Source organism: Methylobacterium iners, from assembly GCF_022179305.1.
Taxonomy (GTDB): Bacteria; Pseudomonadota; Alphaproteobacteria; order Rhizobiales; family Beijerinckiaceae; genus Methylobacterium; species Methylobacterium iners.
This window is the reverse complement of the sequence record NZ_BPQP01000067.1, coordinates 1-52,162: the sequence shown is the minus strand read 5'-3', so window position 1 is coordinate 52,162 and position 52,162 is coordinate 1. Positions and strand designations below refer to the sequence as shown.

Genomic DNA, 52,162 nt, shown 5'->3' with positions numbered 1-52,162 from the left:
GCCTGCGGTGACCGCCCACAACGAGGCGGCACGCGAGAGAGCCTTGCAGCGGCCCGGGATGCAAGAGAACCGGGGTTCAGCGCTGGCGCAGGGCGAGGGCCGCCGACACACCGCGACGCGCGAGCAGCGCGGGCCGACACCCGTGCTGCGGGACGCCGGGGGACCGGCATGTACTGACAGCTCAGGTGGTTCCGCGGCGTCCCGCGTTACCCCTCGCCAGCCATGCCTCCGGCGCTCGCAGCGCGCGGAGCCGATGACGCGTGCGGCAGGGCCCGGACCTACCGGCGCCGGCACGGGGCACCTGATTCCGGGCGCCGAGGGATCGCGGCTGCTGCGGCCCCTGCAGTCCCAGGATCGTCGTCACCCCGGGTTCCGACCCGCGCCGCCGCGAGGCTTCCTCGTTGTAAGCGCCGGCGGGAGCGCGTAGAAGCGGTTCGGAACGGTGCCCCGGCGACGGGGTGAAAAGGGAATGCGGTGAGAGGGCGACCTCGATTCCGCGGCTGCCCCCGCAACTGTGAGCGGCGAGCGCCTGCCATCGGCCACTGGAGCGATCCGGGAAGGCGGCGGGCGCGGCGACCCGCGAGCCAGGAGACCTGCCGTTCCCCCGCGATCCTCGAACGCCGCCGGCGGGGCGGCCGGAGACACGTGCATCATGTCGACTTCACCTCTGCCGACTTCGACCCTGACCCTCGCCGGCGCCCGCACGAACGAGCGCCTCGGCGCCGTGCTTCTCGCCGCCTTCCTCGGCCTCGGGCTCGTGTTCATGGCGGGCTTCGCGCCGGCCGCCGAGCTGCACAACGCCGCCCACGACTTCCGGCACGCGCAGAACTTCCCCTGCCACTGACCGCGTCGCGTCGGACGAGGGGTTTTCCATGATCATCCGGTTGGTGTCGGCGGCGCTGGTCGCCGGCTTCCTCGCGGCCGTCGTCGCGACGGGCCTGCAGCTCACGCTGACCTCGCCGCTCATCCTCGCGGCCGAGCGCTACGAGGGACAGGCCGCGCTCGACGCGCCTGGCCTCGCCTCGCTGATCGTGCCCGTCCACGCGGATGCCGGCGCGCATCACGGCGAGGGGGCGGTCTGGGCGCCCGGAGCCGGCCTGCCGCGCATGGCCTTCACCGCGCTCGCCACCCTCGTCGGCGCCGTGGGCTACGCGTTTCTGCTCGGCGCCGCGCTCCTCGCCTGCGGCCGCGAGCCGAGCCCCGAGACCGGCCTGCGCTTCGCGGTCGCCGGCTTCCTCGCCGTGGCGCTCGCCCCGGCGATCGGCCTGCCGCCGGAGCTGCCGGGCATGGGGGCCGCGCCGCTGGCCGAGCGCCAGTTCTGGTGGGTGATGACGGCCGCCGCCACCGCGATGGGCCTCTACCTCATCGCGATCCGCCGGGTGCCGATCGCCATCCTCGGCGGCCTCGTCCTCATCGTCGCGCCCCATCTCGCCGGGGCGCCGGGCGTGGACCACGCGAGCGGCACGCTGCCGGCCGGCTACGCCGCCTCCTTCGCGGCCCGCTCGCTGGCGGTCTCCTTCGTGTTCTGGGCGGCGATCGGGCTCGCCTTCGGCTGGTCCTGGCAGAGCTTCGGCCGCTCGCGCACGGTGGCCGCCCGTGCCTGACACCATCCTCTACGTCTGCACCACCTGCCGCGGCGCGAACGACGCGTCGGAGCCCCGCGCCGGCGCCCGCCTGCTCGCGGCGCTTCGCGAGGCGGCCGGCCCCGCCGGGCCCCGGATCGAGGGCGTCGAGTGCCTCTCCGTCTGCAAGCGGCCCTGCACGGTCGCCGTCGCCTCCGAGGGCCGCTGGACCTACGTCTACGGCGACCTCGACCCGGCGGAATCCGCCAGGACCATCCTCGAGGGGATCGGCCTCTACGCGGAGACGCCCGACGGCATCGTGCCCTGGAAGGCGCGGCCCGAGGCCTTCCGCAAGGGCGTCGTCGCCCGCATCCCGCCCTTGAACCAGAACCTTCCGGACGCCGCTGAATGACCCTCGTGACCAAGATCCCCTGCACCATCGTCACGGGCTTCCTCGGCGCGGGCAAGACGACGCTGGTGCGCCACCTCGTCGAGAACGCGGGCGGGCGGCGGCTGGCCATCATCGTCAACGAGTTCGGCGACATCGGCTTCGACGGCTCGTTCCTCGCCGCCTGCGGCATCCAGGGCTGCGGCGACGAGGACATCGTCGAGCTCGCCAACGGCTGCATCTGTTGCACCGTGGCCGACGATTTCGTGCCGGCCCTCAACAAGCTCCTCGAGCGCGCCGACCCGCCCGAGCACATCCTGATCGAGACCTCCGGCCTCGCCCTCCCGAAGCCCCTCGTCCAGGCCTTCCTGTGGCCGGCGATCCGCTCGCGCGTCACCGTCGACGGCGTCGTGGCCGTGGTCGACGGGCCGGCGGTCGCCTCCGGGATGTTCGCGGACGATCCCGCCGCGCTGGCCGACCAGCGCGCGGCGGATACGAGCGTCGACCACGACAACCCCCTGGAGGAGGTCTTCGAGGACCAGCTCCTCTGCGCCGACCTCGTCGTGGTGAACAAGGCCGACCTCCTCGACGAGGCGGCCCGCGCCTCCGTGCGCGCGACGATCGAGGCGCATCTGCCCCGCGCGGTGAAGCTCGTCGAGACCGAGCACGGCCGCATCGATCCGCGCGTGCTGCTCGGCCTCGGCGCCGCGGCGGAGGACGACCTCGACGCCCGGCCCTCCCATCACGGGGAGGGCGAGGACCACGACCACGACGATTTCGATTCCGTCGCGATTCCCGTGGCCGCCAGCGCCACGGCCGAGGACCTCGCCGCCCGCGTCGCCCGGGCGACGGAGACGGCCGGCGTGCTGCGGATCAAGGGCTTCGCCGAGGTCTCCGGCAAGCCGATGCGCCTCGTCGTGCAGGGCGTCGGCACCCGCATCGCCCACCATTACGACCGGCCCTGGTCGCGCAGCGAGCCCCGCGACGGCCGCCTCGTCGTGATCGGCCTTAAGGGCTTCGACCGGGACGCGGTCGCCGCCGCCCTCGGAGGGTGATGCGCTTGGGGGATGAGGTGAGCCCATGCACCTGATCCGCGTCGACACCGTCTCCCTCGACGAGGGCGAGGCCGCCATCGATCTCGGCCAGTCGCCCGGCGACATCGTCTTCCTGTCCTTCACGGATTCCGACCTCGTCGGCATCGGCAACGCGCATGCGGCCGAGGGCGCCGGGGCAGCCTTCCCATCGCTTCGCCTCGCCAAGCTCGCCAGGCTCCGCCACCCGATGTCCGTCGATCTCTACGTCGACGCGGTGATCGCCCGCTCGAAGGTCGTGGTGATCCGCTGCCTGGGCGGTCTGGACTACTGGCGCTACGGGGTGGAGCGCGCGGCGGCAGCCGCCCGGGCGAACGGCGTCAGGCTCGCCGTGCTGCCCGGCGATGACCGGCCCGACCCGCGCCTCGACGCCTTCTCGACCGTGCCGCCCGATCTCGCGCAGGAGCTCGACGCCTATTTCCGCGCCGGCGGCCCCGACAATCTACGGCAGATGCTGCGTCGGCTCGCCGCCGAAATCGGCTGGCCGATCTCCGCCGCGCCGCCGCGGCCGCTGCCGCGCGGCTTCGTCTGCTGCCCGGGCTGCGGCCCGGTTTCCCTGGAAACGGCCCTGGCGGCCGGACGCCACGTGGTCGAGCCCGCGCGAGGCTCCCTCTCCCAAGGGGAGAGGGAGGACCCGCGCTCGGGCCACACCGTTGCTGGCCGTGGAGGGGCGCCGACAAGTCGGAACAGCCCGCTCGCGCTCATCCTGATCTATCGCTCGGCGGCTCTGGGCGGCGACACGGCGCCGGCCGCGGCGTTGGCCCAGGCGCTCGGGCTCCGCGGGATCGCCTCCGTGGTCGTCGCCGTGTCGAGCCTCAAGGACCCGGAGGCCCTCGCGGCGTTGCGCGACGTGATCATCGCCGTCGGGCCCGATCTCATCATCGCGGCGACGGCGTTCTCCGCGCGCGAGGATGCCGGCTTCGTGCTCGACGCGGCCGACTGCCCCGTTCTGCAGGCCTTCACGGTCGGCGCATCCCGCGCCGCCTGGGAGGCGTCCGCGCGCGGCCTGAGCGCGGCCGACCTCGCGATGCAGGTGGCGCTGCCGGAGTTCGACGGCCGGCTGGCGGGCTTCCCGATCTCGTTCAAGGAGGAGGGGCCAGAGGGCGAACGCCGGGCGATGCCCGACCTCGGCGGCATCGCGGCCCTCGCGGACCGTGCCGCCGCCTGGATCCGGCTCGCCCGGACCCCGCCGGCCGAGCGGCGCCTGGCGCTCGTGCTCTCCGACTACCCGGCCCGCGGCGGCCGGGCCGGCTTCGCGGTGGGCCTCGACACGCCCGAGAGCGTGCGCTCGATCCTGGCGACCCTCGATGAGGCGGGATACGGCGTCGGCGAGGCTCCGGAGCCCGATGCGCTGATGCGGGCGCTGACCGGCGGCGGGGCCGGGTTCACCGTCGCGCTCGACGCCTATCGCGCCTGGCTCGCGACGCTGCCGCCGGTCGATCGCGACACGCTGCTGTCGCGGTGGGGCGAGCCGGAGGCCGATCCGCTGTGCGAGGAGAGCGCCTTCCGGTTCCGGATGGTCGTTCCAGATGATGGGGCGCACCTCTCCTCCCCCTTGTGGGGAGGAGCTGGAGGTGGGGGCGGTTCCGCTGGCCTCGACACAGGGTCGCCCAGCCACCCCCACCCCTGCCCCTCCCCACAAGGGGGAGGGGACACCCCGCGCGTCGCCATCTTCCTTCAGCCCGACCGGGGCCGTGCCGCCGACCGCAAGGCCGGCTACCACGACCCGGACGAGCCGCCGACCCACGCCTATCTCGCCTTCCATCTCGGCCTGCGGGAACGCTTCGACGCGCTGATCCATCTCGGCACCCACGGCACCACCGAGTGGCTGCCGGGCAAGGCCGTCGCCCTGTCGCCCGGATGCTGGCCTGCGCTCGCCATCGGCGCGCTGCCGGTGGTCTACCCCTTCATCGTCGACGACCCCGGCGAGGCCGCGCCCCTGAAGCGCCGGCTCGGCGGCATTGCGCTCGGCCACCTGACACCCCAGACGGGAGGGGCCGGGCTCGACCCGGAAGCCGCGCGCCTGCGCGAACTCGTGGAGGAGTACTCCGCCGCCTCCGTCCTCGATCCGCGCCGGGCGGCGATCCTGAGCCGCACCATCCTCGACGAGGCGGGATCGGCCGGGCTGCTCGCCGGCGCCGGGATCGCGGCGGACACGCCGATGCCCGATGCGCTCACCGCGCTCGACGCCCATCTCTGCGATCTCGGCGAGGTCACGATGCGCGAGGGCCTGCACGTGTTCGGGCAGGCCGAGGCCAGCGCTTCGGACCACGTGAAGGCCTGCGCCGCCGGCGAGCGCGCGGGGCTCCTCGCGGCGCTGGACGGACTTTTCGTGCCGCCCGGCCCGGCCGGCTCGCCGTCGCGCGGCCGCACCGACGTGATGCCGACGGGGCGCAACCTCACCACCCTCGACCCCCGCGCCCTGCCGACCCGGGCGGCGACGGAGCTCGGCGTCAGGGCGGCCGAGGCGGTCGTGCGCCGCCACCTCCAGGACGAGGGGCAATATCCCGCCCGCATCGTCATGGATCTCTGGGCCTCGCCGACGCTGCGCACCGGCGGCGAGGACGTGGCGCATGCCCTCGCGCTGATGGGCGTGCGCTCGACCTGGGACCATGCCTCGACCCGGGTCACCGGCTTCGAGATCCTGCCCCTGGCCCTCCTCGACCGGCCCCGGATCGACGTGACGCTGCGGGTCTCGGGCGCCTTTCGCGACACTTTCCCGGAGACGCTCGCGCTCCTCGACCGCGCCGCCCGCGCCGTCGCCCAGCGCGAGGAGGAGGACGAGGAGAACCCGCTCGCCGCCGCCCGCCGCCGGGGCGAGGGCGCGGCCCGGGTCTATGGCGCCGCGCCGGGTCGCTACGGCGCCGGGGCCGGCGAGACGGCCCTCGACGGCGTCTGGGCGAGCCGCGACGACCTCGGGCGTGCCTATCTCGAGGCCACATCCCATGCCTATGGCGGACCGGAGGAGGGGGCCGATGACGGCTTCGCGGCCCGGGTCGCCGGCGCCGACGCCTATTGGCACGCCTTCGACGTGGCCGAGCGCGACCTCTTCGACGGCGATGCCGCCGCGGAGGCGATGGGCGGCTTCGCGGCCGCGGCCGCTCTCACCGGCGGCCGGCCCGCGCTCTACAGCCTCGACGTCTCCGTCCCCGAGGCGCCCCGCGCCCGCACCGCCCGGGAGGACGCGGCCCGGCTGATCCGGGGCAGGCTCGGCCATCCACGCTGGATCGCCGCCCAGCTCCGCCACGGCTACCGCGGCGCGCAGGAACTGGCGCAGGGCGTCGACGCGGTCTTCGTGCTGGCCGCAACCACCGACGCCGTCAGCCATGCCGATCTCGACCGGCTCTACGGGGCGATGATCGGCGATCCCGACATCTTCGATGCGTTGCAGGCGGCCAACCCGGAGGCCGCCCGCGCCATCCTCGAACGCTTCGACGACCTGCGCCGCCGCGGCCTCTGGCAGAGCCGCCGCAATGCGATGGCCGCCGACGAGCTGATCCGGGAGGCGGCGGAGTGAGGCCCTTCTCAGCTGAGAGCGCCGATCGCGCGCATCGCTTCTCTCTGCAAGTCGGTAATAGGGGGACGCGCACCGGACTGACGCAGTCGCTTGTTCACCCACCTGTGTCATTCCGGGGCGCCGCAGGCGAGCCCGGAACCCAGAGCCATCGGTGGTTCTCCAGATTGCCAGGTCAGCGGCTCTGGGTTCCGGGCTCTGCTGCGCAGCCCCGGAATGACAACCGCTGTGCGAACGTCATTCGCAACCGCGCCGTCCTCCAACAGAGTGACTCCGGGTGTGCCGCCTGCGGTTCTCTCGGAGGCACACCATGACCATGCCGCGCCGCGTCGCGCCGCAGGCGCCCACCCGCCGCGGCTGGTGCCCGAGCCTCGCCCGTCCGATGCCGACGGGGGACGGGCTGCTGGCGCGGGTGCATCCGCCGCTCGGGCGCCTGACGCCGCGGCAGGCCGAGGCGGTCGCCGAGGCCGCCCGGACCTATGGCAACGGGCATATCGACGTCACGGCCCGCGCCAACCTCCAGATCCGCGGCGTGGGCGAGGCTACGCGCGCGGCCCTGGCGAAGGCCCTCGGCGCGGTCGGCCTGGGCGACGTTCGGGATGACGGCGGCCCCCAGCGCCTCACGCTCACCGATCCTCGCGCCGGGCTCGATGCAGACGCGTGGATCGATGTCGAGGGCCTTGCCCGCGCGATCGAGGCCGCTGGGGTCGGCATCGCCGGCCTGCCTCCCAAGACCCTGGTGGCGATCGAGGCGCGTCCGGGCCGACGGGACGGGCCGGGAAGCGACGCCGATCTCCGGCTCGTCGCCATCGCGCCGGGCACGCTGGCGCTGGGGCTCGCCGCGGAGGAGGGCTCGGATTGGTTCGGCGGGATCGCCGAGGGAGGGGCGCCGGCGCGCGTCGCGTCGATCCTCCGCGATTTCGCCCGCAGCGGCGCGCGCCGCCTTCGCGACCTCGCGCCCGAGGCACGGCGTCGTCTCGCGGGGGAATTGCCTCCCGCGCCGGAGCCCACGGGCGGCGCCGAGGCTGCCCGTCCCGGGCTGGCGCGGGCCGGCGAAGGTCTGACCCTCGCCCTCGACGCGCCCTTCGGGCGCTGCACGGCGGATGCTCTCCTCCAGCTCGCGTGCTGGGCCGCCCGGCTCGGCGGCGACGCCATCCGCCTCTCGGCCAGCCGCGGTTTCGTGCTGACGACGCGGGACGAGGCGGCCGCGCGGGCGGCTTCCGAGGCGCTCGCCGGACACGGCTTCGTTCTGGCGCCCGACGATCCCCGCGGCGCCGTCGCCGCCTGCCCCGGCGCGCCGGCCTGTGCCTCGGGCACGACGGCGACGCTGCCGGACGCCGCGCAACTGGCCGAGGCCTTTCGCCCCTTCGCCGCGCGGGGCCTGCGGGCGCATGTCTCCGGTTGCGCCAAGGGCTGCGCTCATCTGGCGCCCTCCGACCTCACCCTCGTCGGGGAAGGCGGAGCCTACGGGATCGTCCTGCGCGGCGGCCCCGATGCGTTGCCGGCGATTCGAATGACTTTCGAGGCGGCGCTGGACCGCGTAAGGAGGGCCGACGCGACCCTCCCCCTCGATCAGGCCTTCAGGACACCGTCATGAGTTCGCGCCTCGATTATCTGCGCGACGGCGGAGCCATCTACGCCCGCTCCTTCGCGATGATCCGCGCCGAGGCCGACCTCGCCCGGTTCAAAGGCACGGCCGAGCGGGTCGTCGTGCGCATGATTCACGCCTGCGGCATGACCGACCTGCCCCGCGACGTCGAGATGTCGGAGGGCTTCGCGGAGGCGGGTGCGGCGGCGTTGCGGGCCGGCGCGCCGATCCTGTGCGACGTTCGCATGGTCGCCGATGGCGTCACCCGGGCGCGCCTGCCCGCGAGCAATCCCGTTCTCTGCACGCTCGGCGACGCGCGCGTGCCGGACCTCGCCGCCAGGATGGAGACCACCCGCTCGGCCGCGGCGATGGAGCTCTGGCGCGAACACCTGCCCGGCAGCGTCGTCGCCGTCGGCAACGCGCCGACCGCCCTGTTCCGGCTCCTCGAGCTCCTCGACGAGGGCGTGGCGCCGCCCGCCGCAATCATCGGCATCCCCGTCGGCTTCGTGGGTGCGGCCGAGTCGAAGGAGGCGCTCGCCCGCGATGGGCGGGTGCCCTTCGTCGTCGTTCACGGCCGCCGCGGCGGCAGCGCCATGACGGCGGCGGCCGTGAACGCGCTCGCCAGCGAGATCGAGTGATGGAGGCGGGCGAGCGCATTCCCGTCGCGGAGCCGGTTGAGGGTCCGGAGGCGCCCGTGCACGCGGTGACGGGCACGCTGTTCGGCGTCGGCATGGGGCCGGGCGATCCGGACTACCTGACGGTGCGGGCCATGCGCGTGCTCGCCCAGGCGCCGGTGCTCGTGCATTTCTGCAAGAAGGGCCGCCGCGGCAACGCCCGCACCATCGCCGACGCGGTGATGCGCGACGCCTCGCGCGAGTTCCCGCTCGTCTACCCCTACACGACCGAGCTGCCGCCGGACGATCCCGAATACATCGGTGCGCTCGCCGCCTTCTACGACGACGCGGCGGGGCAGCTCGCCGACCATCTCGGCGCCGGCCGCGACGTCGCGATCCTCTCGGAGGGCGATCCGTTCTTCTACGGCTCCTTCATGCATCTCTGGCGCCGGCTGAAGGACCGCTTTCCCGTCGAGGTCGTGCCCGGCGTCACCGGCATGTCCGGTTGCTGGACCCGGGCGGCGACCCCGATCACCTGGGGCGACGACGTGCTGACGGTGCTCCCCGCCACGCTGGGCCGGGCCGCCCTGGTGGCGCGTCTGGCGGCGACGGACGCCGCCGTGATCATGAAGCTCGGCCGCCACCTGCCCAAGGTGCGCTCCGCTCTCGACGAGGCGGGATTGCTCGCCCGCGCCATCTACGTGGAGCGCGGGACCATGGCGGGCGAGCGCGTGCTGCCGCTCGCCGAGAAGTCCGACGATGCCGCGCCCTACTTCTCCATGGTGCTGGTGCCCGGCGAAGGCCGCCGGCCGTGAGCGCAGGAGATCTTGGAGGCAGCATCACGGTGGTCGGCCTGGGCCCCGGCGATCCGCGCCTCCTCACCGCCGCCGCGACGCAGGCCCTGGCCCAGGCCGAGGACCTGATCGGCTACCATCCCTACGTCGCCCGCGTGCCGGAGCGGCCGGGCCTGATGCGGCACGCCAGCGACAATCGCGTCGAGGTCGACCGGGCGCGCCACGCCCTCGAACTCGCCGCATCGGGCCGGAGAGTCGCCATCGTCTCGGGGGGCGACCCCGGTGTCTTCGCGATGGCGGCGGCCCTGTTCGAGGCGATCGAAACCGGCGATACGACCTGGCGAGAGCTCGCGATCAGCGTCGAGCCCGGCATCACCGCGATGCTCGCTGCGGCCGCTAGGCTCGGCGCGCCGCTCGGAGGCGATTTCTGCGCCCTCTCGCTGTCGGACAATCTCAAGCCCTGGGACGTGATCCTCGCCCGCCTCGAGGCGGTGCTGCGGGCCGATCTCGTGATTGCCCTCTACAACCCGATTTCCTCGGCCCGGCCCTGGCAGCTTGGCAGGGCGCTGGGTCTCGCGGCCGAGATTCGACGGCCTGAGACGCCGGTGATCCTGGCCCGTGCCGTCACCCGGCCGGACGAGAGCATCCGCGTGCTCACCCTGGAGGAGGCGCGCGAAGCTCCGGCCGATATGGCGACCCTCGTGATCATCGGTGCTTCCACGACGCGGCTCATAGCGCGCGGGGAGGGGACGCAGCCCTTCGTCTACACGCCGCGCAGCGTCGGGTCGGGGAAGGCGGCGTGAGCCCGCACCGCCGCTCAGGTTCTGCGGAACTCCGCGAGCCAGGCCAGCGCGGCCTCGGCATCCGCCACCGAGGGCACCGCGGGCTTCACCGGCTGGCGCACCATCACCACCGGCAGGCCGAGCGCCCGCGCCGCGGCGATCTTGCCGTAGGTGGCCGGCCCGCCGGAATTCTTGCTCACCAGCACCTCGATCCCCGCTTCCGCCAGGAATCCCGCCTCGACCGCCGCATCGAAGGGGCCGCGCGCGGTGATGGCCGTGAGGCGCGGCACGGGCAGTCCGTCGCCGATGGGCTCGATCGTGCGCACCACGTAGTCGTGCTGCGGGGCGCTGGCGAAGGCGCCGAGTTCCTGCCGGCCGATCGTCAGGAAGACCTTTCGCGGGGTCTCGCCGATCGCGGCCGCGGCGGCAGGAAAGTCCCCGACCTCGATCCAGTGGTCCCTGGCCTCGCGAGGCCAGGCGGGGCGCCGGATCGCCAGCAGCGGGACACCTGCCGCGGTGCAGCCGTGGGCCGCGTTGGCGCTCATCCGCGCCGCGAAGGGATGCGTCGCGTCGATGACGAGGTCGGCGTTCTCCGTCCTGAGCCAGCGGGCAAGGCCATCCGCGCCGCCGAATCCGCCGACCCGAGTGGTCACGCGCTCGGGCTTCGGCGCGCCGGTGCGGCCGGCGAGCGAGAGCGTGACGGCGAACCGCGATATCGCGGCGAGGCCACTCACCAGGGAACTCGCCTCGCCAGTGCCGCCGAGGATGAGAAGGCGCAGAATTCCGTCAGGCATGGGGATGCTTCTCGATGAGCGCCGGGCCGCTGTCGAGCGCTCCCTGGCTCGCGATCGTCGGCATCGGCGAGGACGGCCGGGCTGGCCTGAGTCCGGCTGCGGCGGCGGCCCTCGACGGTGCCGAGCGGGTCTATGGCGGGCGCCGCCATCTTGCGCTCGCCGCGCCGCTCGCCGCCGAGACCCGCGCCTGGCCGAGCCCGATCCACGAGGCCTATGCCGAGATCCTCGAAGGGCGCGGGCGGCCGACCTGCCTGCTCGCCAGCGGCGATCCCTTCCATTACGGCATCGGCGCCGAGATCGCCCGTCTCGTGCCGGCCCGGGAGATCGCCGCCTTCCCGGCCCCGTCCGCCTTCAGCCTCGCCTGCGCCCGGCTCGGCTGGCCGCTCGCCGAATGCGCCTGTCTCACGGTGCACGGTCGGGCGCTCGCCCGGATCGTGCCGCACCTGCAGCCGGGCGCGCGGCTGCTCGTTCTCTCCTGGGACGAGACGACCCCCGCCGCCATCGCGGGCCTGCTCACCGAGCGCGGCTTCGGCGATTCGAGGCTCATCGTTCTCGAATCGATGGGCGGGCCGCGCGAGCGCATCCGCGAGGAGAAGGCCGCTGCCTTCACGCTGTCCGGGATCGACCCGCTCAACACCGTCGCGATCACGGTGGCCGCCGGGGCGGGCGCACGGGTGATCCCGCTCAGCCCCGGTCTCGACAATGGCTGGTTCGAGAACGACGGGCAGCTCACCAAGGCGGAGGTCCGGGCGATCACCCTCTCCGCCCTCAGGCCCCGGATCGGCGACCTGCTCTGGGACGTGGGCGCCGGCGCCGGCTCGGTGGCGATCGAGTGGTGCCTGCGCCATCCCGCCAGCCGGGCGATCGCCATCGAGGCGCGCGCGGACCGGGCCGAGCGGATCCGGCGCAACGCCGGGGCGCTCGGCGTGCCCGACCTGGGAATCGTCGAGGGCCGCGCCCCGGACGCCCTCGACGGCCTCGACCCACCCGATGCCGTGTTCGTCGGCGGCGGCGTCTCCGAGCCGGGTCTCCTCGACGCGGCGATCGCCGCCCTTCGACCGGGCGGGCGCTGCGTCGTCAACGCCGTCACCCTGGAGGGCGAGGCGGCCCTGCTCGACCGCTTCGCCAAGATGGGCGGTGCCCTGCGACGCCTCGCGATCAGCCGCGCCGACCCGGTCGGCGGGATGCACGGCTGGCGCAGCGCGATGCCGGTGACGCAATGGGTCTGGACGAAGCCGTGAGCATTTCGGGCCTGCAGCTCGTCGCCGGCATCGGCTTCCGTCGGCGGACGGAGACGGAAGAGATCGTCGGGCTGGTCCGGCGAGCGCTCGCCTTGATCCCGGGCGAGCTTCAAGTGGTGGCGACCGCCGCCGACCGGGCGGGCGAGGCGGCCCTGCGCCGCACGGCGGAAACCTTCGGCCTGGTGCCGGTTGCGGTCGAGCCCGAGGCCCTCGCCGCCGTCGATTCCCGCGTGCCGACCCGCTCGGTCCGGATCGAGGCCTCCCGCGGCGTGGGCTCGGTGGCCGAGGCCGCGGCGCTGGCCGCCGCGGGGGAGGGCGCCGTCCTCGTCCTGCCGCGCATCGCCAGCGCCGGCGCGACCTGCGCCCTCGCAGCAAGGCCCCCGGAGGCGCGAGGATGACGATCCACTTCATCGGCGCGGGCCCGGGTGCCGCGGACCTGATCACTCTGCGCGGGAGGGATCTGATCGCCCGAGCGCCGGTCTGCCTCTATGCCGGCTCCCTCGTCGCGCCCGAGATCCTGGGCTGGTGCCCGCTGGGCGCCCGCATCGTCGACACCGCGCCGCTGGACCTCGACGCGATCATCGCGGAGTGCCGTGCCGCCCATGAGCGGGGCGAGGACGTCGCCCGGCTCCATTCGGGCGACCTCTCGATCTGGAGCGCGCTCGCCGAGCAGACGCGCCGGCTCGACCGGCTCGGCATTCCCTACACGGTCACGCCGGGCGTGCCGGCCTTCGCCGCCGCCGCCGCCGTGCTCGGTCGTGAACTCACCGTGCCGGGACTAGCCCAATCCGTGGTCCTCACCCGCACCTCGGGACGGGCCAGCGCCATGCCCGAGCGCGAGCGTCTCGCCGCCTTCGCCGCGACCGGGTCCACTCTCGCGCTCCACCTGTCGATCCACGTGATCGAAACGATCGTCGCCGAACTCACGCCCTTCTACGGAGCGGATTGCCCTGCCGCCGTGGTCTTTCGCGCCACCTGGCCCGACGAGCGCGTGCTCGAGGTGACGCTCGCCACGATCGCGACGGCGGTCGCCGAGGCCGGGCTCGAGCGCACGGCGATCATCCTGGTGGGGCCGGCGCTGGGCGCGACCGATTTCCGCGAAAGCGCGCTCTATTCGACCGAGTACGACCGCCGCTTCCGCCCGACCGGCGGAGGCGCCTCATGAGCGCGCCCGGCCTCCTGATCGCCGCGCCCCGGTCGAGTTCCGGCAAGACGACGGTCACGCTCGCCCTGATGCGGGCCCTGCGCCGGCGCGGAGTCGCGGTGCGGGGCGCGAAATGCGGGCCGGACTACATCGACCCGGCCTTCCACCAAGCCGCGACGGGGTTCCCGAGCTTCAATCTCGACAGCTTTGCGATGCCCGACGCGTTGCTCGACTCGGTGGCGGCGCTCGTCTCGGGCCAAGCGGACATCGTCGTGGCCGAGGGCTCCATGGGCCTGTTCGACGGCATCGTCGCGGGCGAGGGCCGGACCGGCGCCAATGCCGACATCGCCGCGCGCTACGGCTGGCCGGTCGTGCTCGTCCTCGACGTCTCGGGCGCGGCGCAGTCGGCGGCCGCGATGGCGCTCGGTTGCGTGCACTACGACCCTCGCATCCGGATCGCCGGCGTGATCCTGAACAAGGTCGCGAGCGCCCGCCACCGGCGGCTCGTCGAGGCGGGACTCGCGCGGGTCGGCATTCCGGTGCTCGGCGCCCTCATGCGCGACGCCGGCCTCGTCCTGCCGGAACGGCATCTCGGCCTCGTCCAAGCGCGGGAGACCGGCGATCTCGAGGCCCGCCTCGACCACCTCGCGGACCTTGCCGAGGCGGGACTCGACCTCGACGCGATCCTGGCCGCCGCCCGGGAAGGTCCGGCGCTGATCGCGGGTGCGCTGCCTCGCCCGCCGGGCCAACGCATCGCGGTGGCCTCGGACGCGGCCTTCTCGTTCCTCTACCCGCATATGGAGGCGGGTTGGCGGGAATTGGGCGCCGAGCTCGTGCCGTTCTCGCCGCTGGCCGACGAAGCCCCGCCGGCGGATTGCGACGCCTGCTGGCTTCCCGGAGGCTATCCGGAGCTGCATGCCGGCCGAATCGCCGCGGCCTCCCGGTTTCTCGGCGGGCTTCGCGCCTTCGGGACGGATCGTCCCGTCCACGGCGAGTGCGGCGGCTACATGGTGCTCGGCGAAAGCCTGGAAGACGCCGACGGCGTCGCGCACGCGATGGCCGGGCTCCTGCCCGTCGCGACGTCCTATCGGACGCGGCGCCTGCACCTCGGCTACCGCGTCGCGACGCTGGTTGCCGACGCTGTGCTCGGCCCCGCGGGCTCACGCCTCGTCGGGCACGAATTCCACTACGCGAGCGAGTTGACGCCGCGGCCGGGACTGGATCTGGCGCTGGCGGAGGTCACCGATGCCGAGGGCGTGCCGCTGGGCCTTGCCGGCCATCGGCAAGGCCGCGTCACCGGCAGCTTCTTCCACCTGATCGCGGGGACCTGAGGGGTCAGGCGACCGCGATCGGAGCGCTGTGCTTCCCGAGCCGCGCGGCTGTCCGCACGATCGCCAGGACATCGCGACGGAGCTGGTCGTCGTCGATGGTCGCGTAGGCCCGCAGCAGCTCGATCGCCCCCTGCGTGCCGAGGAAGCCGAACACGTCGGTCTGATGCCCGGCGACAGCCTCGTCCTCCTCGAAGAAGGCGGACACGGGCACTTCGAGCAGGCGGGCGATCTCCCGCAGACGGCCCGCGCCGACGCGGTTCTGCCCCTTCTCGTATTTCTGGACCTGCTGGAACGTCACGCCGACGGCTGTTCCGAGAGCCGTCTGGCTCAGGCCCCGTGCTTTGCGCAACGCCGTGATCCGCAAGCCCACGAGGCGATCGACGTCGGTGGTCTGCTTAGGCATCGTCTCTCGATTCAGTCCGCTGGAAAACGGCACGCAGGCTGGACTCGTGATCCTGCGCGCACCCCCGACATTGGTAACGTTTCGACGGGGCGGATGGCCCAATCGGGCCTTGCCTCGGTGAAACGTCGCCTCCTCACCTCCCGCGAATGGCGGAATAAGCTCTAGCTTGACCACGAACCCGGATGAAAATGCAAGCGGCACATCGTGCCTTTCCGTACAAATCCGCAGCGAAACTGAGGTCGTCGTAGGCAAAACGTTTAAGCGCCAAAGTCTTTCTGGGGGAACGCGCGAGTAGCCGCAGCGTCTTTGCCTTGACTCGCGGGGCTGATGAGCGACGAAGAGAACGATTTCGGTTCGCTCCGCGACGCGATAGGATTGTGCGCAACGACAACGGAGACGATCGCATGTTCATCGCCATGAACCGCTTCAAGGTGGTCAAAGACTCGGCGCAGGATTTCGAGCAGGTCTGGCTCGGGCGCGACAGCCACCTCGGCGAGATGCCCGGCTTCGTCGAGTTCCAGCTGCTGCGCGGGCCCGAGCACGAGGACCATGTGCTCTACGCCTCGCATACGGTCTGGGCCTCGCGGGCCGATTTCGAGGCTTGGACCCGGTCCGAGCAGTTCCGCAAGGCCCATAGCCGGGTGCCGACGACGAAGCCGCTCTATCTCGGCCATCCGCAATTCGAGGGCTTCGAGACGATCCAGACCGTCGCCCGCTCGGACGCCGACGCGGCGGCCTGACAGGACGCCCCTAGAACGGCCTTTCAGGCGGCAGCCGCGCGGCGGCGATCTCGGCAGGGCTCGGCGCGCGCAGGACGACGAGGTCGCCCCCGCTCCGCGGTGACACGAGGCCGAGTCGGGCAAAGGCGTCGAGCCAGCCGTCCATGGGCCAGAGCCCGTGGCGGGCGTGGAAGCGCCGGGCGTTGCGGACGATGTCGGCGAAATGCTGGAGGGGCGGGTCGTAGGCGGCGTGGTGCTGGTGGAAGGCCCGGCCGCTCGCGCTGAGGAGCACGGGCACGCCCGCTGCCTCGGCCCGGAAGGCGAGGTCCGTATCCTCCGCGCCGTAGCCGTCGAAGGCCTCGTCGAAGCCGCCGAGCCGATCGAAGGTCTCTGCCCGGACCCCGAAGACGAGCGACCAGAACAGGCCGGGATTGTCCGTCCGCGCCAGCCCCTCCCGCGGGAAGCGCCGGACGGGATGCGTGTGCCCGACCGCGCTCAAGCCCGCCTCGGTCCAGTTCGCGCCGACCGCACCGGCGGGCAGGTACCGCACCTCGCAGCACACCATCCCGTCCGCCTCGTCGAGGTCCCGCGACAGGCGGGCGACGAGGTCGGCGGACGGGATGCAATCCACGTCGAGGAAGACGAGGTGCCGACCCTGGGCCGCCCGGCGTCCGGCATTGCGGGCCCGGGCCAGCGGCAGGCCCGCGCTCGGCAGCGCGACGCGGGTGATCGGAAAGCCGAGTTCGGGCAGCGGCACCGGCTCGGAATCCATGTCCACGACGATGCACTCGTCCGGCGGGGCGCCGCGGGCGAGACCTTCGAGCAGGCGCGCGAGATGCGCGCCTCGGCCCTTGTTCAGAGTGACGACGCTGGTGCTAGGGGTCACGAGGGCATCCCTGGACGCATCGCGATGAAGATTTCGTGCGGGCGGGCGAAGCGGACGAGCATCGCCGGTTCGAGGCGGAAGCCGGTCGGGTCGTCGGCGATCAGATCCGTCGTCTGCGAGCGGTGGGCGGCGATGGCCGCGGCCTTCGCGGGAAGGTGCGGGGTGACGTCGAGGCGGTATCCCTCGGGGCCTGCGCCGACTTCCAGATCCTCGGGCAGGGACCAGCCCCAGACCGGATAGGCGAAGAGGCGTGCCGCCCCAAGCCGGGCCCCGGCGACGATCGCGGCCGAGGCCTTGTGGTCGCAATGCGGATCATGGGCCCAGGTCACGAAGACCGCGCCCGCGGCGCAGTCGCGCGCCGCCTCGGCGATGGCCGCGGCCGCCTCCTCCGCGACGGGCCCCTCGCTCGGCACATGCGCGTCGGGCAGGCGCAGGAAGCGGACATGCTCCGGCGCCAAGCCCAGCGCGGCCACGGCCTCCAGGGTCTCGCTCTCGCGCAGGGATCGCAGACGGTCGGGCGGATAGCTCGCCGAATGGGTGTGCGAGCCGCAGCCGTCGCTGACGATCACCACGCGAACGGATCGCCCGCGCGCGCAGGCCTCGGCGATCAGTCCGCCGCAGCCGAGGCTCTCGTCGTCGGGATGGGGGGCGGCGACGACGATGCCGCCATCCCCCGCGAGGGTGTCGAGATCGCCGACCGGAAGGGCTTCGGCGGCGGCGAGAAACGCGGCGGCGTGCATCGGCGATGGGGACCCCGTTCGGCTCTTCGACCGGCCGAAGACCGGGAACGGTGCCTGCACCCTCGCGCGCCGATGCTCAAGGCCCGGCGCTGCGCCGGACAGGAAAAAAAGGCACCGCCGGTTCAAGCGATCGGGGGATGTTCGACCGGCGGCACCAGCCGGATGAAAACGGGGGACGCCCATCCAGCGGGAACAGCCTTACGGCGCGTCGCTGGCCGGAGCATTCACATAGATGTAGCGCCTTCAGACGATCAAGGACGGGGACCCCTCGTCAGAACCGCGTGGTCAGCCGTGTCAGCCAATCGGGGGAGGCCTCGACGAGAACCGCCTCGACCGCCTTGTCGTAGCCGAGCACCACCGCGAGGCCAGTGACGACGAGGACGAGGCCGAGCGCTGCCTTGAACCCGGCGCCGAGCCCCATCATCCGGTGGCGCCAGCGCAGCATCGTCGCGCGCGAGAGCATTCCCAGGAAAACGAGAGGGAGGGCGGCGCCGAGGCCGAACAGCAGCATCGTCGCGGCGACCGCGCCGAGGTCGCGACCCTGCGCGGCGAGGAGCGAGGCCGCGCCCAGGGTCGGTCCGACGCAGGGGCTCCAGACCGCCCCGAGCAGGAGCCCGACCCCGAACTGGCCCGGCAGGCCCGTCGGGGAAAACCCGCCGAACCGGGCCTCGGTCCAGTGACTGACCGGTCCGGCCGCGACGGCAAGGCGCGTCTGGGCGGCCGGGATCAGCAGGACGAGCCCGAGCGCCAGCAGCAGCAGGGCCGATCCGCGCCGGAAGACGTCGCTGTCGAGGCCGATGGCGAAGCCGACCGTCGCGACGAACAGGCCGACCGCGACGAAGGCGAGCGCGAGCCCGGCCGCCAGGGCGGCCGGGCCGAGGCGGTGCTCGGAGGCGGCCGCCCCGAGGACGATCGGCAGCAACGGCAGGACGCAGGGCGACAGGACGGACAGAAGCCCTGCCAGGAAGGCCAGCCCCAGGCTCATCTTCAACCTCCGTCCTCAAGGGGGCGTTTCGGCGCAACCCACGATCCATGTCGGAAGGCGCCCGGCCGATCAATTGAGGGTGATCAAGGGATTAAGAAGCAGGAAGTTCTTGTCTTGCCGTTGCGCTCGTTCATACCCCTCGATCGATTTTAGCAAAAAGCAATTCGAGGGATGCAGGACCAGACCCCGCATTACTCGGGCATCGCCCATGAGCCTGCCCGGCTCGCCGTGCTTCGTGGCCTGCAGCTGATCGACGGCGTGGCTGAACCGTCCCTCGATCGCATCACGCGCATCGCGCAGAGGCTCTTCGAGGTTCCGATCGCGCTCGTCTCGCTGATCGACGCGGACCGGCAATGGTTCAAGTCGCGTTGCGGCTTGACCGCCGAGAGCACGCCCCGCGATCAGGCCTTCTGCAACTACACCATCGAGCACGATTCGGTCTTCGTCGTGCCCGATGCGCGCGCGGACCGCCGCTTCTCCTCGAACCCTCTGGTCACCGGGGCGCCCCACATCCGATTCTACGCGGGGGCGCCCCTGACGGTCGCGCCCGGAATTCGCCTCGGTTCCCTCTGCCTGATCGACACGCGGCCGCGCGACTTCCATCCCGCGGACATGCAACGCCTCGCGGCGCTCGCGACCCAGGTCGTCGGGGAAATCTGGCTGCTGGAGCTCGAAAAGGCACTCGGCACCGGCCTCCCGGCCTCCCTGCCCCCGGCGCTCGACGCTGGCTCGTCCCTTGTCGAGCAGCGGATTACCGGAGCACAGCTTCGCGCGGCACGGGGTCTGCTCAAATGGTCGATCGCTCAGCTTGCATCCGCCGCTGGTGTTTCGCCCGCAACGATCAAGCGGATCGAGGCTATCGACGGCGAAGCGTCTGTCCGTTTCGCAATTTCTCAATCACTACGCTCCACCTGTGAGGCAGAGGGCATCGTATTTACGGGAAGATACAGTTCAGGTGCTGGAGGTGCTGCGCTTGCGCCCTGATCTATTTGAAACTTTGAGTTATAACGGTCGATAAAATTCTACTCACTTTAATGTGATGTTAACGCGAGGAGAGCCAATCTGGCTCTTACGGCGGGCCTGCTCGGGGGCGGGGCGCCGCTGCAAGGCCGTGCCCGGCGATCCCTCGCGCAACCTCCATCGTAATTTCAGGGTGACAAACCCAATGACGTTCCTCCGTGGCGACACGTCTGCCAAGCTCGTGGCCCTGGACCGATCGCAGGCCGTCATCGAATTCGCGGTGGACGGCACGATCCTGACCGCCAACAAAACTTTCTGGCCGCCGTCGGCTACAGCCTGGCGGAGGTCCGCGGCCAGCATCACCGCATCTTCATGGATCCGGCCGAGCGTGAGAGCGCGGAGTACAAGACGTTCTGGGCCTCCCTCGCGGCCGGCGAGTTTCGCTCGGGCGAGTACAAGCGCGTCGCCCGGGGCGGGCGCGAGATCTGGCTGCAGGCGACCTACAATCCGATCCTGGGACTCACCGGCAAGCCGACCAAGGTCGTCAAGTTCGCCAGCGACATCACGGCTCGGAAGCTCCTCAGCGCGGAGCACCTGGGTCAGATCGAGGCCATCCACAAATCGCAGGGCGTGATCGAGTTCACCCTCGACGGCACCATCCTGACCGCCAATGCCAACTTCCTCTCCGTGGTGTGCTACGGCCTCGACGAGATCCGCGGGCAGCATCACCGCATGTTCGTCGATCCGGAGGAGCGGGAGAGCACGTCCTACCGGGCGTTCTGGGCGAGCTTGGCCCAGGGCAAGTTCCAGGCGGCCGAGTTCCGGCGCATCGGCAAGGACGGGCGCGAGATCTGGCTGCAGGCCGTCTACAGCCCGATCCTCGACCCCTCGGGCAGGCCGTTCAAGGTGGTGAAGTTCGCCACCGACATCACGCGTGAGAAGCTTCAGAGCGCCGACCATCTCGGCAAGATCGACGCGATCTCGAAGTCGCAGGCCGTGATCGAGTTCACCCTGGACGGCACGATCCTCGACGCCAACGCGAACTTCCTCGCCGCCGTCGGCTACGATCTGGACGAGATCCGCGGGCAGCACCACCGCGTGTTCATGGACCCGGAGCAGCGGGAACAGCCCGCTTACTGCGACTTCTGGGACCGGCTCGGCCGCGGCGAGTTCCAGGCAGGCGAGTTCCAGCGCGTGGCCAAGGGTGGCCGCCCGCTCTGGCTGCAGGCCACCTACAACCCGATCTTCGATCCGCGGGGCAAGCCGTACAAGATCGTGAAGTTCGCCTCCGAGATCACGGCCGATATCGCTCGCCGCGACCAGTTTCAGCTGCTCTCCCTCGTGGCCAACGAGACCGACAATTCGGTGGTCATGACCGATCCGGCCGGGCGTATCGAGTACGTCAATCCGGGCTTCACCCGGTTGACCGGCTACAGCGCGGCCGAGGTCATGGGCCGCAAGCCCGGCGACTTCCTCCAGGGCCCGGCGACCAGCCAGGAGACGCGCCGCGCCGTCCGGGAGCGGTTGGCACGGCGCGAGCCCTTCTACGACGAGATCCTCAACTACACGAAGGGTGGGGCGCCCTACTGGATCTCGCTCTCGATCAATCCGATCTTCGACGAGGCCGGCGTGCTGCAGCGCTTCATCTCGATCCAGGCCAACGTGACGGAGACCAAGCAGGCATCCGTCCGACGCGGCATCCAGCTCGATGCGATCGGAACCTCCAACGCGATCTGCGAGTGGAGCGTGGCGGGGCAGCTCACCAGCGCCAATGCCTGCCTGCGCGACCAGGGCATCCTGGTGGAGGACGCGCATTCCAATGCGGGGCGCCTGATCAGCCAGGCCGACCGTCAGGCCCTGCTCGCGGGCCAGCAGATCCGGCGCGAACTATGCTGGCCATCGAAGGACGGCTTCGGGGTCTGGCTCGATGCAGTCCTGTCGATGCTGCCCGACCTTGAGGGGCGTCCCGAGAAGATCCTGATGTGCGCGGTGGACATCACCCTACGCAAGCGCACGATGGAGCAGACGAATTCGGCGCTGAGCGAGGTCATGGCCTCCTCGCGCAAGATCGACGGCATCACGCGCGTGATCGACACCATCGCCAAGCAGACCAATCTCCTGGCGCTCAACGCGACGATCGAGGTGGCCCGCGCGGGCGAGGCCGGGCGGGGCTTCGCCGTCGTGGCCTCGGAAGTGCGGGACTTGGCCGGCCGTTCCGCGGCCTCCTCGTCCGATATCGCCGGCCTCGTCGGCGAGAGCCAGGCGCGGATCGAGATCCTCGCCAAGGCCCTCGGGACCTCCGCGTCCGCAGCCCAAGCGGCGTGAGGCGGAGCCGGTCCGGTGCCCGCAGGCACCGGACCGGTCGTTCAGGCGATCGCCCTCAATGTGAGCGGCCGGACGCCTTTCCCTCCGCGCTGTGCGTGTGGTGGCTGTCGCGCTCGCCGCCACCGCCCGAGACGTGGGATTTCGAGTCGTTGGTCGGCGATCCGGGGTTCGGGCCGTTGTGGGAGTCCTGGTGCGGCTTGGAAGCATCCTGATGGCTGCTTCCCGGCCCGCCCTGATGGCGGTCGGCCGCGGGCGTCTTCTTGGATGTGCTCATCACCGATCCTGCTGATAGCCCTGGTGGGTGGTGTTCACTTTCGAGTTCCCGGCTTGGCCGACCTTGTCGGGGTCCTTGGTCTGGGACGAGCCCTTCGGCCCGGTCGAGACCGGGGCGTCGGTCGCGCTGCCCGGGCCCTTGTCGGAGCGGTTGGCGGGCGGAACAGGAGGCGGCTTCGTGGTCATGGGATCTCCTTCTCTCTGCAAACCCAACCGCGCCTTCCCGTCGGTGTTCCCGGGGATCTGGAGGCCTGCGCCGGCCTCGATCCGGCCGCGCGGCTAGGGGATCTCGGCGCCTCAGAGCGAGCGGATCTTTCCCTCGATGGCCTTCGCCTCGCCTTCGTCGATGTCGACCGGCTTGCCGCTATCGTCGGGAAGTCCCGCCTCGCTCTGAGCGATCGATTCCTCGCGTGGACGTGAATTCGGGTCCGTCGAGTCCGGCTTGGCAGGCGCGTCGCGCTTCTCGTCGTCCATCGTCTCCTCCGTCACTCCCGCGGTGGTGTTCTGCGGGGGTTGCCGATCACCGCACCTCGTCTCTCAGGCCCCGCCCCGGGCCCCGCCCAATGTAGCCACAGGCACCGACTTACAGACTTGCCGTCAGGCTGCGCGCGTCCGGTGTCCGCCGCGTCAGCATTGCGACCACGATCTCGATCAGCCCGAACGTGACATGCGGCCAGGCGATCCGGTCCGCGAAGCCGAGCAGCCAGGGCGAGGCCGCCAGGAACACCGCGCTTCCGACATCGAGAGCGAGATGCACCGGCATCGGGATGATCTTGGTGAGCGAGAGCTCGTAATCGGTCACCAGGCTCGCCAGGATGGTCAGCACGCCCAGCGCCTGCGGCACGAACTGGGCGGCCGTCCCGTCGGCGAAGCCGAGCCCGTAGGGAGCCGCGATGAGGAGAAGGCTCACCCCGTAATCCAGGATTCCGTGGACCCGGGTTGGTATGATCTGCATCTTTATCGCCCGTTCGCGCCGCTCGTCCCGCCAACCGCGCGCCCGGATCGATGTTCCAGTGAGAAGGAAGCCGCCTCAATACTCCCACTCGGCCCCGACGCCGACGGCGGTGCGCCCATCGCTGCCGGCCTCGCCCTGGATCTTCACTCGGCGGGTGACGTCGTAGTCGATGGTCGCGGCCGTATCGGCGGGCTTGGCGCCGGCCCTCACCCCGACGCTGAGGCGGTCGCTCAGGTAGCGGGAGGCGCCGACCGCAGGCCCGCCGCTGGCGCCCGTCGAGACGTCGAGGCTGTCGAGGCCCAGCCCCTTGCGGGCTTCCTCGAACGCATCGACGCCGCCGGCGCCCCCCGAGAGCTGGGCGACGCCCTGCGCGAGTTGGAGTGCCTGGAAGGGCGAGAGCTTGCCCGCCGCCTTCTTGAACAGCAGCCGCGACAGAACCTCGTCCTGCGGCAGGCTCGGATCCGAGGAGAGCACGAAGGCGGGCTGGTTCGCGGGACCCGTCACCGCGACGCGGGCGGTCACCTCGGCGGCCTTGGTCTCGGCCGCGAAGTCGAGCTCCGGTGCGGTCAGCTCGCCGCCGAAGGCGAGGCGGCCGCGGGTGAAGTCGAGGCGCTGGCCGATGATGCTGAGGCGCCCGCGGCGCATCTCGAAATCGCCGACCGCCTTCGGGTCCCGGGAGGAGCCCGTGAGCCGCAATGCTCCGCCGAGCTCGGCGTCGATGCCGCGTCCGCGCACGAAGATGCGGTTCGGTGCATTGACCGCGACGTCGAGCGTCGCATCGAAGGGCGCGGCGGCACGCCCGCGCCGACCCGCGGCGGCGACCTGCGCCTTCTGTCGGGATTCCGTGGCGAGGCGCGCCCTGATCTCCGGCGGCGTGTTGACCCGGCGGATGCCCGGGAGGGGCTGGACCGTGGCGGGGAGGCGGTCGGGCACGGAGACGTCGACCGATACGAGATCGACCCGGCCCGTCACCCTAGGGGTCCGGGCGAGCGGGCCGCTGAGCGCCAGATCGAGGCTCGCGACCGCCGTCATGAGAGGGCTCGACACGAGCTCCGCTCGCTCGCCGGCAAGGGTCAGCGTGCCGGGGAAGCCCGCGTCGGGCGCGACCGCGACCTTGCCCGATGCGCGGAGCGTCCCGCCGTTTCGAGTCGAGGCGGTGAGGCGTTCCAGGACGATCGTGTCGCCGCGCCCCGTCGCCCGGCCCTCGATCCCGGTCAGCCGGATTCCCTGGAGCGGATCGGTGAAGCTGCCGCCCAAGAGCGTCGCCCCGCCCTCGGCGCGCGGCGCCGCGAGGGTGCCGGTGACGCCGGCATCGAAGGTGACCCGGCCGGCGATCCGCTGTCCGCCCGCGCTGAGCAGGCTGTTGGCGAGTGCCGCCTCGAGCGTGCCGCGGGCCTTCAGCGCGAGGTCGCCGCCGGGCTCGATCGGCAGCGAGCCGCCGAGCGTGACCTCGACCCCTCGTCCCGCCGAGGCGCGGCCCTCCAGGGTGGCCCGGCCCTCGCCGAGGCTCCCGCTCAACCGCCCCTCGACCGGCGGCAGGCCGGCCTTCCGGGTCTCCGGCGTCACGAGGCCCTTCAGGATCATCGCATAGCGCCCCTGCGGCCCTGCCGCCTCGCCCCGCAGCTCGGCCTCGCCGTCCAGTGTGCCGCCGAGCGCGAGGCTCGGGCTCGCGATGCGGGCGAGCGACAGCGGCAGTGACCGGATGGCGAGCCTCAGATCGAGGTCGCGGCCGGCACGGCCCGAAAGCTCGACGCGCCCTGACCCGGCGGCGACGCTCAGACCTTCGATCAGGGCCGAGCCGTCAAGGAGGGTGATCGTGGCGGGGCCGGCGAGGGCCAGCCTGTCGGACCCGCGCTGGGCGGAGAAGCGGGACAGCTCGATGCGGGTGCGATCGGCCGGCACCAGGCGCGCCGCGCCGTCAAGGTCGAAGCCGCGGGCCTTGGCCCTCAGGGTCACCTCGCTGGCAGCCGTGCTGCCCAGGGCGGCCAGCCGCACGGTGTCGAGGCTCTGGCCGGCAGCGACCAGACGGTCGGCGTCGAGGCGTCCATCGATGGTCGGACGCCCGAGCAGATCCCCACCTTTGAGGTCGATGTCGAGCCGGGCGAGGCCGATCTCGCCGGCCCGCAGCGAGGCGCCCCTGGCGCGGAGGCCCAGATCCTGCCGGCCGCCGCCGCGGGTCAGCGTGATCCCGGCATCGAGGCTCCCGGCCAGCGGGGTCAGGGCGAGTGCCGAGAGATCGTCGAGATCGCCGGCCGAGACGGTGAGCAGGCCTTCGGCGGAGGGCGCCCCCGGATCGAATGTGAGGCGGCCGCCCGCGGTGACGCTGCCGAGGCGCAGGGCGAGCCGGTCGAGATTCCAAGAGTCCGACGCCCGGGCGAGGTGGAGGTCCCCGTCCAGAATCTTGCCGCCGACCGTGCCGGCGAGGCGCAGCGTCCCGTCGAGCGCGCCGGTGAGGTCGCGGACGAGAGCCTCGACCCGCAGGTCGCGAATCGGCCGCCCGAGGGCCGTGGCCTCGGCAGCGCTCAGGGTCGCGGCGAGGTCGGGCCGCGCCAGGGTGCCGGTGACGCGCCCGTCCAGGGTGGCGCGCCCGGTGAGCCTCGGATCGACGGCGGCGAGGTCCTTGACCGCGACGTCGAGCCGGGCATCGGCGAGCCGCGTCGTCGCGCGTCCGCCGAGGCGGGCCGTCAACGCGGCGCCGTCGAGGCGCACATTCTCGAAGGCGTAGCCGTCATAGACCTGGGACAGACGTCCGGTGAAATGCGGCGTCCGGCCCAGCAGGCGGTCGAGGATCGGGTCGCCGGGGGACAGCCCCTGGGCCCGGGCGTCCACATCCGCCGTGACCGCTCGGCGGGCCGGATCGCCGCTCACGGCCGCGCCCAGTATGACACTGCCGGCGAGACGGCGCCCGGCCAGGCTCGAGTAGGCGTCGAGGTCGGGCAGGCGCGCCTCGACCTGGCCCGTCAGCGTGTTCTGGCCGAGGCGGCCCGCATACGCCGCTTCGAGATTGGGTCCCTGGAGGCTGAGCTTCGAGACCGTGAGCGTGTTGTCGGATTCCAGGGTCGCCCGCAGCGCCAAGGCGGCGCGGGAGCCGATCGCGCGCTGCAGGGCCGGGTCGCCGAGGGCGAGCCCTTCGACCTGCGCATCGGTGGCGAGAGTGAAGCGGCCGGTCTTGTCCGGCTCGGCGCTGAGCCGCGCCTCGATCCGGTCGAGGCTGCTCTCGCGGCTGCGCAGGCCCGCGGCCTTGAGGGCGCCGTTCAGCCGAAGGCCGGAGAGCGGTCCCTTCAGGCTGCCGTCGAGAACGAGGCTCTGGAGCTCGGCCTCGGCGGCCCGGGTCACGCCGCCCTCGTTGGGGATAGCACGGGCCGCCAGGTTGAAATCCGCGACGCGATCGGCCGTGAGGCTCCCGCGAATGTCGAGCCGCGTCGTCCGGGAGGTGAGTTCCAGCCGGTCGAGCCCGAGGCTGCCGATATCGCCGAGCCGCAGGGCCCCGTCGAGCTGGGTCGTGCCTGAGAAGATCGCCGCGGCCGGGCCGGGGAGAAGGCCCTCGATCCGGGAGGCGAGATCGAGGCTGAGACGCCGCTCCGCGCCGACCCGCGCGATCTTGGCGCCGCCCTTGGCCCCAATGCTCTCGCCCGCATCGAAGTCGAGGCGCGCGTTCCAGGCGTCGAGCGTGCCGCGCCCGTCGAGGTCGAGGTTGATCGGCGGGCTGCCGGGTACGTTCAGCCCCTTCGACAGGAGCCCGCCCTCGGGCTCCGTCAGCGTCGCCTTGACCTCCAGTCGCTCCCCCTTCGGCACGAAGAGCAGGCGCGCCGTGAACCGGCCAGCCGCATCGAGGCGGCGCACGGCGACATCGAGGTCGAGGCCTTCGGCGGGGGCGCCGAGCTTGACCTTGCCTTGTGCGTCGAGCCGCGCGGCCTGGCCTGCGATGGCTTCGCGGAGGACGAGCTCGGCGAGGCGGAAGCCCTTGATCTCGATCTTGACGGGAAGCTCCGGCAGGAGGGTGCCGTCGGGCTCCGGGCCGTCCGTGGTCGCTCCTGGCACAGGGCGGCGCAGCACCTCGACGCGGCCGAGTTCGAGGCTGTCGATCTCCAGGTGACGCGACAGCAGCGCGAGGCGCCGCCAGACGATGCGCGCTCGGTCGAGCCTGAGCCAGACGCCGGCGCGGTCGCTGATCGCGACGTCGCGGATCGTGGCGTCGGAGGAAAGCGCGCCGTCGATCGCCCCGATGGCGACGCGGGAACTCGGCGTCGAGAGCGCCTTGGAGAGGAGATTGCCGAGGACGCTCTTCTCGCCCTCGTCGGCGGCCCGGGTCAGGGTGCCGCCCCCGATGAGGGTGAGCGCCAGGAGCGCGCAGAGCGCGGCGGCGAGCGCGCGGCCGCGCCCCGCGAGGGATCGGCTCTGTCGGGATGCCATCAGAACGCTTGTCCCAGGCTGATGTAGAGGGCGACCGGTCGCTCGCGATTGCCCTTGATGCGGTCGAGCGGGAAGGCGAGGTCGACGCGGATCGGGCCGATGGCGGTGTAGTAGCGCAGGCCGATGCCGGCGGCGTAGCGGATGCGCTCGTTGAAGTCGGGCAGGCTGCCGGCGAAGGCGGTGCCGGCATCGAAGAAGGGCACCACCCCGATCGTGTCGGTCAGCTTGATCCGAGCCTCCACGGAGGCTTCGAGCAGGCTGCGTCCACCGATCGGCAGGTTGAACGGGCCGCGCGGTCCCAGCGTCCGGTAGGGGAAGCCGCGCACCGAGCCGCCCCCGCCGGCGAAGAAGCGGATATTGGCGGGAATGTCCTCGATGCCGGCGCCGGCGATCGAGCCGAAGCCGAGGCGACCCGCCAGGATGGTGCGCGCCTCGTCGTCCAGCGCGTAGTAGGTCGAGCCCTGCGCCTTCGCCACGAAGATGGAAGGATCGGAGCCCAGGAACCCGGCATAGGGCGTGGCGGAGGCGGTGAGGCGCACGCCCTCCGTCGGATCGAGCAGGTTGTCGGTCGAATCGTAGGAGACGGAGACCGGCACGCCGACGAGCCGGTAATCGACCTTGCCCAGCGCGTCCTGCGAGCGGCCTGCCTGCCCCTCGATGCCCGCTTGCGCGAAGAAGGTGTCGGAGAAGCGGTGCCGGATGCCGACCAAGCCGCCGGCCGCGTCGGTGACGTAGCTCTGCTGCGCCTCTCGGCCCGCGAAGACGTTGGCGACGAGGTCGTTCCGCGTGCCCCAGAGCGCCGGCTTCACGAAGGTCGCCGAGAGACGCCCGCCGAGGCCGTTCGAGTCGATGCCCGCGAGCTTGCGTTGCGTCGCGTAGAGATCGTTGCCGAGGTAGTAGATGTCGGCATCGATCCGGAGGGTCTCGCCGCCGCCGAACAGGTTGCGGTTGGCGTAGTAGGCGCGGATGCCGGGGCCGTCGACGGTGGAGTAGCGTGCCGAGACGCCGATCAGGTTGCGCTCGCGCTCCGTCACCTCGACGAAGATCGGCAGGTTTCCGGCGGCGTCGAGGTCCTTGCCCTCGCGCACCCGGACGGAGCCGAGCCCCCCCACCTTGGCGACCGAGCGGCGGATGTCGGAGAGCGCCCTCGGCGCGTAGGGGTCGCCCGGCTCGGCGTAGATGAAGGACCGCACCACGGCGGGATCGATCCCTTCCGTGCCGCTCAAGCTCACCTCGCCCAGCGCGGCGAGCGGGCCGGGATCGACGGTGAAGGTGACGTCCATGACATGGGCCGTGTCGTCCACCACGGGATCGCGCGAGACGATCCGGGCCCGCGGGTGTCCGAGCGCCCGGAACCGGTCGACGATGCGGGCCTCCCGCGCGAGCACGGTGGCCGAGCGGGCCGGGACCTCGTCGTCGACGCGCGTGAGGGAGGCCGGCAGAACCTCGTCGGTGAAGGGCCGACCTTTGGCGTCGCGCACCTTGATCGCGCGCAAAGTGTAGAGCGGGCCCGGATCGAGGGCGATCTTCACGGGGACGAGGCCGCGGTTGCGGGACGCCTCGGCGGCCCGCGCGGCCGCGGCGATGGAGGCCTCGCCGGCGATCGGAACCCCGTCGACGCGGATCGAGACGCGGCCGGCATAGTAGCCGAAGCCCGACATCGCCTCGGGCAGCCGCCTCAGGTCGGCCTCGGCCCGGCGCACGAGGCCGTCGCCGTCCGAAGGAACCTCCTTGCGCAGACGGTGGAGGGTGGAGGTGTCCTGCAGGGCCGTGAGCAGGTCCTCGTCGTCGGCGCCGGAGAGCTTGACGCCGTAGGGCAGGGCATCCGCGCGCGGTGCCAGCGGTTCCTCCTCCGCCCCGAAGAGCCCGAACGGATCGAAGGCTGCGGCCGATTGCGGATGAACGGCCCCGCAGCTCGCAACCAGCAGCAGACCGGCCCGCGCGAGGCCGCGCCGCGCCCTTCCTACCCGATGCAGCCTCATCCCTCCCGCCCGCCGCGATCAAGAGGGTCGAGACGGTCGAGGGTCGCGTCGGCGTGCAAACGGCCCGTCGAGGGAACATCGGACGACCGATCCTTGGCCGTGCGGGCGCACCAAGCCGAAAACGTTTCGCGATGCAGGTGGGACACGCAATCGCGCATGGCCCGGCCGGCGTGAGGCAGCCGGATCGGGGCAGGAGCGAAAATATTACATGAAATCATGAACTTGGCCGGACTTGGTGCAAGCGTTCCCCCGATCGTGCGGTTGAAGTCCGAAAATCCGTGCGATCTAGGGCAGCGTAGCAGCATCCCTCCGGTCGGAGCAAAACCCGCGGCCTCGCCTCCTGCGGCTCGACGCGGAGTCGAGGACGACGCGGCCAAGATCTCGCAAGGATGGTGCTTCGAGGAGGGCTGCAGCGGGCCGGTTGGGCGTAGCAGCCCCAGGATGATGCCGGGGCTGGCCGAGGGCTGTGGTTATCTGCGGGCAGGGCTGACACCCGCAGAAATCGTGTCGCTCATAGCACACGCTGGGTTATCCCGCGGCGCCGGAGCTCCGACTTTACAAACATACTTGACGATTCGGTCCGCTCGACGGCGATTATTAACCAGCGCTCACTGCTTCGTGATTGACCGGTTCGAACGAAGCCCCGGCGCCGGAGAGATGAGCGTGGCATCGGCGCTGAAGTTCCCAAGGCCTGTGATCCCCGACTTCGACCAACCCTCAGGGGGCAGGGACAACAGGTATCGCCTGGACGAGGCCTTCGACGGCCTTCATCCGGCCATGCCGGTGCCTCTGTCGCTGGCCGGCATTCCGGAGAGCGAGCACCCGCTGCAGCAGGATTGGTCCCACCTCATCGATCTCATGCAGACGAAGTTCGAGGAGTGCCGGGAGATCAAGTCGCAGGCCGAGGAGCAGGACAAGCGCGTCTCCGAACTGCTGGACCGCGTGCGCGACGACATTCGCGCCGCCCGGGAGCGCGTGGCCGCGGCCGAAGCCTATGCGCAGGACGTCGAGACCCAGGCGGAGACGCGTATCAAGGCCCTGGAGGAGCGCGCCGCGTCGGCGCAGGCCTACGCCATGGATGTGCAGAAGCGCGCCGAGGCCATGGTCAAGGCCGCCGAGGAGCGCGCAGCCGCCGCCGAGGAACGTGCCCGCCTCGCCGAGACGTGGCTCAGCCGCGTCTACGAGACGATCAGCGGTGAATGCAGCGCGAAACCGGATGCTGCCTCTGCGGCCTGATCGATCCGCGGGATCGGGTGCCGGCTCACGTCGGCGTTGAGGATGATCGGACCCGCTTCGGTACCCTCGTGGACGCTCACGCGTCCGCGATCCCCTCCAGGTTCTCGATGATCCGCTCCAGGGTCGTTTCCAGGTCCCTGCGTTCGGCATCGCAGGCGCTCAACGCCGCGAAGGCCTGAAACTCCCGCGACTCCGCCTCCTGCCTCTTGAGGAATTCCGCCTGCAGCATCTCCTCGACGGCCTCGAGGTCCGCCTCGGCGCGGAGGGCCCGCTGACGCCACAGCGCGGCCTCTTCCCGCGCCGCGCACAGCTCGGCCTTGATCTGCGAGCGCTCCTCCCTCGTGTGATGCAGAAGGGTGCGGGCGCGATCGGCGACCACATGCGTGTGGACCTGCAACGCTTCGATGGTTTGCGCCGCGTGATGCACGAGGGCCAGCGTCTCCTCCGGGTTCCCGCGGAGACTGGGCGCATCGATGACGAGCACAGGTCCCGCATCGCCCGCGGCGTCCGGGCGGATCAGCAGCTTGACCAAGCTCGATTGCGTTTGGAGCATGGCGGCTTCGAGATCAGTCCGACGTCTGCTGGGTCGTCGTCTCTTCCTCGTCGGCGGCGTCGCTGGCCCGATCGACGGTAATCACCGCCGGAGGCCGCCGGAACGCCCCGATCACCGCATCGTGCAGCCGGACGAGCCACGCCTCCGCCTCTTCCGCGCGCGCCTCGGCCCTGCGGATCCGCTCCTCGGCCTTGAGAAGCCGCTGCTCGCCGGCCGCGATATGCGCTTCGAGCCGGCGCATCTCCTCCGACGCCTCGGCCGTGATCTGCCTCAGGTGCCCCTCGAGTTCGGTGGCCCGCTCCTCGCTGATGCGGATGGCCTCGCTGGCCTCCTGGATCAGGTCGATCGCCGTCGACCAGTCGCGGGGGCTCTTCGGGCTGCTCCGCACCTCCTCAGTCGCGCGCGGCGATTCTCCTGCCGGCGGGATGAAGCTCACGACTTTCTCGGAAGCCTGGAGCGCAGCCCCGGTACGACCGCGGACGATCCAACTCGCAGCCGAGCCGGAAACGCTTTCCTTGAGTCCTTGGTCTGACATTGCATGCCTCAGAGAATGCTAACCGCCGGTCGGCGGAGTGCCGGAAGGCTCAGTTCGATTTTCCCGGCGACGCAAAGGACCTGACATTGCTGCTCTGCTCTGCCTGGGCGGCGGCCTCAGCATCGGCCTCGCCGTCGGCGTTGCCGGCATTCCGCCAGCCGCGCGCGGAGCGCTTGAGCGCCTCGTGCTGCTTCTGCAGGGTCAGGCGGCTCTCGCGGGCGATGTCGAGCGCTCCCAGCGCCATCACGCGCTCGGAGCGCTCGTTCTGCAGTTCCTCGGTGAGCCGGCGATTGACCGCTTCGAGCTCGGCGCGCTCCGATTCGTATCGGCGGGTGATCTGCTCGATGCGGTCTCCGAGCGCGTTGCTGCGCGTCGTGGCCTGCTCGATCGCGGCATCCTTGGCGGCGAGCGCCTTCGTCAGCATGTCGCAGCGGCTGTCGAGCTCGGAGCGCTGCCGCTGAAGGTCGAGGTAGCGCTCGGTCTGGCGAGCCACGTCGGCTTGCATGCCCTCGAGCCGCCGCTCCGCGGTCACGCGCTCGATGCTCGCTTCCTTGAAGTTGCGCTCGGCGAGCCGAGCCGCCTCGTCCTTCTCCCGAAGCTGATGGCGCAGCTGATTGAGCAGCTGCTCCGTCGCAGCCGCCCGGTTGGTGACCGCCTCAAGCTTCATCGCCAGGCTCGCCCGCTCCGTGCGGTGCTCGCCGACCTCGGCCTCGTATTGCGCCTCGCTCTTCTCCCGCAGCGCGGTCTCTGAGGACAGCTTCGCCTCGACGGTGCGCAAGGCCTGGCGCTCGGCGTCGGCGGTGGCTTCGAGCTCGGAGAAGCGCGAGCTCAGATCGATCAGCCTGACGCTCTGCTCCTCGGTGAGGAGCTGAAGCCGGCGGTTCTCGGCGTCGAGCAGGTTGATCCGCTCGCGCGCCTCCGTGAGCTCGTGCTCGCTCCGCGAGAGCGCCTGGTCCATGGCCTGGGTTTCTTGCCGCAGCGCCTTGCTCTCGCCGAGGACGGCCTTGGCCTTCTCGGTCTCGGCGAACAATTGCCGCTCGAAGTTCTCGGCCGCGAGGCTCTTGTCGCGCAGGCTGATGCGCAGCTCCTCGATCGTGGCCTCGCGATCGTGCAACTCGCCCTCGATCCGGCTGCCCCAGGCCTGGGCGTCGGCGAGTTCGTTCGCCAGGGAAGCGACGCGGCTGCCCAGATCCGAGACTTCCCGGCGCACCGCCGCCGCACTCTGCTGCTCCTGCGCAAGCAGCGTATCGAGTTCGGCATTGCGCATGCTGGAGCGGGACAGCTCCTCCGCAATCGTCGTGATCGGATCGAGAATGGAGGAGAAGTCGTCCTGGAGCGTCTTCAGATCTTCGAGACGGTCGACCATCTCGCTGATGCGCTGACGCACCACTTCGTTGCGCTGCCCGATGGCATCGAGCGAGGACCGCTGCGGCTTGGGCGGCGCCGGTGCCCGGCGCCCGGCAAGCGTGCCGGACAGCGAGAAGTCTTTGCGCTCGACCGATTGCGCCTCTTCTTGCGGAGGCGGATTTGAGGGCGCCGCCGTCCGCGACGGACCCGCGGCGACATTCTTAAACAAAGCCCACGCCATCGTGTCTATCCAATCGACCAAGCTTTGAAAATCGGCCTCGCGGGACTTGCCCGTCACCGTGTTATCGCGAATCTGAATCGGACAATCAATCAGCGAGGGCGGCAGCCACGGCGCCAGTCCCGCGCCAAATCTTCGTAGGGCAGAGAGCGTAATCGGGGCGCGAGAGATCTTCATTCGAGACCATCCCGTTTCCAACGTCGCACCCCCGATCAAGAGGGCCGGCACCTTCAGCAGGCATAACTCCCTTCCGCGAAGGAGCGGCGGGCTTCGGGCCCCTCGCGGCTGCGGCGGTTGGGCCGTGTTCGGGGCGCTTGCGCACCTCGTTCACAGGGCGCACAACGGCCGCGCTCGACTCCGACCACAGTCAGAAGAGATCAAGGGCTCGCCTCAGAATGCATCGTCGCTGGAGAGCGCCGTGGCCGTGACGGCCGGTTCCGACCGCACTCGCCTCGTCGTCGATGGGGCGAAGGTCGCCGGGCGTGTCGCCCTTGCCGTATCGGGCGGATACGGGATTGCTGCCCTGGTGACCGCGTTCCTCTCCGTGGCACTGCCGCTCACGCGGTCGGAGGCCGTGACGACGGCGACGCTTCTCAGCTTCGCCGTCATGGCGGGCGTGGTCGTTCTCGTCTTCGCGATGCGCTCTCTCCTGCAGGCCACCGCCGCGGTCCTGAGCGTGGCGCTCGTACTCGGCGCGGGGTTGTGGCTGGTGGCTGCATCCGCGTCCCCGTAGGAACCGATCGTGAACGGCCGTTTTCGCCCCATGATGATCCGGCCTCATGCCGGGTCGGTCTCCGTCAGCCGGGTTCGTGCCGGCGGTGTCCGTGACCGTCACCCCACGCGGCAGGAGCGCGCCTGATGCCATCGGCTCTCGCACTTAGTTTCGGGCTTGGCTTCGCGGCGCTTTCCGCCCTCTGCCTGAGCCTGGACCGGCATCACAGGGAGGTCTTCCAATCCAGGCCAGGAAAGCGGCGCGTCGTTCTCCTGCGCACGGCAGGATGGCTGGGGCTCGGCCTTTCCCTGCTTCTTGCCGGACATGCGGAAGGGTGGGCCTTCGCGCCCGTCCAATGGCTCGGAGCGCTCACCGGAGCGGGAGTCGTTCTCGTCCTGCTGCTGTCCTACCGTCCGAGCATCGTTTATCCCGCAAGCGTTGCGTCACTCCTTGCCGGATCGGCTGCAACGTTCTTGCTCTTGCTGACCTGACACCTAGCGCTGCGAGAGCGTTGCGCGGTTCTCGATCGGGAGTTCCGGCTTCGGCCTCCTCCACCGTTCGGGTGCCTCGTAGCGGACCACCTTGCGGGCCGCGAGGGCGAACAGGGCGGCAAGCATCAGCATCGCGGCATCGAACCACGCGAAGAGCGGATCGCCGCCGGATCGACGGAAAGGATGCTCCGGAATCGTGAGGATGTCGGCGGCGATGACCGCGAGGCACAGGACCGAGACCGCGGCGAGGCCCTCGCACCAGGCCCGGCGCTGCGGGCGGGCGAGCGGCACCAGGGCCACGACGATCCAGGCGCCGAAGAAGGCGCGGATCTCCCACTCCGCCCGCCCGGCGAGATCGACCGGCAGGAGCCGGTTGGCGAGGAAATAGACGGCGACCGCCGCCGGTAGGCCCGCGATGCTGCCGACGTTTAGCGCCTGGACGAGCCGCAGGCCGAAGAAGCCCTGCTCGTCGGCTTTCGGCAGGCGCGCGAGGGACCACAGCACGGTCCCGGTCGCGATCATGGCGCAGCCCATCACGCCGCACAGGAAGAACAGCAGGCGCAGGCTCGTGCCGGCGAAGTGTGCCTCGTGCAGGCCGGTCATGACCGTCAGGGTCTTGGCCGCGGGCTGGAGCCCGCCGTTGCGCACCTCGAGGATCTCGCCGCTCACCCCGTCGAAGGCGATCTGGGGCTGCTCGTGGGAGATGCTGTGCGGTTCCTCGAACATCGCGACGACCGTTGCCTTGGCGTCGCCCTGGTTCGTGATCGTCAGCCGCTCCAGCCGCTCCGGCACGGTCGCGAGCGCACGCTCGACGAGCGGCCCGACCGGAGTCAGGGCGGCGGGCTTCCCGCTCGGCGGGCGCGGCGTCGTGGTCCAGCCGGCCTCGGCGAAGAAGGCGCGGGCATCGCCCTTGTAGGCCGCCGTCACGCCCGCCGGCATGTAGAACGTCGCCAGCGTCACGAACCCCGTATAGGTGATCATGAGGTGGAACGGCAGCGCCAGGACGCCGGTGACGTTGTGCGCGTCGAGGAAGCTGCGCCGGGGCGCCTTGTCCCGGCGGAAGGTGAAGAAGTCGGAAAAGATCCGCTTGTGGGTGACGATGCCGGAGAGCAGCGCCACCAGCATGATCATGGTGCAGATTCCGACGATCCAGCGCCCCCAGAACGAGGGCATGTGCAGCTCGAAGTGGAACAGGTAGAGGAAGTCGCCCCCTTCCGTGTCCCGGACAGTGGCCTCGGTGCCGGTGCGCGGATCGAGCAGCACGTGGCCCGGCGGCTCGCCGGGACGGTTGCGCCAGAACAGGTCGATCACCGGATGGTCGGGCCTGGGCAGCCCGATGAGCCAGTTCCGCGCCTTCGGCGCATGCACCTTGAGATAGGCCACCGCCCGCTCGGCGGCGGCCGCGAGCTCCGGCCCCTGCACCGCCTCGACCTGCGCCAGTTCCGGGCGCATCCAGCGGGAGATGTCGGCGCGGTAGTAGCTCGCGGTGCCGGTGACGAAGATGGCAAACAGCACCCAGCCGACGATGAGGCCGGACCAGGTGTGCAGCCACGCCATGGACTGGCGGAAGCTCCCCTTCATCGCGCGAGCCTCCCCATCGCCGGCCGGGGGGCACCGACCGTGACGCTCATGCCGGATCGCGCGATACCGCTTTCCCGCGATGCCATCAGAAATCGACGGATGCGGACAGGATGACAGTCCGCGGTGCCCCGACCGCGAGGAAGCCGCGCGCGGCCGACGCCCAGTACGAATCGTCGAGGACGTTCTCGACGATGGCGCGGAGCACGACGGGCTTCCCGTTCACCCCCTCGAAGGTGTAGCGCAAGCCGGCATCGAAGCGGGTCCAGTCGGGGACCGACTGGGTGTTGGCCTGGTTGTAGAACATGCTGCTCGTGTAGATCGCCCGGCCCGTTAGCGTTAGCCCCGGCGCCAGCCACGGCGGCAGGTCGTACTCGCCGTAGAGGTTGAACGCCACGTCGGGGACGCCGGGCGCGGCGTTGCCGTCGAACTGGCCTCTCGCCGCGTTGGCGAGTCTTGCCGTGTTGACGAGCTTCGCGTCGATCAGCGTGAGGCCGCCGAGCAGCCGCACGCCCGGGATGACCTCGCCGAACACGTTGAACTCGATGCCGCGGTTGCGCTGGAGACCGCTGACGGAGAAGCGCCTCGTGGTGGGGTCGGTGAAGGCGCTCGGCTGCTCGATCTCGAACAGCGAGGTCGTGACCGAGACCGTGCCAAAATCGTACTTGGCACCAATCTCCTTCTGCCGGTTCACGGTGGGAGCGAAAACCTCGTTGGCATTGATAGCCACGGCCGGCGCGGCCTGCCCCGGCACGAGAGCCTCGATATAGTTGCCGTAGAACGACAGTGAGTCGAAGGGGCTGATCACGAGGGCGATGGCCGGAGTGATCTTGCCCTCCTTGTACTGCGACGTCGGGTTGCCCCGTGTCGGCCCCGGAAGTGTCACAAAGCCGTTCTGGTCGATCTCCTGGTAGCGTCCTCCCAAGGTCAGGAGGAAGCGGTCGCCGCCCAGCGAAAGGGTGTCGGCCACGGCGATGCTGCGCGCGGTGAGATCCGCGGCGATGGGTTGTCCGCCGGAGCGTGGGAATGCGATCGTCGGGACCGAGCCGAACGGCAGGTAGACCGGATCGTAGATGTTGGTCTGGTAGCTCGGCAGCCGCGGTGCGACGCTGCCACCGCGGAAGGTCGCGTTGTAGGACTCGACGGCCGAGACATTGAGCTGGTGACCGATGAGGCCCGTCTGGAACTCGGAACGAAGCCCGACCTCGATGCTTCGCCCCTGTATCTCGGTCGGAGCAATGGAAAGCGTGTTGGTCGCCTGGCCCGTCGGACGCGTGATCTGGTAGGATGACGACAGTGAATCCTCATTGTAGCGCATGACGCCGCCCGCGGCGTAGATCGTCGTGTTTGGCAGGAGATCGTACTCGACTCGACCCGCTAGCATATTGTACCTCGAGTCGTAGTACTCGAAGGAGTTCGACGTGTTTCGACGATTGTTCGGAGCGCGGGGAATGACAGTATTCGCGGCCGCCGAGTTGAACAGCGACGTTGGTGCCGTGACGTTTTGCGTCGAGCGGGTCAGATCGAGCGCGGCGCGGAACTGATCGCCGCGATAATCGAGGCCCACCGCGAGATTGCTGACCTCGATCGCGTTCTTGTCGAGCGGGGTGTCGCCGTTGCGGTAGGCGCCGTTGAAGCGCACGCCCCATTCCTTGAATGTGCCGAAGCGGCGACCGAGGTCGACATGGGTGCCGATCTGCGAGTCGCTGAAATAGCTCGTCGTGACGCGCGTGAGGGGTTCGTCGAAGGCGCGCTTGGGAACGAGGTTGATCGTGCCACCGACGCGGCCAGTGCCCCCGCTGAGAAGCGCGGTCGGGCCGAGCAGGACCTCGACCCGCTCGAGGCCTTCCGTGAAGCTGCGGCGCGGGTTGGCGATGTAGAACAGGCCGTCGAAGGCGGTATCGAGGTTGGTGACCGAGTAGCCGCGGATGAAATACGAGTCGCGCTCGCTGTAGGGCGGGGCGTCGTTGCGCACGGATGGGTTGTTCTGGATGACGTCGGCAACGGAGCGCGCCTGCTGATCCTCGATCAGCTTCCCCGTGTAGCCCGTCACGTTGAAGGGCGTCTTCTGGACGGAGCGGTTGCCCAGGAAGCCGACCCGGGTTCCGGACCCGACCTGCCCACCGGCGTAGGGGACGGGGGGCTGCCCTACGGTTCCGGACGATGGCGGTTGGCCCGTCGCCACGCCGCGTCCCTGGCCCTGGCCCTCGACGCGCAACTCGTCGAGCGTCACTGCATCCGCGCGCTGCGCGCCGAGCTGGACGTAGCGTGGATCGACGGGCGTGAGGGGCGCGGCGCCTGCGACGAGCTTCGGTCTCCGGGAGGCCTTCGGCCTGGACGGTTGGACCTCGCCTGAATCCCTCGCCACTTCCGAAGCATGGGGAGGCACCGCGTGGTCCGCGTTCTCGTCCCGAGCGGCCGCCGCCTGGGCCATCACCCCGATGGACACGCCGGCGAGGGCAATCCGCACCTTCCGCCTGTGTGACCCGCCTACGCACGACGCCATTCCGAACCCCTGTGATCTGCCGACCGAGCAACCCACTCCGCTCGATTGCTGGGCCACGAAAGGAAACTTCCGGGATTATGCAACTCTCACAATAGGTTAGACATCTTCTAGTCTGGCGTCGCGAAGCTGGGCAAGCTGCTGAACTTGCAGATGAATTGCTTCGCTACAGAGGAGCGTTCGAAATTAGAACAGCGATAAGATGTAGATTATTTAAAGGCCGCGTTGCGCAGGAGCAACATGGTGGTGGATCCATATCTGGAAGTATTCTAATCAAAAATACTTCTGAATTGGGCTGTTTATTCGGAACAGGATCGGGTCATTTGTGGTTGACCCCGGTCAGCCAAGATCGTCCTCGTGGAGCGTCTGGGGGCGGCAGGCCCATGGCGACGGTTCGACCGTGCGGAGCACCGAACCATCCCCTGTCCTTGAGGTCACCGAGGATCGTGGGCCGAGGCCCGGGCGCCTCGACGAGCGCGAAGGCGGAGCAGCGTGACATAGCGACGTGATGAATAGCTCGAATGTCCAAATCACGTGCAAAAGCAACATAGGGCTTCATCGACCCAGAATGACCCTAGAGTCAGAACAATTCTAATAAGATCGTTGCCGCTTGACGTCAGAAACGAATTCTATCAACACGCGCGCTAGTTCGTGGAAACGCCTGGAGCTCGCAGACTCGTGAGAATTAACACAAGATCGCGCTCCTTTTCTGGTCTATACAGGGTAAAGCTGCCCTCTTCATTGCGTAATCTGCCGTCCTGCTTCCCGCGGCCGCGGCAATGAGTTCGCCACGACCGGATTCCGGAGCAGGGGGGCGGTCGGACACCGTCCTGGTCGGCGACGCGCGGTCGGCGAGGCCCTCGTCCCAGCACCTCGCCGAGGCTGCGGCCTTCCGCAGCTTCGCCAATGGCTACCTGCGTGAGATCGATCCCGGCATCCGGGTCCGTCATGCCCTGGCGGACGGCCCACCCGCGCCTTGCGTGGAATGGAACCTGCGCAGCCAGCGCCTCGCGATCCGCGCCGAGATCCGCTCGCCTTCGCTGTGCGGCGCCCAGGGCTTCGGCCGCCTCTGGACCCGCCATCTCCATGAACCGCGCTGGCGCAACGTGGCGCCGATGCGGGCGATCCAGGAGCTTCTGGGCGAGGCCTATGCGCGGGTGGACGGAGGATCGAGCGAGACCGCTCGCGGGCGCGAGCTGGAACTGCTCGGGCGCATCCTCGACAGCTACCGCGAGACGGCCCGGCAGCTCGACCTCGCGGGACGGGAACCGGGCGAGGATACGAGCTTCATCGGGGCCGAGCGCGCCCTCGTCTTCGGTCACTGGCTTCACCCGACGCCCAAGAGTCGGCAGGGTCTCACCCCCTGGCAGGCGCGCACCTACGCGCCGGAGGAAGCCGGCACCTTCCCGCTCGCCGTGTTCGCCGTCGACGGGACCTTGGCCCGGCACGAGTCGGCGGGCCCTCGCTCCGCGCCCGAGATCGCGCGGGACCTTCTCGGCGCCGACGCCGCCCGACTGCCGCTGCGTCCTGGCGAAATCGTCCTTCCCATGCATCCGCTTCAGGCCGAGGCGCTGATGCTGCAGCCCCACGTCTCGGCAATGATCGATGCGGGCCTGCTGCGGCGCCTCGACGCCGTCGGGCCCCGCTTCACGGCGACGTCGTCCCTGCGGACCGTCTATGCGCCGGACTGCGCCTGGATGGCGAAGTTCTCGCTTCCCGTCACGCTCACCAATTCGCTGCGCGTGAACCGGCTCGCGGAACTCGAAGCGGGCGTCGCCATGGCCCGGCTCCTCGCGCGGAGCGGGTTCGGCGCCCGCCACCCTGCCTTCCGGATCATCTCGGACCCCGCTTACCTCACGCTGCACTGCCCCGGCCGTGAGGAGAGCGGCTTCGAGACGGTGTTCCGCGAAAATCCGTTCCGGAACGGAGCCGAGCGCGGCGTCGCCACCCTCGCGGCGCTCATCGCCGAGCCCCTTCCCGGACGCCCCTCGCGCCTCGAAGGTCTCCTTCGCCGGATCTGCGGCGACGCAGGCGAGCTCTCGCGCGCCGCCCGGACCTGGTTCGGCCTCTACCTCGACTGCATGCTGGAGCCCGTCGTCGCCCTCTACGAGGAGCAGGGCATCGCGCTCGAAGCGCACCAGCAGAACGCGCTCCTCGACGTCGCCGCCGGCTGGCCGCGCCAGGGCTTCTACCGCGACAACCAGGGCTTCTACCTGTCGCAGGCCGCCCGCCCCCGGCTTCTGCGGCTCGCGCCCGAGACCGCCGCCATCGCCTCGCTCTACTTCGACGATTGTGAGATCCGCCGCCGCCTCGCCTATTACCTCGTGGTCAACCAGATCTTCGCCGTCGTCGCCCGCATGGGGCATGACGGGCTGATCCGCGAGGAGGTGCTGCTCGACGATCTCGCCGCCCGGCTCGAGGCGATGGCACGCCGCATGACGGGGGCCGGCCGGGCCTTCGCCCGCTCGGTGCTCGACGGGCCGACCCTCTGCACCAAGGCCAACCTGCGCGTGCGCCTGTCGGATCGCGACGAGCTGGCCTCGGGCGACGGCACCGGCAACTACATCGACATGCCGAACCCGCTCAGGCTTCGCGCGGCGGCTCGGAGCGAGGCCGGCCGTGCCCTTGCCTCTTGAGCCTCGGCGCTGGCCGGAGGAGCGCGTCCTGCGCCAGCTCGCAGAGGCGATCCTGTTCGAGGGCCTCGCCGACATCGACGCTGCCCGCGACGGAGCGTCCGGAGAGCTGGAATGGCGCGTCGGCGCGCGCCGCTTCCGCGCTGCCGGCGCGATCGGCCCCTTCGGCCGCCCCCGCCTCGATCCCTCGACCCTCGAGATGGCCGAGGCGGAGGGCGCGTGGCGCCCGGCCGATCTCGCCGGGCTCGTGGACGTCCTGCCGGCCCTGCCTGAGCACCGGGAGCGATTGCTGGCGGAGCTTCAGCAGACGATCGAGCTCTGCCGCTGGAATTCCGAAAACCTGTCCCCGCCGGATCGCCGCACCCTCTCCTTCGCGGCGCTCGACGGGGCGGTCTCGGAGGGACATCCCTACCATCCCTGCTTCAAGGCGCGCACCGGCTTCACACTGGCGGACCATCGCCGCTACGGGCCCGAATGCGCCCAGCCGTTCCGGCTCGAATGGCTGGCCATCCGGAGAGACGCGATCGCCCTCTCGCTGCCGGGCGGCGAGGCCGCGTTCTACCGCGCCGAACTCGGCGGCGACTGGGACGTCCTGGCCCGCCGCCTCGCTGAGGCCGGGCATTCCTTCGAAACGCACGCCCTCCTGCCGGTCCATCCCTGGCAGACGCGTTGGCTGGAAGAGGGCGCGCTGCGGCCCTGGCTGGCCGAGGGCCGCGCCGTCGCCCTCGGCGCTGCCGGCGCGCGCTACTGCGCCAGCCAGTCCCTGCGCACGCTGCACAACCTCAACGACCCGCGCGCCGCGAGCGTGAAGCTCGCCCTGAGCGTCGTCAGCACGTCGAGCCTTCGCACCCTCGATCCCCACTTCGTGCTGACCGGGCCCGCCCTCTCGGACTGGCTGGCGGGAATCGTCGCGGACGACCCGCTGCTTCGCGGTCGCTACCGCATGGACGTCCTGCGGGAATACGCGGCCGCGCTCGCCGACCGGGACGGACCGCTGAAGGGCCAGCTCGGCGCGATCTGGCGCGAGAGCCCGGTCCTGTCGCCCGGCGAGTCCGCCGTGCCCTTCAACGTCCTGGCGACGCGCGAGGCGGACGGCGACGCCTTCGTCGCGGCCTGGCTCGCGCGTTACGGCCTCGAAGCTTGGCTCGACCGGCTGGTCGAGGTCGCGGTCCTGCCCGTCTGGCACCTCTTGGTGGCGCACGGCGTCGCGCTCGAGGCGCACGGCCAGAACATGATCCTGGTGCATCGCCAGGGCTGGCCGGAACGGGTGATCCTGCGCGATTTCCACGAGAGCGCGGAATACGCCGTCGACTTCGTGTCCAACCCCACCCGTGTCCCGGATTTCGGCGCCATCGACCCCGCCCATGCCGGCCCGGCGGACGATCGCTTCCACGCCATGCGCTCGGCCTCGGTGCTCGCCGAGCTCGTGACGGACAGCCTATTCGTCTTCAACCTCTGCGAGGTCACCCATCTCCTCGCGCAGCGGCACGGCCTCGACGAGGCGGATTTCTGGCGCCACCTCGGCGCCCGGCTGAGGCGCCATGCGGCGGAGCACGGGCTGGAGGATCGCCTCGCTCGCCTCCGGATCGACGAGTCTCGGCTGCGCGTCGAGGCGCTGCTCTCGCGAAAGCTCGGGCTCGACGAGTCGCGGTGCAGCCGCCTCGTACCCAACGCCCTGTTCCCTCATCCCAAAGATCCCTCGGGAGACTTCATGATCGAGATCGACGGACGCACGATCGGTGCGGACGAGATGGAGGCCGCCATCCGGCGCGTCGAGGGTCAGGCACGCCTGCGCGGCGGCAGCGGCGAGCGCGTCGCTGCGCGTTTTCGTGATACCGCCCAGAGCCTCGCCTTCATCCTCGCCGCCCGCCGGCTCGGCGCCACGCTCCTGCCGATCCATCCGGCCCTGCCCGACGAGGGGGCGCGGCGGCTCGCCGAGCGTGCGGGCTGCCACCGCCTGTTCCTCGACGCGCTCGACGGCGAGGTCCTGGCGGGCGCCCCGCCGCCCGTTCCGGGCGAGGGCCAGCTTCTCCAGATGAGCTCGGGCACCACGGGCGAGCCCAAATGCATCGCCCGCCCCTGGAGCGCGGTGGAGCGCGAGATCGAGAGCTACGTCGCCACCTTCACCGAGCCGGACGGCATGACACCGGTGATCGCCTGCCCGATCACCCATTCCTACGGGCTGATCTGCGGCCTCCTCGTCGGTCTGCGCCGCGGCCGGGCGCCGGTGATCGTGGACACCACCAACCCGAAATATCTCCTGCGCCGCCTGCGCGAGATCGAGCGCCCGCTGCTCTACACCTCGCCGGCCCTGCTCCACACGCTCGCCCGGCTCCTTCCCGAGGGCGAGCAGATCCACGCGGCGATGGTCTCCGGCACCCTTCTCCCCGCGCCGTGGTTCGCGGCCATCCGGGCCCGTGTCCGCCACCTGTTCCAGCAATACGGCTGCTCGGAAGCCGGCTGCATCGCGGTGAATCCCGATCTGCGCCGCGCCGACGCGATCGGCTATCCGCTGCCCCATCACCGCGTCCGGGCGGGCGCCGAGGCGCCGGCGGAGATCGTGGTCGATGGCGAGGGCGGCACGATCCTCACCGCCGATCTCGGCTACCTGCAGCCCGACGGCATGCTGGTCTTCGTCTCGCGCAAGGACGACACCATCAACGTGTCGGGCCTCAACGTCTATCCAGGCGAGGTCGAGGACGTCGTGATGGCGATGCCCGGCATCACCGACGCCGTCGCCTTCGCCCGGGCCGATCCGTTCGCGGGCGAGCGGGTGACGCTCCTGTTCAGCGCCGAGGCGCCGGTGCCGCCCCGCGCCCTGCAGGACTGGTGCCGGCGCTGGCTCGCCGGCCACCAGGTGCCGGTCGAGGCGGTGCAGGTGACGGCGATCCCGCGCCAGGCCAACGGCAAGATCTCCCGCCGCGAGGTGGCCGAGCGCTATCGAAGCGGCCTCATGGGCGACATCCTGGCGGAGGCCGTGGCATGAACCGGGACAGCGTCGTCGAGGCCATCGGCACGATCCTGCGCGAGGAGATGAATCACCCTCATCTCGATCGCTTCGGGCCGGAGGCGCGGCTGAACGAGGACCTCTATCTCGACTCCGTCCAGCTCCTCCAGGTCATGCTGGCGCTGGAGATGAACCTCGCGCTGCCGATCCCCGAGGAGGCGATCAGCCGGCAGGACGTCTCAACCGTGGCCGACCTCGCCGCCCTCCTCGTGGCCGATGGACAGCACGAGCCGGCCGCCGCGCCGGAGGGGGAGGACTATGACCTCCACACAATCGGCGCCGACGCGGATCGTGGCCTCAGGCGCACCGACCAGGGTCTCCGGCGCGGGTCCCTTCTCCTAGGGGGAGAGGGACAGGGTGAGGGGCGTGCCTTCTCCGGAGAATCTACTCCCCTCACCCCAACCCTCTCCCCCTGGGAGAGGGAGCCCGGCGCGGCGCCCGCGACTCCGTGCAACGCGGTGTGTGAACTTGGTCGGGGAGAAGGGGAGAGCGTCCACGGCGAGATGCCCTACGACCTGAAGATCCACTGCTTCGTCAGCTGCCTCTGCGACGGGCTGAAGACGCGCGGCATCGACCACCGCCCCTTCTATTTCCTGATCTGGGACGCCGAGTTCGCGATAACCGACGGGTCGAGGCTCGCCTACCATTCGGACGCCATGGACCACGAGTCCTTCCGCTACTGGTTCGAACGGCTCTACGGCGTGCCGCTCCACGCCTGGTACGACCATTCCCGCTCCAAGGACGAGAACGTCGCGACCCTACTCGAATGCCTGGAACGGCGGGGGCCGGAGGAGTGCATCATGGTGATGCTCGACATGTTCCACCTCCCCGAGCGCGAGAACAAGTTCAACCAGAACCCCTTCCCGCATTACCTCATGGTGGAGCTGAGCGAGGATCCTGTCGTCTGGCAGGTCCGCGATCCCGACTTCCGCTGGGAAGGCTTGATCGAACGCGACAAGCTCCTGAACGCCATCCGCCAGCCGAGCGTCGCCGGCGGCTACCAATTCGATCCCTCGCTCGCCCGCCCGCCGGCGGATGCGGATCTGGCGGCCTTCTTCGAGGCCTGCTTCCGGCCCGATGCCAACCCGCTGATCGACGCGGCGCGCGCCATCGTCTCGGCCCATGCCGAGGGGCGGGGCGGGCTGCGGCTCGCCGATCTCGGGGACGCGTTGCGCGAGCTTCCCGTGATCACCATCCGCAAATGGGCCTACGAGCACGGCTTCGCCTTCTTCTGGCGGGCGCTCGGCTGGCCGGACGCTGAGTTCCAGCGGGTCTGCGACGAGGTCGAGGTGCTGGTGAACGGCCTCACCGCCCTGCACTACGCCGTCCTGAAGCTCGCCAGGACCGAGGACTCGGCGCAGGTCGCCCCGGTGCTGGCCAAGCTCGACGCGCTCGACGCGGTGGAGTTCTCGCTCAAGCGGCAGCTCGGGGATGCCTACGCGGCATGGCGCGAGGCCCGCCCCGGTCTCGCGACGCCCCGGCGCGAAAGGCGGATCGCATGAGGGTGTCGCTCTGCACGATCAGCTTCCGCCACCACCTCCTGTCGATCGGCGAGATCGCCCGGTTCGCCCGCGGCAGCGGCTTCGACGGTATCGAGCTCTGGGGCGTGCACGCGCGCAATCTCGGCCCCGGCGACCATGGCGAATGGCTCGCGGCCTACGGCCTGCGCGTGCCCATGCTGAGCGACTACCTGCCGCTCGACGCAGCCCCCGAGTTACTGTCCGAGCGGACGGCCGGGCTCTGCCGGCTCGCCGAGCAGTGGCGGTCGCCGAGGCTTCGCACCTTCGCCGGCACGAAGGGCAGCGCCGCGACCTCGCCGGAGGAGCGTGCGCTGATCGCGAGCCGCCTGCGGATGGCGGCGGGCCATGTGGCCGATCACGGCATGCGACTCCTCGTCGAGACGCACCCCAACACGCTCGCCGACACCACCGCCTCGCTGATGCGCCTCCTCGAGGAGGTCGATCACCCGGCGCTCAAGGTCAATTTCGACGCGCTGCATGTCTGGGAAGGCGGCGACGATCCGCTGGCGGTGCATGATCGCCTCGGGGCGCACATCGACTACTACCACCTCAAGAACGTCCGGGCCCGCTCTGACCTCTCCGTCTTCGACCCGGCCAACGTCTACGCCGCGGCCGGCCGGCGCGAGGGCATGACCGGCCTGTTCGAGGGTGCGCTGGATTACCGGTCCTTCCTGGACAGCCTGCACCCGAACGCCGAGGCCTCCCTCGAATGGTTCGGCGACGCCTGCTCGTCCGTTCTGCCGGCCGATCTCCTCGCGCTTCGGAACGTCACCGCGAGACGCCGCAACGAGCTGGCGTTCCAGATGGACATCGCCGGGTGATCGCATGTCCCTGGAGGCCTTCGGCATGACGTTGCCCACGCGGTCCTGGCCTGATGAGGTCGATATGGCGCGTCCCCTCCCCCTTGTGGGGAGGGGTTCGGGGTGGGGGTGGCTGGGTGACCCTGCTGCGGAGGCAAGCGGAACCAACCCCCATCCCCGGCCCCTCCCCACAAGGGGGAGGGGAGAGCCGCACGACCTTTCAGACCACCATCCACCACCCGGAAGTAGCCATGCCCCAATCCCGTGCCGTCGTCCCCACGCCCCATGCGAGCCGCTACCTTCAGCAGCTCTGCAAGCATTGGGCGCACCGGTTCGACACCACGTTCACCGATTCCGATGGCCGCATCGCGCTGCCGCTGGGCGAGACCCGGCTCAAGGCCAGCACCGACGCCCTGACGATCGATCTGACGGCGGAGGACGCCGCCAATCTGTCCGGCCTGCGCGACGTCGTCGTGCGACACGTGGACCGCTTCGCGTTCCGCGAGACGCTCCGCTACGAATGGACGGAAGCCGCTCCCGGCGCGCGCGAGGCGAAGGAGCCGTCGCAATGAGCCACGCAGACGGCAGGACGGACGTGACCACGCGCGCCATGCGCGGGGAGGATGCCTCGGACCTCTTCGAGATCTACAATCAGCCCGCCTTCCGTTTCGGGACGTTGGCGCTGCCTTACGAATCCTTCGAGGCGGTCAAGAAATGGGCTGAGCCGCGCTCGCCGCGCGACCTCCACCTCGTCGCGGAGCTCAACCATCGCGTCGTCGGCGCGGCGGCCCTTCGTCCCTTCTACGGACGGCGCGCGCATGCCGCCGAGTTCTGGCTCGCCGTCCACGAGGACTTCATGGGGAGCGGCATCGGCTCCCGTCTCCTCGCGGAGATGATCGACACCTCCGACAACTGGCTCAACATCAACCGGATCGAGATGACCGTCTTCACCGACAACGACAGGGCGATCGCCCTCTACAGGAAGTTCGGATTCGAGATCGAGGGCACCCACAGGGCGGCCAGTTTCCGGAACGGCGCCTTCGCGGACGTGCATTGCATGGCCCGCGTGCGGTTCCCGCGTACGATGTGAGGTGATCCGTGGCTCTCCCCTTTGTCATTCCGGGGCCGCGAAGCGGAGCCCGGAACCCAGAGCCGCTGGCATGGTAGGCTGGAGCAGTGTCGGCGGTTCTGGGTTCCGGGCTCGCCTGCGGCGCCCCGGAATGACAATCGGGGTTGACGAACCCCATCCGCGATCGCCCTGCGCCAGGGGGAAGCGCCTCGCAATTGTCCCGCCCCCTGCGGCAAGACAACCAATCGACCACCGGCTCCTCGGAGACGCCCATGACTGCATCCCGCCTCATCGCCTCGGCAGGTCTCGCCCTCGCGCTCGCCTTCCCGGCGCTTGCCCAGACCGCCCCGGCGCCGAAGCCGGTGCTCGATACCTACGCCGCCATCGCGCAGGCCCTATTCGAGGACACGCATTCCGAGGGCCGTGCGCTGAAGCGGGCGGTCGACGCCCTGCTCGCCGCGCCATCCGACGCGACCCTGAAGGCCGCCCGCGAGGCCTGGATCAAGGCCCGCGTGCCCTATTCGCAGACGGAAGGCTTCCGCTTCGGCAACAAGGCCGTGGACGATTGGGAGGGCCAGGTGAACGCCTGGCCCCTCGACGAGGGGCTGATCGACTACGTCGACACCGCGAAATACGGCGAGGCCTCCGACGAGAACCCGCTCTTCCGCGCCGACGTGATCGCCAACAGGAGCATCCGCATCGGGCGGGCCCAGATCGATGCGGCCAAGATCGACAAGGCCCTGCTGCTCAAGCTGCACGAGGCGCAGGGCGTCGAGGCCAACGTGGCGACGGGCTACCACGCCATCGAGTTCCTGCTCTGGGGGCAGGACCTCAACGGCACGGGTCCGGGCGCCGGCAACCGCCCGGCGAGCGACTACGTCGACGGCGCAGGCTGCACGGGCGGCCATTGCGACCGGCGGCGCGCCTATCTCACGGCGGTGACGAACCTTCTCGTCGACGACCTCGCCGGGATGGCGAAGAGCTGGGCGCCCGGCGGCAGGGCGAGGGGGGACCTCGCCAAGAAGAGCGAGACCGAGGGGCTCGCCACCATCCTCACCGGCATCGGCTCCCTCTCCTACGGCGAGCTCGCGGGCGAGCGCATGAAGCTCGGGCTCATCCTGCACGACCCGGAGGAGGAGCACGATTGCTTCTCCGACAACACGCACAACTCGCACTGGTACAACCAGGTCGGCATGGTCGCGATCGTGAACGGGCGCTACGCGCGCACCGACGGCAAGGTGGTGGAGGGTCCCTTGCTGATGGCGCTCGCCGCGGCGAAGGCGCCCGAGGAGGCACGTCGCCTCGAAGCCGCCATGACGACGGCCTCCGACAAGCTCATGGCCGTCAAGGCCCGGGCGGATTCGGGCAAGGAGGCCTACGACCAGATGATCGCCGAAGGGAACACCGAGGGGAACCGGCTCGTCCAGGAGGCGATCGACGCGCTCGTCGCCCAGACCCGCGCCGTCGAGGCCGTCGTGGCCAAGCTCGGCCTGAAGGTCTCGGTCGAGGGGTCGGACAGCCTCGATGCCCCCGCCAAGGTCGAGAAGAAGGGCTGAGCGGCGCATGACGGACTGGCGCCCCCCTAGCGAAGGCCTCGGCCGGCGCAGTCTCATCGCCGGCGGGCTCGCCGCCCTCGCGGCCGGCGTCGTGCCGCTCGCCGCGCGCGACCGGAGCGCGGTGGATCGCCTGCAGGGCCTAACGCCGGCTCCGGACGGCGGACCGCCCTCCCGGACGCACGATCTCACCCTCGTCGCGGCCGAGCGCGAGGCCGCGGTGCTCGGGCCGGGCCAGCCGCTGACCCGGGTGTGGTCCTTCGCGCCGGAGGGCTCGCCCGTCCTGCCCGTGCTGCGCGCCCGCGTCGGCGATCGGATCAACGCCACCCTGGAGAACAGGCTGGCGCAGCATACCTCGATCCACTGGCACGGCATCCGGTTGCCGAACGGGATGGACGGGGTGCCCTACCTGACGCAGGCGCCCGTCCGGCCGGGCGAGCGCTTCGCCTATGCGTTCGACCTGCCCGATGCCGGCACCTTCTTCCTCCACCCCCATTGCGACGAATCCGGCGGCGCGGGCCGCGGCCTGATGGCGGTGCTGATCGTCGAGGGCGACGCGCCGCCCGGCTACGCCGATGCCGAGCTCACCGTGGCGATCAAGGATTGGCGCCTGGCCCAGGACGGCGGGTTCCTGCCCTTCGAGACCAAGGAGGGCGCGGGGCGGGCCGGCACCTTCGGCACGATCCGCGGCGTCAACGGCGTCGCGGGGCCGCTGCGGGCCACGGTGCCCACCGGCGGCCTCGTGCGCCTGCGCCTCCTCAACCTCGATTCCACCCGCATCGTGCAGATCGGCGTGGAGGGGGCTGAGGCGGCGTTGATCGCCACCGACGGCCACGCCCTCCAGCCCATCGCGCAGGACGATCTGCCCGACAGCGCCTGGCGCCTCGGCCCGGCGATGCGGGCCGATCTCCTCGTCCAGGCGCCGGCCCGGGCCGGCGAGATTCTTCGGATCGTCGACTTCGCCTCGGCCGAGCCCTGGCTCGTGGCGGAACTCACCGCCGCCGGCCCGCGCCTGAACCGCGGCCCGTTCGCGCCGAAACCGCTCTACGCCGCCACGGTCCCTCGGGCCGACACAGGCGCCGCCGAGCCCCTGACCTTCACCTTCGGCGCGTCCTCGGGCGCATCGGCGGCGGCCGAGATCGCGGCCGGTCTGGCGCCGGGCGACCCCCTCGCCAAGGTCCTGCTCGACAGCCTCTGCGTGCGCGACACCAGCCTGTGGGCCGTCAACCAGGTGCCCTGGCCCTCCGGCCCCGACGCCGTGCTGCCGCCTCCACTCGGCACGCTGAAGGCCGGACGGCCTTACGTCTTCGAGTGGGTCAACACGACGCCGCACCCGCACCCGATCCACCTGCACGGCCACGCCTTCGAGGTGCTCTCGTCCTCGCGCCAGAAGCTGCCCCGGCACCTCGCCGATACGGTGATCCTGAACCCGAGGGAGCGGATCGAGATCGCCTTCGTGGCCGCGCCCGGCGACTGGATGCTTCACTGCCACATCCTCGAACACCTCGAATACGGCATGATGGGCTACCTCCGGGTAGCGGCATGAGGGGGCTCGTGCTCGGCGCCGCGCTGCTGACCCTCGGCGCGGCCGCGGCGGGCGCGTGCGACCTCGACGCGGCGCTGGGCCGGGCGCTGTTCGCCCGCGCCTGGGTGCCGGCCCCGTCCTCGACCAAGGGCAACGACGGATTGGGGCCGCTCCACAACGCGCGGGCCTGCCAATCCTGCCACGAGGGGCTGGCGCGCCGGCCGGTGCGGCTCGGGCCGGACGGAACGGTGGCGAGCGAGAACCTCGTCCTCCGGCTCTCGGACGCGGAGGGGCGGCCGGACCCGGTCTACGGCGCCCAGTTCCAGACCCGGGGCCTGCCCGCGGTGCCGCCGGAAGGGTGGGCAATCCACGCCGGCGCGGGCTACGCGGCGGCCGGCCTCGCCTACGGTCCCCTGCAGCCCTCGACGCGGGTCGGCGCCCGGCTCGCGCCGGCGCTGAGGGGGCTCGGCGCCCTCGAGACCGTGCCGGAGGCGGCGATCCTCGCCATTGCCGAGGAGCAGGCGCAGGGCCCGGACGGCGTGCGCGGCCGACCCCGCTGGATCACCGGCCCGGACGGAGCCCGCCGCCTTGGCCGCTTCGGCCTGAAGGCTTCCACGGCGACCCTCGAGGCGCAGGTCGGGACCGCCTTCGCCCTCGATCTCGGCCTCTCCACGCCGGACCGCCCCGCCCCCGCCGGCGACTGCACGGCCCGGCAGGAGGCCTGCCTCGCCGCCCCCGGGGGCGGCGGGCCTGGCAACCCCGAGATCACGGCCGAGCTCGTCGGCCTCGTCGCCCGCTTCCTCGCGAGCCGCCCCGCGCCGGAGCCGGCCCAGGACCCACAGGGGCTGACGCTCTTCGCGGAGGCCGGTTGCGCCGCCTGTCACCGGCCCGCGCTGCCCTCCTCCTCCGGGTCCCTGCCGGCCTATACCGATCTTCTCCTGCACGACCTCGGGCCCGGCCTCGACGGCGGCGCCACGGAGCCGGGAATCACTCCCACGGCCTGGCGCACCGCCCCCCTCTGGGGCCTGTCGGAGACCCTGCGCAACGGGGCGGGCCTGCTCCATGACGGCCGCGCCCGCGACGTGTCGGCGGCCATCGCCGCGCATGGGGGCGAGGCCGAGGCGGCCCGCGCCCGCTTCCGCGCACTCCCCGGCCCGGACCGGGCGCGCCTCCTCGCCTTCGTGGGAAACCTCTAGATGCCGCCGACCCGACGCCTCGTCCTGCTCGGCCTCGGCGCCGGCCTCGCAGCCCCCGGGCGCGCCCGCGCGCAGGGACAGGACGGTCCCGACCGCCGCGCCATCGCCTTGCGCATCGCTCGCGACGTCCTCGTCCCAGGCTACCGGAGCTTCGCCGAGGCGAACGCCTCCCAGGCCGCGGC

Annotated in this window: 45 protein-coding genes and 1 riboswitch; of the genes, 29 read left to right on the top strand and 16 right to left on the bottom strand. The window is 71.0% G+C overall.

Annotated elements, in window-relative coordinates; translation table 11 throughout:
* Positions 1-423 precede the first annotated feature (423 nt).
* Positions 424-615: riboswitch (cobalamin riboswitch) on the top strand.
* A gap of 37 nt (positions 616-652) precedes the next feature.
* The 9 genes from MFF55_RS19965 (at position 653) to cobJ (ending at position 10,354) form a co-directional block, all read left to right on the top strand.
* Entirely contained in the window at positions 653-844 is a 192-nt protein-coding gene (locus MFF55_RS19965; RefSeq protein WP_238245860.1) for a CbtB domain-containing protein, read from the top strand.
* 28 nt (positions 845-872) lie between these two features.
* Positions 873-1,604, top strand: a complete 732-nt coding sequence (locus MFF55_RS19960) for a CbtA family protein (RefSeq protein WP_238245859.1) — start codon at positions 873-875, stop codon at positions 1,602-1,604.
* Entirely contained in the window at positions 1,597-1,974 is a 378-nt protein-coding gene (locus tag MFF55_RS19955) for a DUF1636 family protein (RefSeq protein WP_238245858.1), read from the top strand. Before MFF55_RS19960 ends, MFF55_RS19955 begins: the two co-directional genes overlap by 8 nt.
* Positions 1,971-3,005 (top strand): cobalamin biosynthesis protein CobW, encoded by a 1,035-nt coding sequence (cobW, locus tag MFF55_RS19950; protein WP_238245857.1) that lies wholly within the window; start codon positions 1,971-1,973, stop codon positions 3,003-3,005. The genes MFF55_RS19955 and cobW overlap by 4 nt, the downstream gene beginning before the upstream one ends.
* A gap of 25 nt (positions 3,006-3,030) precedes the next feature.
* Positions 3,031-6,558 (top strand): cobaltochelatase subunit CobN, encoded by a 3,528-nt coding sequence (cobN, locus tag MFF55_RS19945; protein ID WP_238245856.1) that lies wholly within the window; start codon positions 3,031-3,033, stop codon positions 6,556-6,558.
* Between the two features lie 307 nt (positions 6,559-6,865).
* Positions 6,866-8,152, top strand: coding sequence for a precorrin-3B synthase (cobG, locus tag MFF55_RS19940; RefSeq protein WP_238245855.1), 1,287 nt, complete (start codon positions 6,866-6,868; stop codon positions 8,150-8,152).
* Positions 8,149-8,781 carry a precorrin-8X methylmutase gene (locus MFF55_RS19935; RefSeq protein WP_238245854.1) on the top strand — a complete coding sequence of 211 codons (633 nt, stop codon included), beginning with the start codon at positions 8,149-8,151 and terminating at the stop codon, positions 8,779-8,781. The genes cobG and MFF55_RS19935 overlap by 4 nt, the downstream gene beginning before the upstream one ends.
* Positions 8,781-9,572 (top strand): precorrin-2 C(20)-methyltransferase, encoded by a 792-nt coding sequence (locus MFF55_RS19930; protein ID WP_238245853.1) that lies wholly within the window; start codon positions 8,781-8,783, stop codon positions 9,570-9,572. Before MFF55_RS19935 ends, MFF55_RS19930 begins: the two co-directional genes overlap by 1 nt.
* The gene (cobJ, locus tag MFF55_RS19925; protein WP_238245852.1) at positions 9,569-10,354 is read left to right on the top strand and encodes a precorrin-3B C(17)-methyltransferase; all 786 of its coding nucleotides are present in this window, start codon (positions 9,569-9,571) and stop codon (positions 10,352-10,354) included. Before MFF55_RS19930 ends, cobJ begins: the two co-directional genes overlap by 4 nt.
* Before the next feature lie 14 nt (positions 10,355-10,368).
* Here the strand turns inward: cobJ and MFF55_RS19920 are convergent, their stop codons facing one another.
* On the bottom strand, positions 10,369-11,127 hold the full coding sequence (locus tag MFF55_RS19920) for a cobalt-precorrin-6A reductase (protein WP_238245851.1): 759 nt from the start codon (positions 11,125-11,127) through the stop codon (positions 10,369-10,371).
* Between the two features lie 14 nt (positions 11,128-11,141).
* Between MFF55_RS19920 and cbiE the strand changes: the two genes are divergently transcribed.
* The 4 genes from cbiE to MFF55_RS19900 are packed head-to-tail and all read left to right on the top strand — an operon-like array spanning position 11,142 to position 14,843.
* On the top strand, positions 11,142-12,368 hold the full coding sequence (gene cbiE / locus MFF55_RS19915) for a precorrin-6y C5,15-methyltransferase (decarboxylating) subunit CbiE (protein WP_238245850.1): 1,227 nt from the start codon (positions 11,142-11,144) through the stop codon (positions 12,366-12,368).
* Positions 12,347-12,766: a cobalamin biosynthesis protein gene (locus MFF55_RS19910; RefSeq protein WP_238245849.1), complete on the top strand. Its 420-nt coding sequence runs from the start codon at positions 12,347-12,349 to the stop codon at positions 12,764-12,766. Before cbiE ends, MFF55_RS19910 begins: the two co-directional genes overlap by 22 nt.
* Positions 12,763-13,533, top strand: coding sequence for a precorrin-4 C(11)-methyltransferase (cobM, locus tag MFF55_RS19905; RefSeq protein WP_238245848.1), 771 nt, complete (start codon positions 12,763-12,765; stop codon positions 13,531-13,533). The genes MFF55_RS19910 and cobM overlap by 4 nt, the downstream gene beginning before the upstream one ends.
* Positions 13,530-14,843 (top strand): cobyrinic acid a,c-diamide synthase CobB, encoded by a 1,314-nt coding sequence (locus MFF55_RS19900; protein ID WP_238245847.1) that lies wholly within the window; start codon positions 13,530-13,532, stop codon positions 14,841-14,843. The genes cobM and MFF55_RS19900 overlap by 4 nt, the downstream gene beginning before the upstream one ends.
* Before the next feature lie 4 nt (positions 14,844-14,847).
* Here the strand turns inward: MFF55_RS19900 and MFF55_RS19895 are convergent, their stop codons facing one another.
* Positions 14,848-15,246: a helix-turn-helix domain-containing protein gene (locus MFF55_RS19895; protein WP_238245846.1), complete on the bottom strand. Its 399-nt coding sequence runs from the start codon at positions 15,244-15,246 to the stop codon at positions 14,848-14,850.
* Positions 15,247-15,650: 404 nt separating this feature from the next.
* Between MFF55_RS19895 and hmuQ the strand changes: the two genes are divergently transcribed.
* Entirely contained in the window at positions 15,651-15,986 is a 336-nt protein-coding gene (gene hmuQ / locus MFF55_RS19890) for a heme-degrading protein HmuQ (protein WP_238245845.1), read from the top strand.
* A gap of 10 nt (positions 15,987-15,996) precedes the next feature.
* Here the strand turns inward: hmuQ and MFF55_RS19885 are convergent, their stop codons facing one another.
* From MFF55_RS19885 to MFF55_RS19875, 3 genes are all read right to left on the bottom strand, one after another.
* On the bottom strand, positions 15,997-16,851 hold the full coding sequence (locus MFF55_RS19885) for a glycosyltransferase family 2 protein (RefSeq protein ID WP_238245844.1): 855 nt from the start codon (positions 16,849-16,851) through the stop codon (positions 15,997-15,999).
* The gene (locus MFF55_RS19880; RefSeq protein WP_238245843.1) at positions 16,848-17,591 is read right to left on the bottom strand and encodes a PIG-L deacetylase family protein; all 744 of its coding nucleotides are present in this window, start codon (positions 17,589-17,591) and stop codon (positions 16,848-16,850) included. Before MFF55_RS19880 ends, MFF55_RS19885 begins: the two co-directional genes overlap by 4 nt.
* Before the next feature lie 271 nt (positions 17,592-17,862).
* The gene (locus MFF55_RS19875; RefSeq protein WP_238245842.1) at positions 17,863-18,582 is read right to left on the bottom strand and encodes a cytochrome c biogenesis CcdA family protein; all 720 of its coding nucleotides are present in this window, start codon (positions 18,580-18,582) and stop codon (positions 17,863-17,865) included.
* A gap of 165 nt (positions 18,583-18,747) precedes the next feature.
* Here MFF55_RS19875 and MFF55_RS19870 point away from each other — a divergent pair, with 165 nt between their 5' ends.
* Positions 18,748-19,560: a GAF domain-containing protein gene (locus MFF55_RS19870; RefSeq protein WP_238245841.1), complete on the top strand. Its 813-nt coding sequence runs from the start codon at positions 18,748-18,750 to the stop codon at positions 19,558-19,560.
* A gap of 231 nt (positions 19,561-19,791) precedes the next feature.
* Complete coding sequence (locus MFF55_RS26875) at positions 19,792-21,861, top strand: methyl-accepting chemotaxis protein (RefSeq protein WP_306421465.1); 2,070 nt, start codon at positions 19,792-19,794, stop codon at positions 21,859-21,861.
* A 55-nt stretch (positions 21,862-21,916) separates the two neighbouring features.
* Here MFF55_RS26875 and MFF55_RS19855 read toward each other — a convergent pair whose 3' ends face one another.
* The 6 genes from MFF55_RS19855 to MFF55_RS19830 all read right to left on the bottom strand — a co-directional run bounded on the left by MFF55_RS19855 (position 21,917) and on the right by MFF55_RS19830 (position 29,484).
* Positions 21,917-22,135 (bottom strand): hypothetical protein, encoded by a 219-nt coding sequence (locus MFF55_RS19855; RefSeq protein ID WP_238245840.1) that lies wholly within the window; start codon positions 22,133-22,135, stop codon positions 21,917-21,919.
* Positions 22,135-22,320 (bottom strand): hypothetical protein, encoded by a 186-nt coding sequence (locus MFF55_RS19850; RefSeq protein ID WP_238245839.1) that lies wholly within the window; start codon positions 22,318-22,320, stop codon positions 22,135-22,137. The genes MFF55_RS19855 and MFF55_RS19850 overlap by 1 nt, the downstream gene beginning before the upstream one ends.
* A gap of 111 nt (positions 22,321-22,431) precedes the next feature.
* The gene (locus tag MFF55_RS19845; RefSeq protein WP_238245838.1) at positions 22,432-22,608 is read right to left on the bottom strand and encodes a hypothetical protein; all 177 of its coding nucleotides are present in this window, start codon (positions 22,606-22,608) and stop codon (positions 22,432-22,434) included.
* 109 nt (positions 22,609-22,717) lie between these two features.
* Entirely contained in the window at positions 22,718-23,089 is a 372-nt protein-coding gene (locus tag MFF55_RS19840; protein ID WP_238245837.1) for an SPW repeat domain-containing protein, read from the bottom strand.
* A 75-nt stretch (positions 23,090-23,164) separates the two neighbouring features.
* A complete protein-coding gene (locus MFF55_RS19835; RefSeq protein WP_238245836.1) occupies positions 23,165-27,502 on the bottom strand; it encodes a translocation/assembly module TamB domain-containing protein in 4,338 nt (1,445 codons plus the stop codon).
* Positions 27,502-29,484: an autotransporter assembly complex protein TamA gene (locus MFF55_RS19830; protein ID WP_238245835.1), complete on the bottom strand. Its 1,983-nt coding sequence runs from the start codon at positions 29,482-29,484 to the stop codon at positions 27,502-27,504. Before MFF55_RS19830 ends, MFF55_RS19835 begins: the two co-directional genes overlap by 1 nt.
* A gap of 657 nt (positions 29,485-30,141) precedes the next feature.
* Between MFF55_RS19830 and MFF55_RS19825 the strand changes: the two genes are divergently transcribed.
* A complete protein-coding gene (locus MFF55_RS19825) occupies positions 30,142-30,720 on the top strand; it encodes a hypothetical protein (protein ID WP_238245834.1) in 579 nt (192 codons plus the stop codon).
* A gap of 76 nt (positions 30,721-30,796) precedes the next feature.
* On the opposite strand, the gene MFF55_RS19820 is transcribed toward MFF55_RS19825, so the two are convergent.
* From MFF55_RS19820 to MFF55_RS19810, 3 genes are all read right to left on the bottom strand, one after another.
* A complete protein-coding gene (locus MFF55_RS19820) occupies positions 30,797-31,252 on the bottom strand; it encodes a hypothetical protein (RefSeq protein WP_238245833.1) in 456 nt (151 codons plus the stop codon).
* A gap of 34 nt (positions 31,253-31,286) precedes the next feature.
* On the bottom strand, positions 31,287-31,709 hold the full coding sequence (locus MFF55_RS19815) for a hypothetical protein (protein WP_238245832.1): 423 nt from the start codon (positions 31,707-31,709) through the stop codon (positions 31,287-31,289).
* Between the two features lie 148 nt (positions 31,710-31,857).
* On the bottom strand, positions 31,858-33,396 hold the full coding sequence (locus tag MFF55_RS19810; RefSeq protein ID WP_238245831.1) for a chromosome partitioning protein ParA: 1,539 nt from the start codon (positions 33,394-33,396) through the stop codon (positions 31,858-31,860).
* 415 nt (positions 33,397-33,811) lie between these two features.
* On the opposite strand from MFF55_RS19810, the gene MFF55_RS19805 reads away from it, so the two are divergent.
* A complete protein-coding gene (locus tag MFF55_RS19805) occupies positions 33,812-34,126 on the top strand; it encodes an iron transporter (protein WP_238245830.1) in 315 nt (104 codons plus the stop codon).
* Between the two features lie 125 nt (positions 34,127-34,251).
* Complete coding sequence (locus MFF55_RS19800) at positions 34,252-34,596, top strand: DUF3325 domain-containing protein (RefSeq protein WP_238245829.1); 345 nt, start codon at positions 34,252-34,254, stop codon at positions 34,594-34,596.
* Positions 34,597-34,599: 3 nt separating this feature from the next.
* Here MFF55_RS19800 and MFF55_RS19795 read toward each other — a convergent pair whose 3' ends face one another.
* Positions 34,600-36,177, bottom strand: a complete 1,578-nt coding sequence (locus tag MFF55_RS19795) for a PepSY-associated TM helix domain-containing protein (protein ID WP_238245828.1) — start codon at positions 36,175-36,177, stop codon at positions 34,600-34,602.
* Positions 36,178-36,262: 85 nt separating this feature from the next.
* A complete protein-coding gene (locus MFF55_RS19790; RefSeq protein WP_238245827.1) occupies positions 36,263-38,644 on the bottom strand; it encodes a TonB-dependent receptor in 2,382 nt (793 codons plus the stop codon).
* 812 nt (positions 38,645-39,456) lie between these two features.
* Between MFF55_RS19790 and MFF55_RS19785 the strand changes: the two genes are divergently transcribed.
* The 10 genes from MFF55_RS19785 to MFF55_RS19740 all read left to right on the top strand — a co-directional run.
* Positions 39,457-41,313, top strand: coding sequence for an IucA/IucC family protein (locus MFF55_RS19785; protein ID WP_238245826.1), 1,857 nt, complete (start codon positions 39,457-39,459; stop codon positions 41,311-41,313).
* Positions 41,297-44,296, top strand: coding sequence for an IucA/IucC family protein (locus MFF55_RS19780; RefSeq protein WP_238245825.1), 3,000 nt, complete (start codon positions 41,297-41,299; stop codon positions 44,294-44,296). The genes MFF55_RS19785 and MFF55_RS19780 overlap by 17 nt, the downstream gene beginning before the upstream one ends.
* Positions 44,293-45,819, top strand: coding sequence for a DUF6005 family protein (locus MFF55_RS19775; protein WP_238245824.1), 1,527 nt, complete (start codon positions 44,293-44,295; stop codon positions 45,817-45,819). Before MFF55_RS19780 ends, MFF55_RS19775 begins: the two co-directional genes overlap by 4 nt.
* A complete protein-coding gene (locus tag MFF55_RS19770) occupies positions 45,816-46,658 on the top strand; it encodes a sugar phosphate isomerase/epimerase family protein (RefSeq protein ID WP_238245823.1) in 843 nt (280 codons plus the stop codon). Before MFF55_RS19775 ends, MFF55_RS19770 begins: the two co-directional genes overlap by 4 nt.
* A 230-nt stretch (positions 46,659-46,888) precedes the next feature.
* Positions 46,889-47,209, top strand: coding sequence for a DUF2218 domain-containing protein (locus MFF55_RS19765; RefSeq protein WP_238245822.1), 321 nt, complete (start codon positions 46,889-46,891; stop codon positions 47,207-47,209).
* The gene (locus MFF55_RS19760; RefSeq protein ID WP_238245821.1) at positions 47,206-47,727 is read left to right on the top strand and encodes a GNAT family N-acetyltransferase; all 522 of its coding nucleotides are present in this window, start codon (positions 47,206-47,208) and stop codon (positions 47,725-47,727) included. Before MFF55_RS19765 ends, MFF55_RS19760 begins: the two co-directional genes overlap by 4 nt.
* Positions 47,728-47,978: 251 nt before the next feature.
* Complete coding sequence (locus tag MFF55_RS19755) at positions 47,979-49,262, top strand: imelysin family protein (protein ID WP_238245820.1); 1,284 nt, start codon at positions 47,979-47,981, stop codon at positions 49,260-49,262.
* A 7-nt stretch (positions 49,263-49,269) separates the two neighbouring features.
* Entirely contained in the window at positions 49,270-50,805 is a 1,536-nt protein-coding gene (locus MFF55_RS19750) for a multicopper oxidase family protein (RefSeq protein ID WP_238245819.1), read from the top strand.
* Complete coding sequence (locus MFF55_RS19745) at positions 50,802-51,980, top strand: di-heme oxidoredictase family protein (protein ID WP_238245818.1); 1,179 nt, start codon at positions 50,802-50,804, stop codon at positions 51,978-51,980. The genes MFF55_RS19750 and MFF55_RS19745 overlap by 4 nt, the downstream gene beginning before the upstream one ends.
* A partial coding sequence (locus tag MFF55_RS19740; RefSeq protein WP_238245817.1) for a hypothetical protein occupies positions 51,981-52,162 on the top strand: 182 nt, incomplete at its 3' end.

Excerpts from the sequence above, each read along its gene's own strand:
- MFF55_RS19765 (WP_238245822.1), top strand. The coding sequence starts at position 46,889 with ATGCCCCAATCCCGTGCCGTCGTCCCCACGCCCCATGCGAGCCGCTAC.
- MFF55_RS19825 (WP_238245834.1), top strand. The coding sequence starts at position 30,142 with ATGAGCGTGGCATCGGCGCTGAAGTTCCCAAGGCCTGTGATCCCCGAC.
- MFF55_RS19785 (WP_238245826.1), top strand. The coding sequence starts at position 39,457 with ATGAGTTCGCCACGACCGGATTCCGGAGCAGGGGGGCGGTCGGACACC.
- MFF55_RS19965 (WP_238245860.1), top strand. The coding sequence starts at position 653 with ATGTCGACTTCACCTCTGCCGACTTCGACCCTGACCCTCGCCGGCGCC.
- MFF55_RS19835 (WP_238245836.1), bottom strand. The coding sequence starts at position 27,502 with ATGGCATCCCGACAGAGCCGATCCCTCGCGGGGCGCGGCCGCGCGCTC.
- MFF55_RS19920 (WP_238245851.1), bottom strand. The coding sequence starts at position 11,127 with ATGCCTGACGGAATTCTGCGCCTTCTCATCCTCGGCGGCACTGGCGAG.
- MFF55_RS19855 (WP_238245840.1), bottom strand. The coding sequence starts at position 22,135 with ATGAGCACATCCAAGAAGACGCCCGCGGCCGACCGCCATCAGGGCGGG.
- MFF55_RS19755 (WP_238245820.1), top strand. The coding sequence starts at position 47,979 with ATGACTGCATCCCGCCTCATCGCCTCGGCAGGTCTCGCCCTCGCGCTC.
- hmuQ (WP_238245845.1), top strand. The coding sequence starts at position 15,651 with ATGTTCATCGCCATGAACCGCTTCAAGGTGGTCAAAGACTCGGCGCAG.
- MFF55_RS19760 (WP_238245821.1), top strand. The coding sequence starts at position 47,206 with ATGAGCCACGCAGACGGCAGGACGGACGTGACCACGCGCGCCATGCGC.
- MFF55_RS19880 (WP_238245843.1), bottom strand. The coding sequence starts at position 17,591 with ATGCACGCCGCCGCGTTTCTCGCCGCCGCCGAAGCCCTTCCGGTCGGC.
- MFF55_RS19935 (WP_238245854.1), top strand. The coding sequence starts at position 8,149 with ATGAGTTCGCGCCTCGATTATCTGCGCGACGGCGGAGCCATCTACGCC.
- cobN (WP_238245856.1), top strand. The coding sequence starts at position 3,031 with ATGCACCTGATCCGCGTCGACACCGTCTCCCTCGACGAGGGCGAGGCC.
- MFF55_RS19830 (WP_238245835.1), bottom strand. The coding sequence starts at position 29,484 with ATGAGGCTGCATCGGGTAGGAAGGGCGCGGCGCGGCCTCGCGCGGGCC.
- MFF55_RS19745 (WP_238245818.1), top strand. The coding sequence starts at position 50,802 with ATGAGGGGGCTCGTGCTCGGCGCCGCGCTGCTGACCCTCGGCGCGGCC.
- MFF55_RS19850 (WP_238245839.1), bottom strand. The coding sequence starts at position 22,320 with ATGACCACGAAGCCGCCTCCTGTTCCGCCCGCCAACCGCTCCGACAAG.
- cobM (WP_238245848.1), top strand. The coding sequence starts at position 12,763 with ATGACGATCCACTTCATCGGCGCGGGCCCGGGTGCCGCGGACCTGATC.
- MFF55_RS19840 (WP_238245837.1), bottom strand. The coding sequence starts at position 23,089 with ATGCAGATCATACCAACCCGGGTCCACGGAATCCTGGATTACGGGGTG.
- MFF55_RS19750 (WP_238245819.1), top strand. The coding sequence starts at position 49,270 with ATGACGGACTGGCGCCCCCCTAGCGAAGGCCTCGGCCGGCGCAGTCTC.
- MFF55_RS19795 (WP_238245828.1), bottom strand. The coding sequence starts at position 36,177 with ATGAAGGGGAGCTTCCGCCAGTCCATGGCGTGGCTGCACACCTGGTCC.
- cobG (WP_238245855.1), top strand. The coding sequence starts at position 6,866 with ATGACCATGCCGCGCCGCGTCGCGCCGCAGGCGCCCACCCGCCGCGGC.
- MFF55_RS19775 (WP_238245824.1), top strand. The coding sequence starts at position 44,293 with ATGAACCGGGACAGCGTCGTCGAGGCCATCGGCACGATCCTGCGCGAG.
- MFF55_RS19930 (WP_238245853.1), top strand. The coding sequence starts at position 8,781 with ATGGAGGCGGGCGAGCGCATTCCCGTCGCGGAGCCGGTTGAGGGTCCG.
- MFF55_RS19900 (WP_238245847.1), top strand. The coding sequence starts at position 13,530 with ATGAGCGCGCCCGGCCTCCTGATCGCCGCGCCCCGGTCGAGTTCCGGC.
- MFF55_RS19910 (WP_238245849.1), top strand. The coding sequence starts at position 12,347 with ATGGGTCTGGACGAAGCCGTGAGCATTTCGGGCCTGCAGCTCGTCGCC.
- cbiE (WP_238245850.1), top strand. The coding sequence starts at position 11,142 with ATGAGCGCCGGGCCGCTGTCGAGCGCTCCCTGGCTCGCGATCGTCGGC.
- MFF55_RS19770 (WP_238245823.1), top strand. The coding sequence starts at position 45,816 with ATGAGGGTGTCGCTCTGCACGATCAGCTTCCGCCACCACCTCCTGTCG.
- MFF55_RS19870 (WP_238245841.1), top strand. The coding sequence starts at position 18,748 with ATGCAGGACCAGACCCCGCATTACTCGGGCATCGCCCATGAGCCTGCC.
- MFF55_RS19895 (WP_238245846.1), bottom strand. The coding sequence starts at position 15,246 with ATGCCTAAGCAGACCACCGACGTCGATCGCCTCGTGGGCTTGCGGATC.
- MFF55_RS19800 (WP_238245829.1), top strand. The coding sequence starts at position 34,252 with ATGCCATCGGCTCTCGCACTTAGTTTCGGGCTTGGCTTCGCGGCGCTT.
- cobW (WP_238245857.1), top strand. The coding sequence starts at position 1,971 with ATGACCCTCGTGACCAAGATCCCCTGCACCATCGTCACGGGCTTCCTC.
- MFF55_RS19810 (WP_238245831.1), bottom strand. The coding sequence starts at position 33,396 with ATGGCGTGGGCTTTGTTTAAGAATGTCGCCGCGGGTCCGTCGCGGACG.
- MFF55_RS19845 (WP_238245838.1), bottom strand. The coding sequence starts at position 22,608 with ATGGACGACGAGAAGCGCGACGCGCCTGCCAAGCCGGACTCGACGGAC.
- MFF55_RS19960 (WP_238245859.1), top strand. The coding sequence starts at position 873 with ATGATCATCCGGTTGGTGTCGGCGGCGCTGGTCGCCGGCTTCCTCGCG.